General features: G+C 43.2%; 51 protein-coding genes and 7 tRNA genes. 28 read left to right on the plus strand and 30 right to left on the minus strand.

Features of this window, described 5'->3' with window-relative positions; all coding sequences use genetic code 11:
* Window positions 1–818 precede the first annotated feature (818 nt).
* From Q4519_RS14870 to Q4519_RS14890, 5 genes are all read right to left on the minus strand, one after another.
* The gene (locus Q4519_RS14870; RefSeq protein WP_303513557.1) at window positions 819–1,430 is read right to left on the minus strand and encodes a thiol:disulfide interchange protein DsbA/DsbL; all 612 of its coding nucleotides are present in this window, start codon (window positions 1,428–1,430) and stop codon (window positions 819–821) included.
* Window positions 1,431–1,462: 32 nt separating this feature from the next.
* The gene (locus tag Q4519_RS14875) at window positions 1,463–2,440 is read right to left on the minus strand and encodes a serine/threonine protein kinase (protein WP_232803758.1); all 978 of its coding nucleotides are present in this window, start codon (window positions 2,438–2,440) and stop codon (window positions 1,463–1,465) included.
* 8 nt (window positions 2,441–2,448) lie between these two features.
* Complete coding sequence (ccoG, locus tag Q4519_RS14880) at window positions 2,449–3,873, minus strand: cytochrome c oxidase accessory protein CcoG (protein ID WP_232803746.1); 1,425 nt, start codon at window positions 3,871–3,873, stop codon at window positions 2,449–2,451.
* Window positions 3,874–3,970: 97 nt separating this feature from the next.
* The gene (locus Q4519_RS14885) at window positions 3,971–4,237 is read right to left on the minus strand and encodes a YihD family protein (RefSeq protein ID WP_232803747.1); all 267 of its coding nucleotides are present in this window, start codon (window positions 4,235–4,237) and stop codon (window positions 3,971–3,973) included.
* Between the two features lie 284 nt (window positions 4,238–4,521).
* Entirely contained in the window at window positions 4,522–4,872 is a 351-nt protein-coding gene (locus Q4519_RS14890; RefSeq protein WP_303513561.1) for a hypothetical protein, read from the minus strand.
* Between the two features lie 227 nt (window positions 4,873–5,099).
* Here Q4519_RS14890 and Q4519_RS14895 point away from each other — a divergent pair, with 227 nt between their 5' ends.
* Window positions 5,100–6,104 carry a D-alanine--D-alanine ligase gene (locus Q4519_RS14895; protein WP_303513563.1) on the plus strand — a complete coding sequence of 335 codons (1,005 nt, stop codon included), beginning with the start codon at window positions 5,100–5,102 and terminating at the stop codon, window positions 6,102–6,104.
* A 64-nt stretch (window positions 6,105–6,168) separates the two neighbouring features.
* Here the strand turns inward: Q4519_RS14895 and Q4519_RS14900 are convergent, their stop codons facing one another.
* Window positions 6,169–9,027 (minus strand): insulinase family protein, encoded by a 2,859-nt coding sequence (locus Q4519_RS14900; RefSeq protein WP_303513566.1) that lies wholly within the window; start codon window positions 9,025–9,027, stop codon window positions 6,169–6,171.
* A gap of 183 nt (window positions 9,028–9,210) precedes the next feature.
* Here Q4519_RS14900 and Q4519_RS14905 point away from each other — a divergent pair, with 183 nt between their 5' ends.
* Together Q4519_RS14905 and Q4519_RS14910 are read left to right on the plus strand one after the other, a co-directional pair.
* Entirely contained in the window at window positions 9,211–9,525 is a 315-nt protein-coding gene (locus tag Q4519_RS14905; RefSeq protein ID WP_303513568.1) for a hypothetical protein, read from the plus strand.
* Between the two features lie 59 nt (window positions 9,526–9,584).
* Window positions 9,585–10,616 (plus strand): acyltransferase, encoded by a 1,032-nt coding sequence (locus Q4519_RS14910; RefSeq protein WP_303513571.1) that lies wholly within the window; start codon window positions 9,585–9,587, stop codon window positions 10,614–10,616.
* A 44-nt stretch (window positions 10,617–10,660) separates the two neighbouring features.
* Here Q4519_RS14910 and dtd read toward each other — a convergent pair whose 3' ends face one another.
* Genes dtd through Q4519_RS14925 form a run of 3 tightly spaced genes read right to left on the minus strand, consistent with a single transcriptional unit; the run spans window position 10,661 to window position 12,976 of the window.
* Window positions 10,661–11,098, minus strand: a complete 438-nt coding sequence (dtd, locus tag Q4519_RS14915) for a D-aminoacyl-tRNA deacylase (RefSeq protein ID WP_232803753.1) — start codon at window positions 11,096–11,098, stop codon at window positions 10,661–10,663.
* On the minus strand, window positions 11,073–12,050 hold the full coding sequence (pip, locus tag Q4519_RS14920; RefSeq protein ID WP_303513575.1) for a prolyl aminopeptidase: 978 nt from the start codon (window positions 12,048–12,050) through the stop codon (window positions 11,073–11,075). Before pip ends, dtd begins: the two co-directional genes overlap by 26 nt.
* A complete protein-coding gene (locus tag Q4519_RS14925) occupies window positions 12,050–12,976 on the minus strand; it encodes a virulence factor BrkB family protein (protein WP_282561190.1) in 927 nt (308 codons plus the stop codon). The genes pip and Q4519_RS14925 overlap by 1 nt, the downstream gene beginning before the upstream one ends.
* A gap of 136 nt (window positions 12,977–13,112) precedes the next feature.
* Here Q4519_RS14925 and Q4519_RS14930 point away from each other — a divergent pair, with 136 nt between their 5' ends.
* From Q4519_RS14930 to pbpG, 3 genes are all read left to right on the plus strand, one after another.
* Window positions 13,113–13,991, plus strand: coding sequence for a hypothetical protein (locus Q4519_RS14930; RefSeq protein ID WP_303513579.1), 879 nt, complete (start codon window positions 13,113–13,115; stop codon window positions 13,989–13,991).
* A 140-nt stretch (window positions 13,992–14,131) separates the two neighbouring features.
* Entirely contained in the window at window positions 14,132–15,442 is a 1,311-nt protein-coding gene (murA, locus tag Q4519_RS14935) for a UDP-N-acetylglucosamine 1-carboxyvinyltransferase (protein ID WP_303513581.1), read from the plus strand.
* Between the two features lie 111 nt (window positions 15,443–15,553).
* Window positions 15,554–16,441 carry a D-alanyl-D-alanine endopeptidase gene (gene pbpG / locus Q4519_RS14940; protein WP_303513584.1) on the plus strand — a complete coding sequence of 296 codons (888 nt, stop codon included), beginning with the start codon at window positions 15,554–15,556 and terminating at the stop codon, window positions 16,439–16,441.
* Window positions 16,442–16,591: 150 nt separating this feature from the next.
* Here the strand turns inward: pbpG and typA are convergent, their stop codons facing one another.
* Window positions 16,592–18,415 (minus strand): translational GTPase TypA, encoded by a 1,824-nt coding sequence (typA, locus tag Q4519_RS14945; RefSeq protein WP_232803863.1) that lies wholly within the window; start codon window positions 18,413–18,415, stop codon window positions 16,592–16,594.
* 606 nt (window positions 18,416–19,021) lie between these two features.
* Between typA and glnA the strand changes: the two genes are divergently transcribed.
* From glnA to glnG, 4 genes are all read left to right on the plus strand, one after another.
* The gene (gene glnA / locus Q4519_RS14950) at window positions 19,022–20,431 is read left to right on the plus strand and encodes a glutamate--ammonia ligase (RefSeq protein ID WP_232803862.1); all 1,410 of its coding nucleotides are present in this window, start codon (window positions 19,022–19,024) and stop codon (window positions 20,429–20,431) included.
* Window positions 20,432–20,564: 133 nt separating this feature from the next.
* A complete protein-coding gene (locus Q4519_RS14955) occupies window positions 20,565–21,083 on the plus strand; it encodes a DUF4124 domain-containing protein (RefSeq protein WP_232803861.1) in 519 nt (172 codons plus the stop codon).
* A 100-nt stretch (window positions 21,084–21,183) separates the two neighbouring features.
* Window positions 21,184–22,239 carry a nitrogen regulation protein NR(II) gene (gene glnL / locus Q4519_RS14960; protein WP_232803860.1) on the plus strand — a complete coding sequence of 352 codons (1,056 nt, stop codon included), beginning with the start codon at window positions 21,184–21,186 and terminating at the stop codon, window positions 22,237–22,239.
* Window positions 22,240–22,243: 4 nt separating this feature from the next.
* Window positions 22,244–23,656, plus strand: a complete 1,413-nt coding sequence (glnG, locus tag Q4519_RS14965; RefSeq protein ID WP_232803859.1) for a nitrogen regulation protein NR(I) — start codon at window positions 22,244–22,246, stop codon at window positions 23,654–23,656.
* Window positions 23,657–23,841: 185 nt separating this feature from the next.
* Here the strand turns inward: glnG and Q4519_RS14970 are convergent, their stop codons facing one another.
* The 3 genes from Q4519_RS14970 to Q4519_RS14980 form a co-directional block, all read right to left on the minus strand.
* On the minus strand, window positions 23,842–24,765 hold the full coding sequence (locus tag Q4519_RS14970) for a hypothetical protein (RefSeq protein ID WP_303513590.1): 924 nt from the start codon (window positions 24,763–24,765) through the stop codon (window positions 23,842–23,844).
* A gap of 380 nt (window positions 24,766–25,145) precedes the next feature.
* Window positions 25,146–26,168, minus strand: a complete 1,023-nt coding sequence (locus Q4519_RS14975; RefSeq protein ID WP_232803857.1) for a LacI family DNA-binding transcriptional regulator — start codon at window positions 26,166–26,168, stop codon at window positions 25,146–25,148.
* Between the two features lie 95 nt (window positions 26,169–26,263).
* Window positions 26,264–27,451: an HDOD domain-containing protein gene (locus tag Q4519_RS14980; RefSeq protein ID WP_232803856.1), complete on the minus strand. Its 1,188-nt coding sequence runs from the start codon at window positions 27,449–27,451 to the stop codon at window positions 26,264–26,266.
* A 537-nt stretch (window positions 27,452–27,988) separates the two neighbouring features.
* Between Q4519_RS14980 and Q4519_RS14985 the strand changes: the two genes are divergently transcribed.
* The 8 genes from Q4519_RS14985 to asd all read left to right on the plus strand — a co-directional run bounded on the left by Q4519_RS14985 (window position 27,989) and on the right by asd (window position 30,117).
* A tRNA-Pro gene (locus Q4519_RS14985) sits at window positions 27,989–28,065 on the plus strand.
* Between the two features lie 4 nt (window positions 28,066–28,069).
* A tRNA-Asn gene (locus tag Q4519_RS14990) sits at window positions 28,070–28,145 on the plus strand.
* A gap of 41 nt (window positions 28,146–28,186) precedes the next feature.
* Window positions 28,187–28,271: transfer RNA gene (locus Q4519_RS14995), tRNA-Leu, on the plus strand.
* 19 nt (window positions 28,272–28,290) lie between these two features.
* Window positions 28,291–28,381 (plus strand) — tRNA-Ser (locus tag Q4519_RS15000).
* Between the two features lie 111 nt (window positions 28,382–28,492).
* A tRNA-Gln gene (locus Q4519_RS15005) sits at window positions 28,493–28,567 on the plus strand.
* Between the two features lie 40 nt (window positions 28,568–28,607).
* Window positions 28,608–28,691 (plus strand) — tRNA-Tyr (locus tag Q4519_RS15010).
* A 14-nt stretch (window positions 28,692–28,705) separates the two neighbouring features.
* Window positions 28,706–28,798: transfer RNA gene (locus tag Q4519_RS15015), tRNA-Ser, on the plus strand.
* A 206-nt stretch (window positions 28,799–29,004) separates the two neighbouring features.
* Window positions 29,005–30,117 (plus strand): aspartate-semialdehyde dehydrogenase, encoded by a 1,113-nt coding sequence (gene asd, locus Q4519_RS15020; RefSeq protein ID WP_303513598.1) that lies wholly within the window; start codon window positions 29,005–29,007, stop codon window positions 30,115–30,117.
* 63 nt (window positions 30,118–30,180) lie between these two features.
* Here asd and Q4519_RS15025 read toward each other — a convergent pair whose 3' ends face one another.
* From Q4519_RS15025 to Q4519_RS15035, 3 genes are all read right to left on the minus strand, one after another.
* Window positions 30,181–30,363 (minus strand): hypothetical protein, encoded by a 183-nt coding sequence (locus tag Q4519_RS15025; protein WP_232803854.1) that lies wholly within the window; start codon window positions 30,361–30,363, stop codon window positions 30,181–30,183.
* A 416-nt stretch (window positions 30,364–30,779) separates the two neighbouring features.
* Complete coding sequence (locus Q4519_RS15030; protein ID WP_303513601.1) at window positions 30,780–31,391, minus strand: hypothetical protein; 612 nt, start codon at window positions 31,389–31,391, stop codon at window positions 30,780–30,782.
* Between the two features lie 128 nt (window positions 31,392–31,519).
* Window positions 31,520–32,755, minus strand: a complete 1,236-nt coding sequence (locus Q4519_RS15035; RefSeq protein WP_303513639.1) for a dicarboxylate/amino acid:cation symporter — start codon at window positions 32,753–32,755, stop codon at window positions 31,520–31,522.
* A gap of 368 nt (window positions 32,756–33,123) precedes the next feature.
* On the opposite strand from Q4519_RS15035, the gene Q4519_RS15040 reads away from it, so the two are divergent.
* Window positions 33,124–33,624: a hypothetical protein gene (locus tag Q4519_RS15040; RefSeq protein ID WP_232803852.1), complete on the plus strand. Its 501-nt coding sequence runs from the start codon at window positions 33,124–33,126 to the stop codon at window positions 33,622–33,624.
* A gap of 11 nt (window positions 33,625–33,635) precedes the next feature.
* On the opposite strand, the gene Q4519_RS15045 is transcribed toward Q4519_RS15040, so the two are convergent.
* From Q4519_RS15045 to pykF, 6 genes are all read right to left on the minus strand, one after another.
* Window positions 33,636–34,058, minus strand: a complete 423-nt coding sequence (locus Q4519_RS15045) for an HIT domain-containing protein (RefSeq protein ID WP_303513603.1) — start codon at window positions 34,056–34,058, stop codon at window positions 33,636–33,638.
* A 50-nt stretch (window positions 34,059–34,108) separates the two neighbouring features.
* Complete coding sequence (locus tag Q4519_RS15050; protein ID WP_232803850.1) at window positions 34,109–34,741, minus strand: PilZ domain-containing protein; 633 nt, start codon at window positions 34,739–34,741, stop codon at window positions 34,109–34,111.
* A gap of 136 nt (window positions 34,742–34,877) precedes the next feature.
* The gene (locus Q4519_RS15055; RefSeq protein WP_232803849.1) at window positions 34,878–35,117 is read right to left on the minus strand and encodes a hypothetical protein; all 240 of its coding nucleotides are present in this window, start codon (window positions 35,115–35,117) and stop codon (window positions 34,878–34,880) included.
* 84 nt (window positions 35,118–35,201) lie between these two features.
* Window positions 35,202–35,687 carry a RimK/LysX family protein gene (locus tag Q4519_RS15060; RefSeq protein ID WP_232803848.1) on the minus strand — a complete coding sequence of 162 codons (486 nt, stop codon included), beginning with the start codon at window positions 35,685–35,687 and terminating at the stop codon, window positions 35,202–35,204.
* 59 nt (window positions 35,688–35,746) lie between these two features.
* Complete coding sequence (locus tag Q4519_RS15065) at window positions 35,747–36,484, minus strand: pyridoxine 5'-phosphate synthase (RefSeq protein WP_232803847.1); 738 nt, start codon at window positions 36,482–36,484, stop codon at window positions 35,747–35,749.
* A gap of 122 nt (window positions 36,485–36,606) precedes the next feature.
* Complete coding sequence (pykF, locus tag Q4519_RS15070; protein WP_232803846.1) at window positions 36,607–38,025, minus strand: pyruvate kinase PykF; 1,419 nt, start codon at window positions 38,023–38,025, stop codon at window positions 36,607–36,609.
* Window positions 38,026–38,536: 511 nt separating this feature from the next.
* On the opposite strand from pykF, the gene yegD reads away from it, so the two are divergent.
* From yegD to Q4519_RS15095, 5 genes are all read left to right on the plus strand, one after another.
* A complete protein-coding gene (gene yegD, locus Q4519_RS15075; protein WP_303513607.1) occupies window positions 38,537–39,901 on the plus strand; it encodes a molecular chaperone in 1,365 nt (454 codons plus the stop codon).
* 98 nt (window positions 39,902–39,999) lie between these two features.
* Window positions 40,000–41,946 carry a DNA topoisomerase III gene (locus tag Q4519_RS15080; RefSeq protein WP_303513610.1) on the plus strand — a complete coding sequence of 649 codons (1,947 nt, stop codon included), beginning with the start codon at window positions 40,000–40,002 and terminating at the stop codon, window positions 41,944–41,946.
* Window positions 41,947–41,961: 15 nt separating this feature from the next.
* Complete coding sequence (locus tag Q4519_RS15085) at window positions 41,962–42,219, plus strand: hypothetical protein (RefSeq protein ID WP_232803844.1); 258 nt, start codon at window positions 41,962–41,964, stop codon at window positions 42,217–42,219.
* A gap of 1,141 nt (window positions 42,220–43,360) precedes the next feature.
* Complete coding sequence (locus Q4519_RS15090) at window positions 43,361–43,570, plus strand: cold-shock protein (protein ID WP_232803843.1); 210 nt, start codon at window positions 43,361–43,363, stop codon at window positions 43,568–43,570.
* Window positions 43,571–43,763: 193 nt separating this feature from the next.
* Window positions 43,764–44,153 (plus strand): DUF5329 family protein, encoded by a 390-nt coding sequence (locus tag Q4519_RS15095; RefSeq protein ID WP_232803842.1) that lies wholly within the window; start codon window positions 43,764–43,766, stop codon window positions 44,151–44,153.
* A gap of 245 nt (window positions 44,154–44,398) precedes the next feature.
* On the opposite strand, the gene Q4519_RS15100 is transcribed toward Q4519_RS15095, so the two are convergent.
* A complete protein-coding gene (locus tag Q4519_RS15100) occupies window positions 44,399–44,839 on the minus strand; it encodes a bifunctional diaminohydroxyphosphoribosylaminopyrimidine deaminase/5-amino-6-(5-phosphoribosylamino)uracil reductase RibD (protein ID WP_303513616.1) in 441 nt (146 codons plus the stop codon).
* Window positions 44,829–45,641, minus strand: coding sequence for an NAD(P)H-binding protein (locus Q4519_RS15105; protein WP_303513618.1), 813 nt, complete (start codon window positions 45,639–45,641; stop codon window positions 44,829–44,831). The genes Q4519_RS15100 and Q4519_RS15105 overlap by 11 nt, the downstream gene beginning before the upstream one ends.
* A 68-nt stretch (window positions 45,642–45,709) precedes the next feature.
* Here Q4519_RS15105 and Q4519_RS15110 point away from each other — a divergent pair, with 68 nt between their 5' ends.
* Window positions 45,710–46,795 (plus strand): hypothetical protein, encoded by a 1,086-nt coding sequence (locus Q4519_RS15110; protein ID WP_303513620.1) that lies wholly within the window; start codon window positions 45,710–45,712, stop codon window positions 46,793–46,795.
* Here the strand turns inward: Q4519_RS15110 and Q4519_RS15115 are convergent.
* From Q4519_RS15115 to Q4519_RS15125, 3 genes are all read right to left on the minus strand, one after another.
* The gene (locus Q4519_RS15115) at window positions 46,790–47,191 is read right to left on the minus strand and encodes a thioesterase family protein (protein ID WP_232803838.1); all 402 of its coding nucleotides are present in this window, start codon (window positions 47,189–47,191) and stop codon (window positions 46,790–46,792) included. The two genes, Q4519_RS15110 and Q4519_RS15115, sit on opposite strands and share 6 nt — an antisense overlap.
* A gap of 74 nt (window positions 47,192–47,265) precedes the next feature.
* On the minus strand, window positions 47,266–47,394 hold the full coding sequence (locus tag Q4519_RS15120; RefSeq protein ID WP_282561192.1) for a hypothetical protein: 129 nt from the start codon (window positions 47,392–47,394) through the stop codon (window positions 47,266–47,268).
* 160 nt (window positions 47,395–47,554) lie between these two features.
* Window positions 47,555–48,454 carry a DMT family transporter gene (locus tag Q4519_RS15125; protein ID WP_303513623.1) on the minus strand — a complete coding sequence of 300 codons (900 nt, stop codon included), beginning with the start codon at window positions 48,452–48,454 and terminating at the stop codon, window positions 47,555–47,557.
* Between the two features lie 105 nt (window positions 48,455–48,559).
* Here Q4519_RS15125 and Q4519_RS15130 point away from each other — a divergent pair, with 105 nt between their 5' ends.
* Window positions 48,560–49,471, plus strand: coding sequence for a LysR family transcriptional regulator (locus Q4519_RS15130; RefSeq protein WP_303513626.1), 912 nt, complete (start codon window positions 48,560–48,562; stop codon window positions 49,469–49,471).
* Between the two features lie 52 nt (window positions 49,472–49,523).
* Here Q4519_RS15130 and Q4519_RS15135 read toward each other — a convergent pair whose 3' ends face one another.
* Both Q4519_RS15135 and Q4519_RS15140 read right to left on the minus strand, forming a co-directional pair.
* The gene (locus Q4519_RS15135) at window positions 49,524–50,150 is read right to left on the minus strand and encodes a YecA family protein (RefSeq protein ID WP_303513629.1); all 627 of its coding nucleotides are present in this window, start codon (window positions 50,148–50,150) and stop codon (window positions 49,524–49,526) included.
* Window positions 50,151–50,257: 107 nt separating this feature from the next.
* Window positions 50,258–50,842, minus strand: a complete 585-nt coding sequence (locus Q4519_RS15140; protein ID WP_303513631.1) for a hypothetical protein — start codon at window positions 50,840–50,842, stop codon at window positions 50,258–50,260.
* 501 nt (window positions 50,843–51,343) lie between these two features.
* Here Q4519_RS15140 and Q4519_RS15145 point away from each other — a divergent pair.
* Both Q4519_RS15145 and Q4519_RS15150 read left to right on the plus strand, forming a co-directional pair.
* Window positions 51,344–53,068, plus strand: a complete 1,725-nt coding sequence (locus tag Q4519_RS15145; protein ID WP_232803833.1) for a DEAD/DEAH box helicase — start codon at window positions 51,344–51,346, stop codon at window positions 53,066–53,068.
* 222 nt (window positions 53,069–53,290) lie between these two features.
* The gene (locus Q4519_RS15150) at window positions 53,291–53,635 is read left to right on the plus strand and encodes a DUF3802 family protein (protein WP_303513632.1); all 345 of its coding nucleotides are present in this window, start codon (window positions 53,291–53,293) and stop codon (window positions 53,633–53,635) included.
* Window positions 53,636–53,668: 33 nt separating this feature from the next.
* Here Q4519_RS15150 and Q4519_RS15155 read toward each other — a convergent pair whose 3' ends face one another.
* On the minus strand, window positions 53,669–54,580 hold the full coding sequence (locus Q4519_RS15155) for an aldo/keto reductase family oxidoreductase (protein WP_303513633.1): 912 nt from the start codon (window positions 54,578–54,580) through the stop codon (window positions 53,669–53,671).
* Window positions 54,581–54,794: the final 214 nt, after the last annotated feature.

Below are 54,794 nucleotides of genomic sequence, written 5' to 3' on the forward strand. Positions count from 1 at the left end.
TCCTCGTATACTCACCATTTGATCCCAGTCGCCCCCATTTCCCCCGCTGTAGGCCCATTCACCGGAAAAGGATTTTTTTCTTCGTATACTCACCATTTGATCCCAGTCGCCCCCATTTCCCCCGCTGTAGCCCCATTCACCGGAAAAGGATTTTTTTCTTCGTATTCTCACTATTTGATCTCAGTCGCACCCATTTCCCCCGCTGTAGGCCCATTCACCGGAAAAGGATTTTTTATTCCCGTTCCGACGCCCTTATCTTCAGCAACTCTCCCAGCAATAAACATCGCCTAAAGCTCTCATTGACCCAGCTCTACTCACGCTAGCGATATAATTTTTATTTACGAGCTCTTGTTTGTGTCTATTTGCTGTTTTTGTGAAAAAATGCTGCTGGCTTATCCAGAATTCGGGTTAATTAAGCTCAGTTTTGCTTAAGCTTATTGCGAGAGGATACAGTATGTTTTTACTGCAAAATTTCGTTTTCAGGGATGAAAACGCAAAGCGTATAGGGATATATCCACCGCGTTTTTGTAGTAAAAATATACTATTCTGATTATCCAAACTAGGGCTAATTAGTTTTCATAGAAAACTAATACCATGCTCACCCTCCATCGATGACTTTGAAACCGGATTCCCGATAGCCAAGCTCTTCATTAAATTGAATAATGTAATGCTTGGTTCTTGCTATGGGTCACGCTTAACAGTGTTGAAGGTACCTTGTTCTGAGCTTTCTAACATTCACCTTACTAGCCGGTCGCCCATATCGTAGTAACAGATATAAAAAAACCGCCCGAAGGCGGTTCGTTAGAAGGTGGTGGCGCTTACTTTTCAACTTGGGCAAGCAAGTAGTTCAATAACGCAGAATATTCTTCAATACTGCGCACCGAGCCAGACTTGATTAGATACTTACCATTAACCACAACGGCAGGTGTGCCACGAATTTTAAACGCTTCGGTGTTGCGTTGCATTTGCTTGAGCATACCGTTCACAGGGAAACTATTAGCTGCCGAATCAAATTTTGCCCCCGCCACGCCAATCTCTTCAAATACAGCTTTAATATCATCGCGATTGGTCATTGGGCGGCGTTGATCGTGAATAGCGGCAAACATAGCAGCTGAGAGCTCAGGCTCTACTTTAAGTAGCTCTGCTGCTGCAAATGCACGCGCCATTTCAGGGCCCATATCACTGCCTAAAAACTCTACGTGATTTTGCTTAAATTTCACGCCTTCAGGGGCGCGCTTTTTAATCTCGTCCATAAAGGGGACGAACTTGTAGCAATGCGGACAAAAATACGAGAAAAATTCGAGCACTTCAGGCTGCTTAGTGCCCACTTCTTTGACAATTTCGTAATGAGTGCCTTCTTCGTATTTGGCGGCTTGGGCACTTAACGGCAACATCACTAATGCTGCCAAAATCAATAGGTATTTTTTCATTTTATTTCCTTTTGAATCATCCATGTTTCAGTTTAGTAATGAGGCAATAATGAGAGCACCGGCTCGTTCAATTGTGCCAATTGTTCTTTTAGAGCAAGCACCTGATCTTCCCAATAACGCGTGGTATTAAACCAAGGAAAATTATGTGGGAAAGCAGGGTCTTGCCAGCGTTTAGTCAACCATGCCATATAATGCACCATGCGCATAGCACGCAGCGGCTCTATTAACGATAATTCATCATTATCAAACTCACAGAACTCGCTATAGCCTTCGAGCAACACATCTAATTGCAATAACTGCTCTTGACGATCGCCAGACAGCATCATCCATAAGTCTTGCACCGCCGGCCCCATTCGGCTGTCGTCTAAATCAACAAATATCGGACCATCACGCCACAAAATGTTGCCGGGGTGGCAATCACCGTGTAAACGGATTAAAGATTTAGGCTGATACTGGCGAGTACACTCTGCAATCAGCTGGTCTAATACAGTGAAAAATGAAGTATGCAAATAGTCAGGAATAAAGCCAGAATCAAACAATACTTGACGAGGCTGATGTAGATAAGACAGAGCGGTAATAGTCGGCCGATACTGAAAATGCGTTGCCTTTGCCAGCTGATGCGCTCGTCCCATAAAACGCCCGACCCATTCTAGCTGCTCTAGATTATCCACCTCAAATTCGCGTCCTCCCGCACTAGGGAAAATACTAAAAAGAAAGCCCTGATACTCCAACAAGCTTTCGCCATTGAAACGCATTGGTGCCACAACAGGGATTTCGCTTTCGGCAAGCTCAAAGCTAAAGTCATGCTCTTCTTGTATTTGTTCACGACTCCAGCGCTGTGGGCGGTAAAATTTCACCACATAGCGCGTGAGCCCCTCACCACGAAACTGATAGACTCGATTCTCATAAGAGTTGAGCGCCAGTAAGCCAGATTCGGGATAGATGCCAACGGATTCAATGGCATCTAAGATCAAATCGGGCGTTAATGCTGAATAAGCAAAATCAACCATTAGCGTCATTAGCGGCCACCGCTAAAGAAACGACTTTCTTGCTGAATTTGTTCATCACTGTCGGTATCTTGCACCGTAAACTGAATAGGTAAGATAGACTTCTCCAACTCATACGGATCAACGGCAATACTTATAGGCTGCGTAAATACTTCCCCAGGCGCTACTCTGACCGCGGTAGGGCCAGACCAAACAGGCTCAGGCAAACCGGTAACAGACAGATTATATTCCTGCTCTTCCATGGTTTTATTAATTATTTTGAAGGTGTAAGCGTTTTCGACTAATCCTTCATTCGTTTCACGGTACAGCGCATTGCGATCCCGTAATACTTCAAAACCAATGGCTTTAATGGTCAATAAATTCCAAACGAACAAACCACACATTAAAGACAACACCACACCATAACCAATAATTTTCGGCCGCAGGATATCTGTTTTTGCTCCAGTCAGTTTATGCTCTGTGGTATAGGCTATTAAACCTTTTTCATACCCCATGCGCTCCATGGTTTGGTCACAGGCATCAATACATGCACCGCAGTTAATACACTCATACTGTAAACCGTCACGAATATCGATACCGGTTGGACACACCTGCACACACAAATCACAATCAATACAATCGCCTAAACCGAGTTCCTTGGGATCGGCCTTACGTGAACGCGGACCACGCGACTCACCTCGTTTCGCATCATAACCAACAATAAAGGTATCTTTATCAAACATTGCCGATTGGAAACGAGCATATGGGCACATGTGAGTACACACTATCGCGCGCATCCACCCTGCATTAATGTAGGTACAGGTAGAAAAAAACAACACCCAAAAGGTCAGTGCAAAACTCGCGTTTAAGGTAAAAAACGAAGTATAAAGCTCATAAACGGGTACAAAATAGCTGGCAAAGGCTAAGCCCGTCATCAGTGAGACTAACCACCAACAGATATGTTTGGCCGCTTTACGCCAAGTCTTATTTCCATCCCAAGGCGACTCATCGAGCTTCTTACGTTTATTCGCCTTGCCTTCAAATAACTCTTCAAACCAAATAAAAATAAAGGTCCATACCGTTTGTGGGCAAGTGTAGCCGCACCAAACTCGGCCAAGATAAGTGGTAAAGAAAAACAAACCAAACGCAGCAATGATAAAAATCCAAGCTAACAAAGTGAGGTCTTGTGGAAAAATAGTCAGGTTAAAAATATGGTAGCGGTTATTCTCAATATCGAACAAAATCGCTTGATGATCACCCCAAGGAATTAAAGGCAATACAATGAATAACAGTAATAAAAACCAGCCCATAAATTTTCTTAAACGCTGATAAACCCCTTTTACACTGCGTACATAAATGGTACTACTTGGGTCAAACCTATCTACACTGGCTTTGTGGGTTTTACGTCCAGGTTTTGCTTTCTCTGAGATATCTTTGACATCTATTTTGCGGTCCATTACTCACACCTTATATAGCATCTATAAACACTGCTCATGTTTCAATAATGGCCTTATTGATTTTTTTAGCAGCCATTATTGGTGTTACAAAATCACATCATTTAACTAAACCACGCGCCTTTAACAACGCAGTCTTAAAATCATCTTCACAGTCTTTTTTAATTCCAGGGATCATTTCACCATCGGGACTGTTTAGCATTTTTAAGTGATAAATAATTAAATCATCGGGAATAGCTTCCAGCTCCCCTTCATACCCAGCCGCTTGCGCTAACTGAATCAATACTTCTACTAAACTTAGCTCGGCATTTTTTAACCAGTAAGGTTGTAGTAGTTCAATCACTTCATTAACACGGTGGCACTGCATAATCACTCCAAAAAATTGCTCTAACTGTGGATATTTTAAGCCTTCAAGCTAGCAAGAACTTTGACTTTGCCCGCTATCTTTAACTTGGCTGGACCAAATAATAAGGTAGACGGTAAGAAATGCTACATATACTAACAGAAACGCACCCAACTGCATTTTTTGCATCAACATGAAAATGGCGGCTTTGCTTAGATAAAGGAGAGAGACAAAGTAGGAGCGACAATATTAACAATAAAATTAATCGACAAGGGGGCCACCCTTGTCGATCCTCAATTTGACCAAAACTAACGTCCCTTCCATGGTGGGGCACGAGTAAAAGGCCACATTGAAAATGTTGGAGCGACAGCAGGCAACGCAGCCAAACGTTGCCAAGCAAGGTAAGAAGCAGCCAACCTCTTACCAAAAGTAGGGTGTTGTAACGGCAGGAAAACAAAGGCGCCAGTCACGCACAAAGGGCAATATGAGCCAGCTTGAGTCGTGCCATCATCAGCCAAGCTAACACTGTAAAATCCAGCCTGACTACAAACTAATACACCATTAGCATTTATCTGAGCGGACGATGAGGCAGCAAGCGTCATCAATAACATGGTTACTGATAACAAATAAGCGGGTCTTTGAAGCCAAGCTGCCGACATGGTGTATTTAGTCCTTTAAACAATCGCTCTAATTTAGCGTAATCTGGCGCGATATACTAAAACAATTGTACCACTCTGCTACCTCTGTCAATACATCTCACTTTACTCACTCAAAGGCTAGCCAGCGTTTAGCACGACAGGTAAAATCCTGCGTCAAAGGGGTTGTTGGCATTGAAAAATGACGACCCAGCGATGTGATTCAATGCTGTGATTGAAAAAAGGTGAATATGAATAAAATAAACGTATTACTGCTATCTGGTGGTGAAAGCTCAGAGCACGAAGTCTCACTGCGTTCAGCTAGTTTTATTGCACAGCAGTTATCACAACGACCAGAAATTCAGTTACAACAAGTGGTCATTAGTAAAACCGGGCAGTTTTTAGATAGCCAACAAGCCCCATGCCAGCTCAACATGGACAAGCAGCTACGACTAAGCTCAGGCGAAGCGATTGCTATTGATTTCGTTATTCCTTGTATTCACGGCCACCCTGGTGAAACAGGCACTATCCAATCGTACTTTGAGTTAATCAAACTGCCCTACTTAGGTTGTGGTCCCGAAGCAAACAACCTGTGTTTCAATAAAATCAGTTCAAAGATGTGGTTTGATGCACTAGGTGTAGCAAATACACCATCGTTATTTCTAACCGAGCTAAACGCTGACACCTTAAATCAAGTGGAGCAAGCATTTGATAATTGGGGCAGCGTATTTATTAAAGCCGCATCACAGGGCTCATCAGTGGGATGTTACGCGGTTAACGATAAATCAGAATTATCAGATAAGCTCAGTCAAGCTTTCACTTTTTCAGACTATGTACTGGTCGAAAAAACCATTAAGGCGCGCGAACTAGAAATTGCCGCTTACGAGTACCAAGGTGAAGTGATTGCTACCGTACCAAGCGAGATTATTTGCCCTGATAACACCTTCTACACCTATGAAGAAAAATACGCCGCCGACAGCCATTCGCTCACTCAAGTGGTGGCGCAAAACCTCTCAGCTGAGCAGGTGGCACAGATGCAGGCTTATGCAATCACAGTATTTAAAGGCATGAAGTTGAAACATTTATCGCGGATTGATTTTTTTCTTACCGCGGAAGGCGAAATCTTACTAAATGAGATCAACACGTTCCCAGGGATGACAAAAACGTCAATGTTCCCACAAATGTTGGCGAATCACGGCCATCAATTTAGCGACTACTTGTGGGATATTATAAAACGCGCAGTGCCATATTCTTAGGCATTCAATAAGCACTAGCGCTCAAGTATCCCTTGAGCGCTAAAATTTCGTATTTCATGGCTGGCTATTGAGCACCACTTTGTCCCTTCGCTTTTGCTTGCCAAGTCCGCAAATCCGGAATATCCATTGAACCTTTTAGCTCACCTAGTGGCGACTCTAAAAATTGGCTACCACGAACTTGGATCAAGTATTGCTCATTATTTGATCCCAGCACCATCTCTTTAAACAAGTCTTGAACCTGTTTCAAGGTGGTCTGCTCGATGAGTGCCAAACGCTTAGCCTTACTATTTAGATCGGCTTTTTGCTCACTCCATAACCCCTGGATATAACCAAACTCTTCGTCTAAATTACTTGGCTTTTTCTGAAAGTTGGCAATATAGGCTTGCTTAATCTTATCAAACTCAACTTGATCATAATCGGCAAGCTTTTTCGCAAATTGCTGAACAAAGTATTCATAGCGCTGTTGCAAATGCTTCGGCCCTTGTTCTGGACTTTGCGTAAACAAACCAAACGCGGCGTAGTCATCAATTGGAAAGCTGGCTGTAAAAGGCGAGTAAGACAGCTGTTCTTGCGTGCGGATCAAATCATAGAAGTCTGAATAAGCAATTTTATTAAGTAACTCGGCTTGAACTTGCCCCGCCTCGCCGGCTTTAGTCGAAACAAAAATGTGCGCTAATGCAGCATCGCCCATCTCACTGGCAGCCGACCAAGTAACGCGGCGCTTAGTTTCCGGCTTCACTCGAGTGAGTTTATAAAACGGCTTAGCATTAACTGGCGCTCGTTTAACCACTTCTTTTTGCAGCGCAATGGCTTGCTTAGAGGTAAAGTTGCCTAATACCAGCATTCGCACACCACTTTGGCTAAACATATCGTTACGCAGCTTGGTTAGCTCAGCCAGGGTAACCTTGTCTAAGGCCCCTAATAAGTCTTGATCAGACCAAGCTGGCAGACGGACTAAATTACGAAACTCAGCAAACGCCAATGACATGGTCGGGCCTTTGAGTTTATTCTCAATTTGACGACGAACTTCTGTTTTCGCTAAATCTAACTCTTGCTGGCTAAAAGTGGCTTGCTTCACCGTATCCATCAAGGTCAGCATTAATTCGCTTTGCTTATCGGTGAAGCCGCCTGTAGTAAACATGAGACCATCGCTAGTACTGACACTGAGTGATAGGTTGGCTTCACCCGCTTCATAACTCAGCCCTACTAGTTGCTTGGCCAAAACCACATCTAGAATCGCGCCCGCCATGCGCTGCTGCGCAGATTGGTCAAGCAAATTGTTATTTAGCTCTAACGCAATACTGCCTTTAGGCTCTTGGTAAAATTGACTTTGTTTAAACCATAAAGACAGACCTGGTGACTTAACTAGCTCAACCGCTTGTTCTTGATGCTCTGCTTTAACAATGGTTTCATCTTCGGGTAACCAACGATTACCTTCCGGCAAATGCATTTTTTTCATCAGCTCTGGGGCTTGTTTGCGCCACTTATCCATGCGCGCCGATTGGATTTTTGCTACCTTGTAGCTATCACCATAAGATTCCATCACTTGGTCACCAACCACTCCCGAGTGAGCAACAAATAAACGCACCCGCTCAGGCGTTAAGTAACTTAATACTTGTCGTACCAATTCAGGATTGAAGCTATCTAAACGAAAGCCAGCATAGATAATCTCATCCGTTGGTAGCATAAGCATATTGGCCACCAGCGACATGCTGTAATTAAAGCCGCCACTTTTTGGTAGGTAAGCAAAGCTATTTTTTAAGCTTTGCTCTAAGGCATGATATTGCGCTTCATTCACGCCATGTTGCTTGATTAAATCAATATAGGCAAAGGTCGCTGCGATAATTTTATCTTGCTGTTCAAGGCCGGCATCCGTTAACTGAAATTGCACCGTTAAACCACTATCATTCGGGCCGTAATTATCATCAAAACCGGCCATTAACGCTTCTATTAAACCCGCCTTTTGCAAGTAATCCGATAAGCTACCCGCACGATCAGAGCCTAAAATACGCGAAACATAATAGCCCGGCTTATAAGGATAAAACTCGGCGACACTGGGCATCACAAAGCTCATTTTTAGTACTTTAATGTCTGAGCTAGGTTTTAAGCTCGCCTCGATGCCCAATTCATTAGCGGTAACCAAGGGAGGTAAAATTTTTGGTTGTTCAGCATTACGATTAGGAATTTGCGTTAAATACTGCTTGGCTAGCTTTTCTAAAGCGACTAGGTCGCGTGGCCCATACAGTACCGCCTTCATAAGGTTTGCACTGTAGTATGCGTTAAAAAAGCCTTCCAACTCGTCTTGTAACTTACTGTTTGGTTTGTCTTTTAAGGTGTTTAGATCACCTGTGCTAAAACGCGACATTGGGTGATTGGGATTTAACGTAAAGCGCTCTAAAGCATACAGTTTACGCGCATCTTGCCCTTTATAGGTTTGCTGCTCAGCGTTTACCGTACTGCGCTCTTTATCGGCATAATGCTCATCGAGTAGCGGTGCTCGCATTACGTCACCTAAGCGGTCGAGCGCTTCAGCAAACACTTTGTCATTAGCTTCAAAGCCATAAACCGTTTTGTCTTGCGCGGTATAAGCATTGGTATAACCGCCATTGAGGCGCATAAACTTACTATAGTCGTTTATTTCTGGGTAGCGCTCTGAGCCTAAAAACAGCATATGCTCTAGGTAATGGGCTAAGCCTAACTGAGTGTCTGGATTGTGCATGCTGCCCACCGGCACTGCGATAGTGGCGGCACTGTTTTTAGCTTCAGGATCGGACACAAGCAATACTTCAAGCTGATTATCTAATGTGATCACCTTATAAGCGCGATCGTCATTGGGGCTAGTGACCACTTGTGCATGAAGGGGCGCAGTAACCACAATGCATAAAATAATAAAACGGCGACAAAATGCCAGAGTAGATCTCATAGAGCAAACCTCATTATGAAGAACATCGATTCGATGGAGTTAGACTATGTTAGCGCAAAATGGTTGCAGCTCAAGCGGATATAAAATTAAACAAGTTTAATTCGTGAAAAGCTTACGCCTATGCCATGCTTTCTCACATTAAAGCTCTCATTATCCAGTTGGTTTCACGTTAGGAAAACAATGATGAACATATTGAACATACGGCTCATTACAATTGTTATTGCGGTATTACTTTCTAGTGTCGCTCAGGCCAAAAATGATAAACAAGACAAACCCTTACCTCCAGGGTTAGAAAAGAAAGTCGAGCGAGGTGGCGAGCTGCCACCTGGCTGGCAAAAAAAGCTACATCGCGGTGAGATACTAGACCTCGACCTGTATCACTATGGCATTAAACGCCCTGGCAAAAAAGACGATATATATGAATGGGTAGAGATTGAAAGCGATACAGTCAAGATCATCAAAAATACGCGTGAAATTGTAGAAATATTAACGAGATAATTCTGTTATGGTTTACCATAAAGACACTTATTAGTTTCACTCAGCAAATAAATTGAGTTATGACCTCTACTAGTGTTCGTCCAAGCATTTTTTATCTCGACTTATTACGCTGTTGCGCTGCGTTCGCGGTGGTTGCGATCCATGTCTTAGGTCCGTGGCGGTACTTGTATGGTCAAATTCCAGATTTTGAGTGGTTAGCAGCAGCGGGGATTAACAGTTTAACGCGATGGGCCGTGCCGGTATTTATGCTAATAAGTGGAGCCTTGCTACTGTCGGATAAGCGTGAATTTGATTGTGGTTACTATTTACATCGTCGCCTCGCTAAGGTGGCGATACCATTTGTAATTTGGAGCCTTATCTACGCCTTTGCCGGCGGCTTTAGCAATGGCGGCTGGCAACAAGATAAAACCGTGGACCTAGTTGAAGCCGCCACCAATACTCCGGTTTGGTATCACCTCTGGTTTTTCTACGATTTCATTCCTTTGTACTTTGTCATTCCTTTATTAATTCCACTGCTACGGGTCATCAACCCGGAACGATTCAAATTATTACTGGCGGCGTGGTTACTACTAACACTGATGCACTGGTTAAATGTTGAGAGCTTCTTACGAGAAAACTTACTTCTTTACAGTGGTTACCTATTACTGGGCTGGTACTTGTTCAATCGTGATAACAGCGCCGAGCTGCCCCTTTGGCTCGCTGCGGGCTTGGGGATGCTCACCTTTAACTTTTTCGGCACTTGGTATTTAAGCCATCAACATGGTGAATATCACATCTTTTTTATGGGTTATAAAAGCCTGAATACAGTCATTATTGCTGGCATGTTGTTTGTGCTAGCACAAACCTATGGGGAGCGTATTACCGGAAGGTGGCGTCAATGGGTAAGTTTAGTATCCAAGTACAGCTTAGGTATTTACTTAATTCACCCATTGTTTCTCATTCCGGTACGAGAAATAAGCAATGGCTACTATGATTTTTTTGCCAGCAACTGGTTGGCCATTCCTGCATTGACCATTTGCGTGCTTGCTATATCTCTGTTAGCGACCATGGCTTTGGCCAAGCTACCCATTTTAAAAAGACTGGTGCCATAACGTGCTTCAATATTGTTGAGCCACTATAGCGCATAACTCAGCACTCAAACTTGAAGCCAAAAAGTAACCGGCCCATCGTTGTTAAGCTGCACTTGCATATCTGCGGCAAACACGCCGTTTTGGGTGTTAATGCCTGTTTGGCGGCAATAGTCAGAGAATAAATCGTACAAATGTTCAGCTTCAGTGGGATCGGCGCCACGAGAAAAGCCAGGTCGAGTGCCTTTTTTAGTATCCGCAGCTAAAGTAAATTGTGATACCACTAAAACACTGCCACCCACTTGCTGCACATTCAAATTCATCTTGCCTTGCGCATCGCTAAACACGCGATAACTCAGCACCTTTTCACACAAGCGTTTAGCTTTAGCGGCATCATCGCCTTTTTCAACGCCAAGTAAAATTAATAAACCTTGCCCAATCTCTCCAGTGATGTTCTGTTCTACAGTAACGCTAGCGCTGCTAACTCGTTGAATGAGAGCGATCATATATAATTTTAGCCATAGCCGAAGTTGCTTTACACAAGGCGTCAATCATACCTGTTTCCATTGCACTATGACCAGCATTTGGCACAATTTGCAGCTGCGCACTAGGCCAATGTTCAACTAAGCTAGTCGCATTTTCTAGCTTGCAGACCATATCGTATCGACCATGGATCACCATAGCCGGTAAATGCGCGATCTTTTCCATTTGCGATAATATGGGCTGCTTGATAAAGCTATTGTTAACAAAATAGTGAGCCGATATACGTGCCATTGAGAGCGCTAAATGAGGCTCGCCATAGATGTCAGAAACATCCTCTTTAGCATGCAAGGTGCTAATGCGTCCTTCCCATATACACCAAGCTTTTGCTGCTGCTAAACGTTCTAGCTCATTATTGGAAGTTAATAATGAGTAATATTGCCCCAGCCTATTTTCGATAGCTAATTCATGACCTAAGGGCGCGGCAAACTCTTGATAGTAATCAGGGAAAACTTGCGCAGCACCGCCATCGGGTTGGTATAACCAGTCAAAATCTTGCTGGCGAGATAAGAAAATGCCACGTAAAATCAGGCCAGTAACACGCTCAGGATAAGCCTGAGCATACAAAAGAGCCAGCGTACTGCCCCAAGAGCCACCAAATAGCAGCCACGCATTAATTCCAAGATGCTGGCGAATTACTTCAATATCAGACGCTAAGGCTTGGCTATTATTCTCCTCCAAGCTGGCGTGTGGCGTCGAGCGACCACAGCCACGCTGGTCAAACACCACAATTCGATAAAGCTCAGGGTCAAAAAATCGACGGCTCTCAGCACTGCAACCTGAACCCGGACCACCATGAATAAACAACACCGGAATACCATTAGGATTGCCTGATTCTTCAACGTATAAAGAATGTATTTTACTCACAGGCACTTGATATTGGGCATAGCTCTGAATGTTAGGGTAGAGTGTTTTCATTAATTGTCCTTATATTCAATCGGCGGCAGCTCAGCAGCCTCATTGGGCGTCGTTGACTGCTTTTTATCTAGTACCATCAGGCCAGGATAATCCCCCAACGCAGCGGTAAGCTCAGCACCAAATAACACTATGGTCCAACTTAGGTAAATCCAAACAAATAAAATTGGAATGGCGGCTAGCGCACCATAAATCGCCTCGTAGGAAGGAAACTGAGTAATATAGAAAGCAAAACCCTTCTTTGATAGCTCGAACAGTATTGCTGCCACCAACGCGCCAACAATAGCATGGCGAACTTTCACTCTAATATTAGGCACTAAAGTATAAACGCCTAAAAACATGAGTGTAGAAATAAGCAGTGGCAATAACGCGAGCATTTTTTGCCCATGAGTAATTAAATCAGGATCCGTAATAAAGTTCATTGAAACCACATACGAGCTCATCGCAATACTCGAGCCCACAATCACTGGCCCCAAGGTTAACACCATCCAATACATCGCAAAGGCGCTGGCTATGTTGCGCTTTTTCTTCACCCGCCAAATGTGATTAAGGTTTTGATCAATAGCAGAAATCAATAGTAGTGCAACAACCATTAAAGCCGCGATCCCCATCGCCGTCATTTCGCTGGTATTGGCAATAAAACCATTCATGTTTTCCCTTACAGCATCACCTGCCGCGGGCACAAAATTACTGTATACAAAGTCTTCAATGAGCCCCTGCATTTCTTGAAATACGGGAAACGCCGACATGACCGAAAACACCACCGCCAACATCGGCACCAGAGATAATAGAGTGACATAAGCGAGATAGCCTGCCGTCACCTTAACCCGATCTTCACGAGAGCGATAAAACAGGTAAATTGCGAACGCCATGCCGTGTCGGCCGCATAAAGCAAGCTGTTGCTGGTAACCTTTGCGTGTATTTAGCATTTGATGCTTCCCTGGAAAATAACGAACTGATATTTGATTGTTTGATCAAAGACAAAAAAGACAAAAAAAAGTCACAAACAACACTATCTCTTTACAGTATAATGGATTTTTTCTTTCACCTTGAGAATTTTATATTATGTTATCGGCTCGCAAATCGCTTATATGCATCGCCCTTTCTGTAGCAACATTAACCGCTTGTGGCGGTGGTGGCAGCGGTAGTGATGAAACGGCAACTACAACAACTGTGACAACCCCCTCGGCTCAGGCTGCCATCAATACCACCAACGCACAAGTATTAAGCCAAGCTACCATTGGTAGTGGCAGCTTGGGCACGAGTTCGTTAAATTTAGTTCGCCAATTTGAAAATCAATTAACGAGTAGTGCTCAGGGGCGCCAAAGTGATCTAGCAGGCAGTGACGCTTGTCCACTCAGCGGTGATTTAGTTTACGCGATGACCAATGAAGGAAAAAAGGCCTCATTTACTTTTAACAGCTGTAAAATGAATGCCGATATGGCATTAAATGGCAAGTTTAGCTTTGATCTTATGGAGGGTAGCAGCACAGCTATTGCTATCGCTTATGATGCGTTTAACCTAAAAATGGCACCTAGTTCACTCAACAACTATCAAGCCTTTGATGATACCCTTCAGGGTAAATTTTCCATCTTGATGGATGGACAAGGAGATAGCTTTTTCACCATCAAACAAGATTTGGTGCGTACTGAGAATCAAACCGGTATCAGCATCACCAGTAAAACTGTCAGCTTAACTTATAGCGGCAATAGCATGTTACCAACCGCAGCCAGTGGCACGATTGTTCATAGTCTAGAAGGAGCTGTAAGTCTTTCTGTGGTTGAAGAAGCCTTGATACTATCAGGTGACAACAGCAAGCTTAAGATCGAACAGCAAGGGGTGAGTTACTTACTCTCTCTTGATGAAGATAATGACGGCATCTATGATCAGCAATCATCAGCGACGCAATTTGCCGGTGAAGAATTAGTTTGGACCGCAATTTAAGCACTCTCCTTCAGCCGCCACGTCAAAAAGGCGGCTGATTTTTCTTTCCTGCTTGCCATAATTCGTCATTTTTGCTCCCAAATATTGCCAGATTAACAGGTTAACTTATTAATACCGCTTAATTAATCAGAGCAAATGTGATGAAAGAAGTTTATCAAGTACCCGCTAGCCAATCACTGCAAGGTGATGTCATTATCTCCGGCGCAAAAAATGCCGTGCTTCCTCTAATGGCTGCCACTCTACTTTGTCGTGGCACTTCAATTATCAATAATGTGCCACAACTTGATGATGTGGATACCATGGCGGACGTGTTGCGCTATCTTGGTGCAAAGGTTGAGCTGCAAGGCTCACGCCTAACGATAGATACCCGAGAGTGCGATGGTTATCAGGCGCCGTATCATTTAGTAACTAAAATGCGCGCATCTATTTATGTTCTCGGCCCGTTATTGGCTCGCCTTGGTCAAGCCAGTGTGGCATTGCCTGGCGGTTGTGCCTGGGGGCCAAGGCCGGTTGATTTACACATTGCAGGTATGCAAGCCCTCTCAGCCAAGGTAGAACTTTCTCACGGTAATATTCACGCCCATGCAGGCAGGCTAAAAGGGGCTGATTTTACTTTTCCAATCTCATCTGTCGGCGCAACGGTTAACTTATTACTAGCAGCAGTATTAGCCGATGGCACAACGCGCTTGTTTAACGCCGCGATCGAACCAGAAATAGATAATTTAGTGGATCAGCTCAACGCCATGGGCGCGCAAATTTTTGGTAAAGGCAGCAATACCTTAGTGATAGAGGGCGTGGCTGAGTTACAGGCTGCAGAAATTGATGCTATTGCAGACCGCATTGAGGCTGGAACTTACTTAATAGCAGCGGCTATCACCAAAGGTAAATTGACCGTTAAACAAGTACAACCATCACACCTCACTGCCCTAATTGATAGTTTAACCGCAACAGGGGCCTTAGTTTACTGTGAAGATGACAGTATTACCTTAGACGCTCAACGACGAGCTTTGAAACCCATTTCTATTAAAACTGGACCTTACCCATTATTCGCCACTGATTTACAACCTCAATGGATGACACTGTGTGTCAGCTTAGCTGGCGTATCTCAAGTGACGGATACTGTATATCCCGAGCGCTTTCAACATGTCGCAGAATTGTGCCGCCTTGGCGCCAATATCCGCGTGAAAGGAAATACAGCAAGTATTATTGGAACACCTAATTTATCTGGCGCCCCTGTTAAAGCCAGTGACTTACGTGCAGGCGCCGCACTTATTCTGGCTGGACTGATTGCAACCGAGCATACAGATATTTCAGATATCCATCATTTAGACCGCGGTTATCAAAACCTGATCGGTAAATTCGCCAATTTAGGTGTAACAATTCACCGTCACGCTTCCCACACAACTGACTGTCAAACAAAAACAACGCCTTTGCTGTCCCTATGTGGCTAGAAGTGTAGATCCTTCTAGTAACGAAATAATATAAGTAAAGGCAGGCTAGCGCTTGTCAGCCCCTAGGAAGTATGAAAAGCTCAGCTTTTTACTAATCTAGGGGCGCACACCGTGTTTCGATATCTGTTTGTCGGCTTAAGCTTATTCTCGTTGTTCTCATTCTCGGCTCACGCAGCACCGAATCCAAGCAAATTGCAATTAGCCTCGGTAAGTGCCTATGTATCCGATTACAAAACGGGCAAAACTATCGCCGCCAAAAATGCTGACACCTTAATGCCCATTGCTTCAATAACCAAATTAATGACCGTCATGGTAATTTTAGATTCTGGCCAATCGTTAAAGGAAAAAATAACCTTCACCAAAGCGCATCGTGCACTCATTGAATATGGCCACTCTAGGATCCGAACCGGCTCGCAAATCAGCCGCGGTGAAGCGATTCACCTTGCATTAATGTCGTCAGAAAACTTAGCCGCTGCGGCACTCGGTGCCACCTATCCAGGCGGTTATACCGCCTTTGTTAAGGCCATGAATACCAAAGCAAAACTTCTAGGTATGGAGCACTCACAGTTTGTTGAGGCAACCGGCTTGTCACCTCTTAATCAATCCACTGCGCGGGATTTAAGTCGACTAGTAACGGCAGCTTATAACTACCCTCTCATCCGACAATACAGTACCACAGCCACCCACACAGCAAACTTTAGCAAACCCAAATATGTACTTGGTTATACCAATACGAACGTGCTTGTACGCAGTAATAAGTGGCAGGTAGGCCTAAGCAAAACAGGCTATCTTAATGAAGCAGGTCGCTGTTTAGTCATGGTAACTAAGCTGAAAGGCAAGCAAATGGTAATGGTGATGCTAAATTCTTACGGTAAACGCACCCCCGTTGGCGATGCCGGTCGCATTAAAAAATGGCTAGAGACGGGTGATAGCGGCAAGATTAGCGATTCAGCAAAACAATATCAACGCCTACAATTAGCGCAATTAACAGCAGGCTAATTTCGCTTTAGTCTAATCCTAAAACGGCCTCTTTGAGGCCGATATAATTGCAACTTCAGCGGAATATCTCTTTAAACAAACCAAATTGCAGGCATAAAAAAACCGACTTAACAAAGTCGGTTTTCAGTTAACACTAACGCTGAGTGTTAGTTATGCATCTTTCGGAGCACGAGACATACGCTTACGCTCGTTTTCAGTCAGGTAACGCTTACGAATACGAATTGACTCAGGCGTCACTTCTACAAGCTCATCGTTATCAATGAACTCCATCGCTTGCTCTAACGTCATCTTGATTGCTGGCGTTAACACTTGCGCTTCATCAGTACCAGATGCACGAACGTTAGTTAGCTGCTTACCTTTCAGAGCGTTAACAGTTAAGTCGTTGTCGCGACTATGAATACCGATAACCATGCCTTCGTAAACTTCAGTGCCGTGCTCAACCATCATACGACCACGCTCTTGTAAGTTAAACAAGGCGTTGGTCAATGCTTTACCCGTTGCATTAGCAATGAGTACACCATTCTTACGTTGACCAATCATGCCACCTTTGTGCGGGCCATAGTGATCAAAAGTATGGTAAATCAAACCTGAGCCTGACGTTAATGTCATAAATTCAGTTTGGAAACCAATTAAGCCACGGCTCGGGATCAGGAAGTCCATACGGATACGACCTTTACCATCTGGAGACATATTGGTTAACTCACCTTTACGTAAGCCAATTTGCTCCATAATAGAGCCTTGATGCTCTTCTTCAACATCGATCGTTACAGTCTCGTATGGTTCTTGTAGCTCACCATCAACAGTACGCGTAATAACTTCTGGACGTGAAACTGCTAACTCGTAGCCTTCACGACGCATGTTTTCGATTAGAATGCCTAGGTGAAGTTCACCACGGCCTGATACGCGGAATTTATCCGGATCATCGGTTTCTTCAACGCGAAGCGCAACGTTATGGACTAACTCTTTGTTTAAACGCTCAAGGATGTTACGTGAAGTTACGTATTTACCTTCTTTACCAGCAAACGGCGAGTTGTTTACTTGGAAGGTTACCGTAACTGTTGGCTCATCCACAGACAGGGCTGGTAGGGCTTCAACGTTGTTCTGGTCACAAATAGTGTCAGAAATTTTCAGCTCACCTAAACCAGATACCGCAATAATGTCGCCAGCTTTCGCTTCTTCAACATCATGGCGCTCAAGGCCAAGATAACCTAAAACTTGACCTACTTTACCGTTACGAGTCTTACCGTCGGCACCAATAACCGTTACTTGCTGATTTACTTTCACTTTACCGCGAGCAACACGACCAACACCAATAACACCCACGTATGAGTTGTAATCAAGTTGAGAAATTTGCATTTGGAATGGACCTTCAGGGTCAGCATCCGGTGCAGAGACATTATCAACGATAGCTTGGAACAAAGGTTCCATGTTATCTGAAGGCTCATCAATATCTAGAGTGGCGAAACCGTTCAGTGCTGATGCGTATACAATTTTAAAATCTAACTGATCGTCTGTCGCGCCTAAGTTATCGAATAGATCGAACACTTGATCAACAACCCAGTCAGGACGAGCACTTGGCTTATCTACTTTGTTGATAACAACAATAGGCTTAAGACCTTGAGCAAATGCTTTTTGCGTTACAAAACGAGTTTGAGGCATTGGGCCATCAGCTGCATCAACCAGTAGTAAAACTGAGTCAACCATAGACAAGATACGCTCTACTTCACCACCGAAGTCGGCGTGTCCAGGAGTATCTACGATGTTGATGTGGTAATCATGCCATTCGATAGCAGTGTTTTTAGCTAGGATGGTAATACCACGCTCTTTTTCAAGATCGTTAGAGTCCATTACACGCTCTTCAGCGTCGCCACGGCTCACTACAGTGCCAGATTGTTGAAGCAATTTATCAACCAGAGTAGTCTTACCATGGTCAACGTGCGCAATGATTGCGATATTTCTTAATTTTTCTAACACAGCTTAGTGCCTCAAAATTGGTTTGGATAAAATTTCGGCGTTATTGTATAGATCAATTGTCAAATAAAATAGTTTTAATGCGATCACATTTCATAACAAAGCAAAAAATAGAGGGATTAACGGACATTTCAGCGAATAAATTAGCCGTCACTGCAGAAGAAAGCCACTTTTTAAATCCCTTTTATCAGCACAGTTTAGCCAAGTGCAGCAAAAGCAGCCCTTATTTACTGGGCCAATAACCATTTCCACCACTATTACCACCCTAGGTATGGCAGCCAGCGATTTATGCCAAATTTCTAAGATAAATCGTCATTACATATTTATTTAACCATTTACAGCTTAACTAAAGGGGTCTGAATTGCTCAACCGAGCACCATCTGTTATTAATAACAAGCCCAAATGCGCGGTGAGGTCATGTTGCACCACAAAGATCCAGCAACGCACCATTTTGGAGCATAAATCATTTAAGATGGGCTTTAAAGGTCACCTTAAAGCCTGATTTGCAAGGGATGACAAATTTGGCACGCTTTTAGCATTAAGCAAAACCAGTTAGTTTGTCTATTTACTACAAGCCATCATTATTGATGACACCGGAGGTTATAAAGCATGTCCGCAGAAAGCGTATTAGCTCTAATCAAAGAGCATGATGTTAAATTCGTAGATTTACGTTTCACTGATACACGAGGAAAAGAGCAACATATCTCTATCCCTCACCATCAAGTAAACGAAGACTTCTTTACTGAAGGTAAAATGTTCGACGGCTCTTCAATCGCTGGTTGGAAAGGCATCGAGAAGTCTGACATGGTAATGATGCCTGACGCATCTACTGCTGTTATCGACCCATTCACTGACGAAACTACGCTTAACATTCGTTGTGACATCCTAGAACCAGACACAATGCAAGGTTACGACCGTGACCCTCGCTCTATCGCTCGTCGTGCTGAAGACTTCATGCGTAGCGAAGGCATTGCTGAAGAAGTATTAGTGGGTCCAGAGCCAGAATTCTTCCTATTTGATGACGTACGTTTCGGTACAGAAATGGGTAATGTTTTCTACAAAGTAGACGACAAAGAAGCAGCATGGAACACGGGTAAAGAATACGAAGACGGCAACACAGGTCACCGTCCAGGCGTTAAAGGCGGTTACTTCCCAGTAGCACCTGTTGACTCTTCACACGACATCCGCAGCGCTATGTGTTTAATCATGGAAGAAATGGGCCTAGTTGTTGAAGCGCATCACCATGAAGTTGCAACTGCTGGTCAAAACGAAATTGCTTGTCGTTTCAACACTTTAGTATCTAAAGCTGACGAAATCCAAATCTACAAGTATGTTGTTCATAACGTAGCGCACGCTTACGGAAAAACAGCTACTTTTATGCCTAAGCCACTTGTTGGTGACAACGGTAGCGGCATGCACGTGCACCAGTCTCTACAAAAAGACGGTAAAAACCTTTTCGCAGGTGACCTATATGGCGGCCTGTCTGAAATGGCTCTTTACTACATCGGTGGTATTATCAAGCACGCACGCGCTATCAACGCTTTCACTAACGCTTCTACTAACTCGTACAAGCGTCTAGTCCCAGGCTTTGAAGCACCTGTAATGCTTGCATACTCTGCACGTAACCGCTCAGCATCAATCCGTATCCCAGTAGTACCTTCACCACGCGCACGTCGTATTGAAGTACGTTTCCCTGATCCAACAGCTAACCCATACTTAGCGTTCTCTGCGCTACTAATGGCTGGCCTTGACGGTATCAAAAACAAAATCCACCCTGGCGATGCAATGGATAAAGATCTTTACGATCTACCAGCTGAAGAAGCACTAGCCATTCCACAAGTTGCTTACTCACTAAAAGAGGCACTAGCTGCACTTGATAAAGATCGTGAGTTCTTAACTGCTGGCGGCGTATTCTCTGATGACTTCATCGATGCTTACATCGGCCTTAAAGGCGCTGAGCACGAGCGTGTTAACATGGAAGTACACCCACTAGAATACCAACTTTACTACTCTGTATAAGAGACAGTATTAAGTTGAATAAAAACCCGCTTTTTAGCGGGTTTTTTTGTATTAGTCACATTTGTATCAGCTGCTTACTTGCCTTATTTTTGCGCATAGGACAAACTCAGCGTTAAGCAGAAAGGATGCAATAATGAAATACTTACTTCTAATACTCAGTTTTTATACTTTAACGTTGCAAGCGAACGAAACCGACACTGTGTATCGTTGGGTTGACAAAGATGGTGTCACCCACTATTCCGACAAAAAAGTAAATGGTGCGGAAAAAGTGCGTATCAATATCTCACCTAGTCATAAAATTCCAGCTCCTCCCACTAGTATCACCAGTGCCAAACCTTTACCTGTCGCTGCAAAGTCTAACACCAAGTATCAAGCTAGCATTACCTCACCTGAACACGACAGTACGATTATTGATAACACGGGTAATATTAGCGTAGTGACCAATGTCACCCCGGCTTTTGAAGATGGCCAAACCTTACAGTTACTGATCGACGGTACCCCAGTTGGTGAAAAGCATCAATCCACCACATTACTAGCGACGAATATCGATCGCGGTAGTCACAGCTTACAAGTTCAACTTATTGATAAAAACGGCAAGATAATTGCATCATCTGAAATCATAACCGTACATTTACGCCGCGCATCACGCTAGCTCGATCTACATCACCTTTTCGTCTTTGTATTCTGGTGTGTAGCTGAGCTTGCCCTAAGCTAACGCACCAAAATGATGCAAAGACAAAAAAGGTGAGCCATTGCAATCCAGTCAACAAGCCGAAGCGCTTTTAGAGCACTTAGTTTCTGCCGTTTTTTTACTCGATGAAACGCTGCAAATCACCTATGCCAACCCAGCGGCAGAACAATTGCTGGCGCAAAGCATTAAACGCTTAACAGGTTTACGCTTTGATCAGCTGCTTGAACATACCTCATTAAATTTTGAGCTGATCCAAAAGACCCTGCATTCAGGTCATGGCTTTACCGACAATGAAGTGACTTTAGTGATTGACGGGCAGGCTGTGTTAGTCGAACTAACGGCAACCCCCTTTTATCAGTCAGGCTTTGTGTATGCCTTGGTCGAAATGCGCCAAATCGACCAGCAAAAAAAAATAAGCCAAGAAATTTATCAACATGCGCAACAACAAGCCGCAAAAGAGCTAGTTCGCGGCTTAGCTCATGAAATAAAAAATCCGTTGGGCGGCCTTCGTGGTGCGGCACAACTATTAGAGAAACAGCTGCCTTCAGCAGAGTTAAAAGAATTTACCGAAATCATCATTGAACAAGCCGACCGATTACGCAATTTAGTTGACCGCTTACTCGGGCCACAGTGTCCCGGTCAGCAAGAAATTCACAACATTCACAGCGTATTAGAAAAAGTGCGCCGTTTAGTCGAGTTAACCAAAGGCGACAACGTTAAGATCAAGGTGGATTACGATCCCAGTATCCCTGACTTTGAAATGCAGCAAGAGCAAATGCAGCAAGCTTTTTTGAATATTTTACAAAATGCGGTGCAAGCCCTTGCTGAAACCGAAAATGGCGAAATAAAGATCATTACCCGCACCGTATTTCAAGTCACGATTCATGGTCAACGCTTTCGTTTAGCCGCGGAGATTCGCATTATTGATAACGGACCCGGTATTCCTAACGAACTGAAAGACACCTTATTTTACCCTATGGTCACAGGTCGCGAAGGCGGCACAGGCTTAGGCTTGTCGATCGCGCAAAACTTGATTAATCAGCACAAAGGACGCATTGAGTGTAATAGCTGGCCAACGCACACCGAGTTCATCATTCAATTGCCTTTAAGGAAATAATAAGATGACCAATAAAGTCTGGATCGTCGATGACGACAGCTCTATTCGTTGGGTATTAGAAAAAGCCCTCGCGCCTTCAGGTATCAAAACCCAGAGCTTTGCCGATGGTGAGCTGATGTGGCAACAACTTTCGCTGACACAACCCGATGTGATCATCTCTGACATTCGCATGCCGGGTATAGACGGCATTACCTTGCTGCAGAAAGTCCAGCAAGAATTTCCTGATATTCCCGTAGTGATCATGACAGCCCACTCTGATCTCGACAGTGCCGTCAATGCCTATCAATCAGGCGCATTTGAATATTTACCAAAACCCTTTGATATTGATGAATCCGTTGCTTTGGTAGAGCGAGCCTTAACCCACGCGAAAGAAAATAGTGCGAAAAAGGCGCCGCAAGCCCCCATGTCACCCGCCCCCGAAATCATCGGCGAAGCGCCCGCCATGCAGGAAGTGTTTCGCGCCATTGGCCGATTATCACGCTCTAGCATTAGTGTGCTTATTAATGGTCAATCAGGTACGGGTAAAGAACTTGTTGCTCACGCGCTACATAAACATAGCCCGCGCAAAGAAAATCCTTTTATTGCGTTAAACATGGCAGCAATTCCTAAAGACTTGATTGAATCAGAGCTGTTCGGTCATGAGAAAGGCGCATTTACAGGGGCAAATGCGGTGCGTCAAGGACGTTTCGAACAAGCCAATGGCGGAACCTTATTTTTGGATGAAATTGGTGATATGCCATTAGACATTCAAACCCGATTATTACGTGTGCTTGCAGACGGGCAGTTTTATCGTGTTGGCGGCCATGCATCGGTCAAAGTGGATGTCCGGATCATTGCAGCAACCCACCAAGACTTAGAAAAAAAAGTGGCAGCAGGCGATTTTCGTGAAGATTTATTCCATCGCCTCAATGTGATCCGTATTCATATTCCGTCATTAAACGAGCGTCGTGAAGACATCGTTAAATTAGCCAACCATTTTTTGCACTTAGCGGCAAAAGAACTCGCGGTCGAAGTAAAGTCATTGCATCCCAAGGTCAAAGACTATTTAGCAAGCTTAAACTGGCCAGGTAATGTGCGTCAATTAGAGAACGTATGCCGTTGGTTGACTGTGATGGCCAGTGGTCAAGAGGTGCTACTAAGTGACTTGCCACCAGAGTTGGTACAAGCAAAAAAAGGAGTAGAACAAAGCGAGGCGATAGCACAAAGTTGGCAACAACAATTACAGCAATGGACTGAGCAGCAGCTATTAGCAGGCCAAGTAGACATATTAGCCAACACAGTGCCAGAAGTTGAACGCATCATGCTCACTGCTGCGCTGACCCATACTCACGGTCATAAACAAGAAGCAGCTCGTTTGCTAGGCTGGGGCAGAAACACCCTAACACGCAAGCTCAAAGAATTAGACATCAATAGCTAAACCATGGGTATTGAAGACTTGCCTAGGTTTTACTTGAGCTTATTACGAGCCAAAATAGTATATTTTCCTGCGCAAACGCTGTAAATATGCCTCTGAACACTTTACATCTTCATCCCTGAAAACGAAATTTTGTCGTAACACATACTTTATCTGGCGGTGTCAGACTGAAGCATAACGGAGGTTATTTAGTTTGCCTCAACCTTGGTCGCTTCAGGCTCGGGCTGTGCGGCTTCAGGTGCAGCAACAACGTCATCTAAAGCAGGAGTGTCCAGTTCGCTGGCAGCATCAGTCACCTCAGCTGAGGGTTCAACGCTCACGGCAACAGGTTCAGTTTTTGCTGGCGGCGTCTCCGTTGCAGAAACAGTATCTTCATTACTCGTTATCACAACCGCTGGCGAATCGACTTTTACTTCCATTTTTGCTGGCGCGTTGGCACTTGGTTCAAGCTCCAACGTCATACTCAACTCATTAATCCTGGCATCGGCCAGTTGGATTTGCTGATCCAGACGCAGGATTTCATTACGTGCATCAGCTAAGGTCATACTAAGCTGTGCTTTATCCGCAACTTGCGAATCTAAATTTGCCTTAAGCTCTTGGTTCTCTGTCATTAATTGTTCAAACTGTTGCTGCAATTGCATGACATCAACATTCGGCCCAGCTTGCTCTAGGCTGGTTTGTGCAGAAACAAGCTGTTCATTGAGTGCATTAATCTCATTGGTTAAGGCTTCTATCTGCAATTGCCCTTGTAACAAAGCTGCATCTTTCATTTCTGCTTCCGCCAGTTTAGCCAGCCATTGTTCTTGCTTGGCTTGCCATTCTTTTTGCTGCTGGTCGGTTTTCAACTGCAGCTGGGTCAATTGCTGTTGTAGTTCACTAAACGTTTGTTGACGCTGTTCAAAATCATAAATAGCCGTGTTCAATTGACGCTGTAAATCACTTTGTTTGGTTAAGCTGGCTTTTTCTATTTGTCGTGAAGCTTGAGCCTGACGGGTCGCTTTTTCTGCAACAGTGATCGCATCTGAGTAGAGGTAAAACCCCACACCCGCTAAAATCGTACTAACTGCAGCGATAGGCCAAGCAAGAAAAGATAATGTAGATGACTGACTCATATAACTTCCTCATTCTTATCACTTCACTGGTTAAAGCGATAATTTTCTTTAATATCAGCTTAGCAAGTTACACCTTTGCCGTAATAAAAAACTACCAAACTGTTATATATTTCCCCCTCCAGTCGGCCAAGGCGAATGAAGATACCTTTTTAAAATAGGGAGCTAGTGTTAATTCAGTGAAATCAACTATAAGTTAATACCTAAAAAAACGATACAACCTGTTGATTGTATGAACCAAGTGATATTCTATTTATGTTTTCTTTTTACAATCACATAAGCCTAATAACCTTTAGTGATTATTTAAAAAGTATGATTCTTTCCAACACATCCCAGTTGGTTAAGCAGGCCTGCTGGCCTGCTTTTTTTACGCAGCTAGAAAACTAAGTGCTTGCTCGAGTTTTAACTCTAAAACCTAAACTTTTCACCACTTTATCGCGGTTACCAGTAATAAGAGCCTGCAATAACGCTTCCGCAGCTTCTCGACCAACTTCAGCATAAGGAATATCAACAGTGGTTAAACTGGGCTGCAAGGTATTGCACAAATTAGGATCTTCAAATGTTGCAATGGCAAGTTGCTCAGGGATTTTAACCCCTTGTTTGTTAGCCTCTAATATCAAGCCCGCCGCTATTTCACTATGACCACATATCACAGCATCTAAATCAGGCCAGCGTGCCAAGGTGTCCATAAGCAACTCAGCCCCCACCGAAAAGCTCACCTCAGATAACCCTAACACCAAACGATGACTCGCCATATCATGATCTATCATGGCCTTTTGCCAACCCGCTAGTCGCATTGCAAAGCGTCCAAAATTAGTGTGCGCGCCAATGAAACCAATCTGCCGATAGCCTTTCATATACAAAAATTTTGTCAGCTGATAAGCTGAGGCATGATGATCAATGCCCACATTGATATGCACCGGGGTGAGAGTTAAAGCCGACAGCTCAACAACTGGCAAGCTCATGTTTTCAATGTATTTAAGGGTTTGTGAGGTGTGTGCAGTACCAGGTAGAATCAAGGCTGCAGGCGAATGCTGCAATAACGCTCGCACTTGCTTTTCCTCTTCTTGCGAATCGTAGTTTGACGCGGTAAAAATAAGTTGGTACCCCGCTGGCTCCAGTACCCCTTTTAAGGCTAAAACGATTTCATTGGTGGCAAATTCGGTTAAAGACGGCAGGATCACCGCAATAATATCTGACTGAGATGAAGCCAAAGCGCCAGCAGCTTTATTGGGCAAATAACCGAGTTGTGCAACAGCGGCATCTATTTTTTCACGCAAGCCTGTTGAAACGAGGTCAGGGGTACGCAAAGCCCGCGACACAGTCATTGAACCTACACCGGCTAGCTTAGCTACATCAGCCAATGTGACGCGACCACTATTTTTCCGTTTTTTTCCTTGAGACATAGTCCCTCCTAGACGACTAAATGAATATTAACCTAGGAGGGGGCTATCTGATAGCGCAATCAGCACAATTTTTATTCAATCCAACGTCGGCCGATTTAACTACTAAATGAGGAATAATCAATCCGGTAAAGGGATTTTTGATGCATCTCTTTAAACTGTGACGCGGAAATTTGCGCATATTCTCGCCAAGGTACTAATTCGTCTTGAGAAAAGTTTTTCGCCGCGCGAAGCTGCTCAAACACTGAAAAACGTAAGCCACTAAATAACGCTTTACCTAACGTGCCACGTACATTGTAATTATGATCATCAACTTCCTCCTGCAAGGCACTTATTAATTGTGGAGCACCTTCCTGAAAACTATGTTTTGCTAAAGATAAGCTGATTTCAAGGGCTTTCTCAGCGAGAAATTTTTCTAAAATTCGTGGATCAGCCTCCACGTCAAATAGCAGGTCATGGAATTTTTTGTCTCCTTTTTGTCGCGCTTCATTTAGGCACTCGACCATGGTTTCATCAAACGAGCGCAAAAACTGATGTAAACAGGCCATATGACCTAAATGCAACAAACCGCCTAACATCATACCTTCAGCAGGCCGTTTATATCCTTGCTGCTCAAGTACATAAGTCGTGGCTAAGCTAGTTGTTAGCATGTGCCGCCAAAGCTTTTTCCCTAACCCTGGGATCACCGTATTATTCATCTTTACTCGGTACTTAAATACCATAGCAGGAACAATTTGCTTTAAAATTTCAATTCCTAACAAACCGACAGCAGCCTGCGCATCTTTAACCACTCGTGGCTTACGGTTTAATAGTTCCATAAAACTATGGCTACCAACGAGGTATAAAAGACGACGCTTTAGTTCTGGGTTTTGCTCTAACATGCTCGCGATCAACGATAAACGCGGAAAAGGTAAAGTAAGTGCTAATAACAAATCAGTGGTCGAAGCGTGCACGCGCAATAGGTGAGTCATTACCCGGTCAGGCTCCGATAGTTGTTGTAGCATGTCATTAATGAGGCGCTTATTAAAATAATTGGAAGCGACCTGCAGCGCTTTTTCACGTTGGCGCTTTGCTGCCGCTTCTTTTTCCACTCTTGCCTTTTCAACATCAAGCAGGATGCGCTTACTCCAACCTGATTCAGTGGATTCTTTCTCTTCTTGTTTTTCTAATAACTCCAATTCAAGACCATCATTAAAGTCATCATCACCTAGAATATAATTTTTCCCAACGAGAAAATGCTCAAATTTGGCGCTAATCCGATTAGCGATACTCTGGGTGTCTGCCATTTTTACTGAGCTCATAATGTCGAGTTGGGTCCCTAAGGTAGATAAAATAAGAATAGAATAAAAAAGATAAAGGTTCGTGACCGCGTTGCAAAACATCACACAGGGTCAATTCGCCCCTAGTATATTAACTAAAGTTAATCACGCCAAGTTGTCGATCTATGACAAATTTCCAGTTGAATGCTCATTTGACTAGCCTGTATTCGCTAATTTTTCCGGTTTCGGTGTGAAATATTGCGGCTCACGAAGAAAAACCTCACCTTAAGGCAAAAAAAATCAGCCTGAGTGGACAATTTCCATACCCAAACTGGTCTTTTTTTCAGCAAACGAACTAAAAAAAACAAAAAAGTTAGCTTGTTTTTCAACCAATTAAGCTAAGCCCATGTTTTTAATATAGAAATAAATTATTGCAGAGTGTTGACAAAGACCAGCGAAATCCTAATAATGTGCGCCATCGGAGACACGGCGGAGCTTACAACACCTTCTAGTTAAAACTTCCGAACAGAGAAATCTGAAGAGATAAAATACGTAAGCAACAGTCGGTGATTAGCGCAGCCTGGTAGCGCATCTGGTTTGGGACCAGAGGGTCGGGAGTTCGAATCTCTCATCACCGACCACTATTCCTCCTTAGCTCAGCTGGTAGAGCGACGGACTGTTAATCCGCAGGTCGCTGGTTCAATCCCAGCAGGAGGAGCCAAATTTAGAATGTTGATATTGAGATCAGCAATCTAATATGATGCGGAAGTGGTGAAATTGGTAGACACGCTAGATTTAGGTTCTAGTGCCGTAAGGTGTGAGAGTTCAAGTCTCTCCTTCCGCACCATTACAATTTAGAGAATTACGGAGGGGTGGCAGAGTGGCCGAATGCACCGGTCTTGAAAACCGGCGTGGGTTAATAGCTCACCGAGAGTTCAAATCTCTCCTCCTCCGCCATATTCAGAGTTAGCACTCTTTAAATAGTTAGGTTAGATAACCGTTATAGGGTTCGGCTCCTTTAACATGTTATCCTCAATCGCGAGAGTCAACTCGATAAAACACTACAACAGGGATATCGCCAAGCGGTAAGGCACCGGGTTTTGATCTCGGCATTCTGAGGTTCAAATCCTCATATCCCTGCCACATTCAACTAATTAGCATCGCTAATAAGTTAAAAGTTCTTGGGGGGGTTCCCGAGTGGCCAAAGGGAGCAGATTGTAAATCTGCCGCGAAAGCTTCGATGGTTCGAATCCGTCCCCCCCCACCATATTCCCGAATACCGGTGAGGTGGCCGAGTGGCCGAAGGCGCTCCCCTGCTAAGGGAGTATGGGGTTTGTAGCCCCATCGAGGGTTCAAATCCCTCCTTCACCGCCATATTCCTTTTCTTATCTAAAATATTATCCTGCATTAAATTCATACCCCATATATTTATCTGTACTTTTTCCCTTTTCTGAAAAAAATCTAGCCTTACAGACGTCTAAAATGATAAATTGAGTTTCTATCTATTAATAACCTATCCAAAAATACATTGGTTTCGGTTCATTAATTCCGTTTCGTTAAATTAAGGAAGTAGAAACGCCATGAAAAAAGTAGGTCTAGTTGGTTGGCGCGGTATGGTGGGCTCTGTCCTCATGCAACGTATGTCTGAAGAGAAAGATTTTGATTTAATTGAATCGACTTTCTTCACCACCTCTCAGGTTGGTTTACCTTCTCCAGATATTGGCAAGACCAGCACGACTCTGCAAGATGCTTTCTCAATTGAAGCACTAGCAGAAATGGACGTGATCTTAACTTGTCAAGGCGGCGACTACACCAAAGAAGTTTACCCTAAACTGCGTGAAAGTGGTTGGGATGGTTACTGGATCGATGCCGCGTCTTCATTACGCATGGCAGAAGACAGTATTATCGTACTTGATCCGGTTAATAGTGACGTGATTCAGCAAGGCCTAAAAGATGGTGTAAAAACCTATGTTGGCGGGAACTGCACCGTTTCGCTAATGTTAATGGCACTCGGCGGCTTATTTGAAAAAGGCCTAGTTGAATGGGCGACGCCACATACTTATCAAGCAGCTTCAGGTGCCGGAGCGCGTAATATGCGTGAACTAATCAACCAAATGGGCGCGATCAAAGACAGTGTTGCTGCCGAGCTAGCCGATCCCGCTTCTGCTATTTTAGACATTGACCGTAAAGTTGCTGAGACTATCCGTAGCGACGACTTCCCAACGGAACAGTTTGGCGCCCCACTAGCAGGTAGCTTGATCCCATGGATTGATGTACCGCTCCCTTCGGGCCAAAGTAAAGAAGAATGGAAAGCTCAAGTTGAAGCTAACAAAATTCTAGGCCGCAGCGATAACCAAATTCCAGTTGATGGTATTTGTGTTCGTATTGGTGCAATGCGTTGTCACTCTCAGGCTATCACATTGAAACTGACCAAAGATATTTCGGTTGAAGAAATCGAAAACATCTTAGCGAGCCACAATGATTGGGTAAAAGTGATCCCTAACGATCGTGCTATCAGCGCACAAGAACTAACCCCAGCGAAAGTAACAGGCACTTTAAGCGTTCCTGTTGGTCGTATTCGTAAACTTACCATGGGGCCTGAATACATCAGCGCATTTACGGTAGGCGACCAGCTACTATGGGGTGCGGCAGAGCCATTACGCCGTATGCTACGTATCTTGTTAGCTGCCTAGTTGGCATAACCATAAATAACCAAGGGCCGATTACCGGCCCTTTTTATTACCGTCAAAAACCAATTACTTCAGCTGGTAGTCTTGTAACCTTTCACGACGATGGTTGATTGCAACAGCAAACTTCTGATCTAAACTCCGTTTTGTCTTCCCAGACGGATCAGATGCGATAATATCTAACATTAATTCTGTGGCTTTGTGTAAATTTCCACCTTGAATTTCACGAACATATTTATCCACAATAGTCATAACAAGCTCCCTCTTAACCGATTACAAGCTACAAGCGAACAAGTAATGCAGTCAAAAGCTTTAAAATAAAATGCTACTATTCGTCAAATATGCTCATCCAACAAATAACAGTCATAACGATTACCTAACAGTAATAAAATAGTGCACTTTGATACAAATTTGTTAATTCGCACGGTTAATTATTAATCATAATTAAGCTCTATTTGACAACTTCTTGTTTATTTTATTATTTACTTAATATAATTTTTGCTTGTATCTACATTCGATAAACATATAAATCCAATTCCGTGATGATTTAAAAACACTTAATTAGTAGCTACTTACAATGAGCAAAAAGCCAGTATTAGTTAAAGTGCAAAATCTCCCCCAAAATTAGCAGGTAATGCATTGAATCATTTAAATTTATTGATAGTGTTTCACTGTGCCCAAAAGCGTCTTTTTAGTAACACAGCCACACTGAGAGAAATGAGTAAAATGATAAGATTTTCCGGAGACGTTAACCATTTATAGGCTGCTTTAAACCATTTGATATACCAAACAGGTTCTTCAAATTGAATCGAGCTATCAATTCTTTCATGCTGAAAATTAACCGCGCTCAATGGCTCAGAAATAAGTACTTCATCGTACACCGCTGCAGTAGTAATTTTTGCTTGTGCTGATAAGCCGATATATTCAGTAATGTCTTGTTTAAATTTTAAATATTCTACTTTTATCAGTTGTTTATTAGCACCAAAAAGATGCTTGATTAAGTCAAGGTCTTGATAACTAACAACAGTTTCTGGCATTGTAATAACATTCTCAGCAGAAGTATTAAATGATAAAAGCTCCTCTTCACCTCGCGAGGCATTACCAATAATAAAAGGGTCCGGCTCCAGATCTGCCGTTAAATCTGCAACAACATCATGAGTGTTCACTTGTTTATACTCATCCAACAACCTAGCTTGTGGATCATATTCAACTTCTATCATCCCAGCAAAGCTAGGCTTTAGTAAAATACCCCATAACAACAAGCTCAATATAGCTTTCATGTTCAACGTCCTTTTCGGCAGCCTGACAACCTAAATATTAGTAGAGTGAATAAAATGAGGCATAAAAAAGGCCAGTGTGACTGGCCTTAAAATAAATTTAAACCTAAGAATAGGCTAACTTAAGTAATCTAGCTAAGCTGCTGCTTGGTCGCAACTGAGCTTTCAGTATCAAGCTCTTGCTGACTATTTGGGTTGTATTTTTCAACGATAACGGCACATGCTGCATCACCTGTGATATTGAGTGCGGTACGGATCATGTCAAAAATACGATCGAGTGCGAATAACAGCGGTAAACCTTCAATCGGAATACCTGCCGCCAATAACACTGCAACAACCAAGAAAGACGGCCCAGGTACACCCGCTTGACCAATAGCGCCAATTGTTGCGGTTAAAATAATGGCAATGTAAGCACCTAAACTCAGATCAACATTGAACACCTGAGCAAAAAATACCGCTACTAAGCCATAGTAAATAGCGTTACCACTCATGTTAATCGTCGCGCCTAGCGGCAACACAAAAGCCGCCGTTGAGTTAGAGACGTTTAGCTCCTTTTCTACCGTGTCTAAGGTCACAGGCAAAGTTGCCATTGAAGATGCTGTCGACAACGCCACTGCTTGAGGGCGTTTCATTGCGGAAAGGAAACGCTTAACAGGCACATTCGACAAGGACTTGATCAGTAAAGGATAAAAACCAAAACCAAAAATGAGAATAGCCGCTACATAAACAACAAATAGCTTCATTACAACGCCTAAGACATCAAAGCCAAATGTACCTACTGCTTCAGCCATCAAGCCAAATACACCAATCGGAGCTAAATACATTACAATGTTGATCATCCAAACAAATGCGTCAACTAGCCCATCTAGCATGTTTTTAATTGGTTCGAATCGCGCCTTATCAATTTTCGATAGACCTATACCAAGAAATAAACAGAACACTAAGATTTGCAGAATATTAGCTTCACCAAGAGACTGAAACACATTGGTTGGGATCATCCCTAAAATAGTTTCAACAAAACCTGGAACCGAGCCTTTATCTGCGTATTCATTAGAAAACATACTCTGCATTGACGTTAAATCAACGCCTACCCCAGGACGAAACATCTCGCCCATTAGAATAGCCAAACCTACGGCAGCTGCAGAAGTCAGCATAAAGAAGGCAAAGGTAGTGATACCAATTTTTCCAGCTGCAGGACTATTACCTAAGCTGGCGGCGCCTGAAATAATGGCGACAGCTACTAAGGGGATAACCAACATTTTGATTAAATGAATAAATACAGCGCCGAGGGGTGCAAATACTGCCGCACTCTCACCCGTCATCGCGCCAACCGCAGCACCAATGATCATGGCTATAACAACCTGCATACCTATATTAGATAGCAATCCTTTTTTTTGTGTTTGCACTATGCACCTCTATTCGTTAGGGCTTAATTATTATTTAGCTGCGCAGTCATCCTGCCGCACTATTTACCAGCGTAAAATACACACTTTAAAGTTCATAATCACCAATACAGATCAAAAAACAGAAAAATTAACTAAAAAATAACAATAAACAAAAACTTATCACTAAATAAAAACACTACTGATTACTTCGGCGGAAAATCAACTCGATTAAAGTGCAATCAATACTCGTTAATCGCCATGAACACCTAAAAGATACTCGCTCAATACCAGGCATTCACTTTACTTCTCTTGCAGGAATAGCCACTATAGTCACTGACTTAGGAGGTCATATGCATATCTTTGAATGCCATGGTAATACAGGCCAACACGCCACCATCACAGTGCAATCATTACATCCCACACAATTAGGCAGTGTAAAATTCTCAGCCAATGATGATAACTTTGCCATTATACTACTCACACAATGTCGTAGTGACTCAGCAGGATTCTTTAATCTACTCGCAGGAACGAAACCTCTATACATAGAGCAATGGTTAGACTACCTCAAAGAACAGAATGCAATTAGCCATTATCGACAAGAGATCGTCGCATTTGAACCAGAGCAGTACGGTGAAAAATTATGTCTGGAAGATGAGCAAGCAGAACATTTATTGGCACTGCTTTATCAAGTGGGGGGATTTAATAAATTACAGGTGTCACGTTTTATAAAACAGCGTAAAAACCTCGCGTCCATGGCAACCCGCTACAGCAAAGAAGATCTTGCTCGTTATCTCAAGTTGGGCGAGGCAATCAACTACATATTACAACTGAAATCTCACAAGTCTAAATAGCTTATCTTCTATTACTCAAACGTAAATACAGCCCCCAATACTTGTTTAGCCGCTTGCTTTATAGAGGCTAATTGCTGCACCGAATAGGCCTGGTTTGCACTCGCCCCCCACACCACACCAGGCCAGCTGGGATCAACTTCAAAACGAGCGACCAAATGAATGTGCAACTGTTTGACCACATTACCAATAGCAGCCACGTTGAGCTTATCAGGTGCAAACTCAGCCTGCATAAACTGACTAACCTGATTAATTTGCTTTAACAGCTGCTGTTGCAATGCAAAATCTAATTGGTATAACTCTGTGTAAATGGTTTTAGGAACTAAGATAAACCATGGATAGGCTGCATTTTTTGACAGCAACAGCACACTTTGTGGCGACTCAGCGATGAATTCACAATCTTGAGCTAATCGTGAGTCGAGTTTGAAATTTTGCATAAGCTGTTTTGACCGTTAGCCATAAAACCAACAGCTTACCTTAAGCTTAGCTAAGCTGCACGGTAACGAATAATTTCCTTGCTTATTTCAGGATGCTGATCACGGTGAATTTGGAACAAATAGTCACGTAACACCGCCGACTCCATCTCATCTTGATTGAGCTCATAGGCCACCGTTTGTTGATCAACAAAACGATTTACTTGACCGGCTAAATCAATTTTTGAGCCATCAGGTAACAGTAAGCTGTGTTGTTCTAACTGCAATGGGACATGTTGATTTACCTCCGTTAACCCCAGAGATAGACCCGATACGGATAAATCTTTTATGGCAAAAGGAAGCCTGTCTCCTGAAGGTGAAACCAAAAAAATACCTTGTACAGGAGCGCGCCAGTAACGAAGTTGCTGACCCGCTTCATAAATGTCTGGCGTAGCGAAGCTCAAATGCGGCAACCCTAGCTCATTTTCAGTAATTTCGAGAGGAAAAACGAAATGGTGCTGGCCATATCTAGCCACCACTTGCAGTGTATTTGCTGTCCCTAATTGCTTTAAAAAACCTTGCTGATCAGAAACAACTCCAAAGCTTAAACTTTGATCGCCCTGCTCCAGTGGTTTTTCTAACATTAGCTCGGAAAGAAAATCCATCTCTTCCGAGTTCAGGACAGCGTAGGATTTGTCCTGTTCCATGTTTGTAGCCCATTTTATCCCCAAAGTAGGGGTTACGTTATTGTATTTATGGCGTTATTTTAACCTAGTACAAAAAATGAGCAACACGATAAAGCTGAATTTTCACATTATTGATAATTATTTGACTTCAAATCCCTCATAATAGACTAGTGGAGATATAAACAGAGATAACAGGTAATAAAACCAGCATTAATGCGCTGATTATTAACCACCAGCTCTGTTTATTAACAAGGCTCATCACTAAGGCAATCACTGCAGCGGCCACACAAATAGCAACAGCAAGTAAACTTCCAGAGCCATCCTCACTCGGAGAAAAGAAATAAAAGGAAATAAACAAACCCAGTAATAGTAAAACGGGAGGGGTATAGCGTTTCAAGTGCAATCCCATTAAAATTGAAATGAATAAAATAAGGTGTGCCAGCGCAGAGCTCACACACCGCATACGGATAGGGTAGCTACATTACTCTTCGGGCTGCACTTCAACATCAACTACATAATCACCCTTAAGCCAGTTGCGACCAATCAGTAGTTTATAGGACATTTTTTTGCGATCGCTTAGGTTAACCAATACCTTTTTCGATTCACCACGCCAGCTCAATGATAACTCAACTTGGTAGCGTTGCTCCTTGGCAATTGCATTACGTATCGTCACTACATCAACAATTTCAGCTTGATGGGTACGAAACTCTTTTTTTTCATTCATGGTGGTGAAGGTAACCGTTTTACCTACATTGTCCTTCATTTTCCCTGCATCATTGTTAACTTTAATATCAAAGGCATGAATAGAAGTAGTATTAGCGCCGGTATCAACCCGCGTGAGGAATTTAAAATTTTCGAGTTCTGTCACTTTAATGTATTCAACAGGCCCAACAGAACGCTTTTCTGCCACACTATAAAAACTGGCAAACAAACCGGACAAGCACATAAGTAACACTATTTTTTTCACATCAACTCCTATTTTATTAATAATCAACACTTTAACTGCAGTATTTATAATGTTGTCAGCTAGGCACTCGATTTACAAATATCAACGTAAGCTTTTACTGTTCGCTCATAGCCTTGCTGCAACGATTCAACCACCAGCGCATGGCCAATAGACACTTCTTTAATGTCAGGAATAGTTAAGAATAAATCCAAATTCTCTAAGCTAAGATCATGACCAGCATTTACTTCAAGCCCCAACGCTTGTGCCGCTTTGGTCGCCTCAGCAAATTGAGCCAGCACTGCATCTTGCTGTTCGGTAGCAAATGCTTGCGCGTAAGACTCGGTATAAAGTTCGATACGATCGGCGCCCGTCGCTTTGGCTAGTTCCATATCTGCTGCGACCGGATCCATAAAAATACTGCTACGGATCCCCGCCGCGGTTAATTTAGCCACCACACTTTTCACTAATTCAAAATCTTGATGTAAGTTCCAACCGTGATCAGAGGTGATTTGGTTAGGATCATCGGGCACTAACGTACACTGATGTGGTTTAGCGTCCAACACCACCTGCATAAATTCATCACATGGGTAACCTTCAATGTTTAACTCGGCACCACTAAATTCTGCCGCCACTTGCTTTAACTCATAAACGTCCGAGTAACGCGCATGACGCTGATCGGGCCTAGGATGTAAAGTAAGGCCATTAATACCTAATGCCAAGCCTTGGCGAGCAAACTCGGCCACGCTTGGATAATCTCGTCCACGGGAATTACGCAATAAGGCAATTTTATTGAAGTTAATGCTGAAAAACGTACTCATGCTACTAGCCTTGTCCACCAAGTATTAAAGGACCTAAACGATAACATAGCTAGTGATTAAAGGCAGGTATTACAGATATAAAAAAACCCGGCGAACCGGGTTTCTTAGGCTTCTGTGGGTGATTATTTAATCACGTGAACAGAAGAAGTATTGGTTGTACCTGAATCAACAAGTGCACCCGATACCATTACAATGTTGTCGCCCGCTTTCGCTAGGTCTAACTCTTTCGCTAGTTTCATACCTAGCTGGTAGAAACAGTCAGTGTTATCCATTTTGTCAACCACAACTGGCGTTACACCTTTGCTTAAACATAACTGTTGAGCTGTTTTTGCGTTAGTAGTAATCGCAAGAATTGGCGCTTTAGGGAAGAATTTACGTACTGAACGAGCAGACTTGCCGCCTTCAGTAGCAACAACGATTAGACGTGAGTCTAATTGCTCTGCTGTTTTAACTGCACCGCGACATACCGCTTGAGTGATGCTTTTCGCATCTGCATCTTGCTTATATGCTTCAACGCGAGATTCCATGCGCTCATCTGTGCTGTTACAGATAGTTGCCATGATATCTACTGATTCTGCAGGGTATTTACCCTTCGCACTTTCACCAGAAAGCATTACCGCATCGGTACCATCGATGATTGCGTTAGCAACATCACCCGCTTCTGCGCGCGTTGGACGTGGGTTTTTGATCATTGAGTCAAGCATTTGTGTAGCTGTAATAACTGGCTTACGTGCTAGGTTACATTTCTCAATCATCATTTTTTGCGCGAAGATTACTTCATCAACTGCGATTTCAACACCTAGGTCACCACGAGCAACCATGATACCGTCAGATGCTTCTAAGATAGCGTCGAAGTTATCAACACCTTCTTGGTTTTCGATTTTAGAGATAATTTGAATGTTTTCGCCACCGTTAGCAGCTAAAAGTTCACGGATTTCTTGCACATCTTCTACTTTACGGATGAAAGAAGCAGCGATGAAATCAACACCTTGTTGACAACCAAATACTAGGTCCGCTTTATCTTTTTCAGATAGAGCAGGAAGCTTCACGCTTACACCAGGAAGGTTAACGCCTTTGTTTTCGCCTAGCTCACCGTTGTTTTGCACTTCACATTTAACTTCAGTATCAGTAATCGCTGTCACTTTAAGTGCGATCAGACCGTCATCAAGTAATACAGTATTACCAACACTTAGGTCTTTAGTTAGACCAGGGTAAGTAACAGCTACAATTTTGTTGTTACCCACTACGCTTGCGTCAGTCGTTAGAGAAAACTCTTGACCTGCAACTAGTGCTACATCGTTACCGCCTTCAAGTTTAATTGTGCGAATTTCAGGACCTTTAGTATCCAGTAAGATTGCAACTTTCTTACCTGTAATTTCAGATACTTCACGGATAGTGTTGATACGACCGCCATGCTCATCGAAATCACCGTGTGAGAAATTAAGTCTCATCACGTTCATGCCGTTAGCAACTAGCTTAGTTAGCATTTCTTTAGATTCAGATTTAGGACCGATAGTACAAACAATCTTAGTTTTTCTCACTTTTTCTCTCCGAGAGACGCTCTGCGTCATTGTAAAAACAAAACTTGCATTCCATGCATGCCAAGGGAACATCCCAATAGACGATGCGGCGATAAATTTTAGAAACTGAATTGTACTCGAATTTTGTTGTGAAATTACAACTTCAAGTCAATAAAAATGGCGAAAATGGCGAAATTGACGTAATTAATAAACTCGCCCTTCCTCACCAACATTACATTAGGCAACTTTCGCTCATTTATCGTCCAGTAGCCGTAAGTGTAAACATAAAGCAAGACCTTTAATATTGCGCTAGACCCAATAAGGTAAGGTTTTTTTTCAGTATAAAAAATTGTGCTAGGGCTACCGTGAAGTGCAGAATAAGCCACTATTTTTAAATCGAAAATTCAGCATAAAGCCAAACTAAATTGAAACTAAACAACCAAACTGAAACTAAAAACCAATCGCAGCAATTCTTTTCATCCTCACAGCCATAAGGTAGCATGCGCCCCCCATTTTGTTCTGAGGTGATGTTATGTTTGTAGGCTTTGATTACGGTACGTCAAATTGTGCCATTGGTGCGTTTGAACAAGGGCAACCTAAACTCATTACCTTAGGTGAACAAGATACCTTACTCCCTTCAACTTTATATGCTCCTGAACGCGAAACAATCGTCGCTTGGTTAGCACAAGCCCTGCCTGATTCCAGTTTAAAAACAGACTGGTTAAAACAACGAGGGCCCGCCATTTTGGCTGGGAAACGCATTCAACAAGAGCTTAAACTTGATGGCATCGACACCGATCTACATTTTGGCAACGCAGCACTACAGCGTTATTTAGAAGAGCCAGAAGAAGGATATTACATAAAGTCACCTAAATCCTTTTTAGGTGCCACTGGTGTTAGCAGTATTCAGCTCGCATTATTTGAAGATATTGTCACCGCTATGTTCTGTCATATCAAGCAACAAGCTGAGCAGCAACTGCAGCAAGACATTACCCAAACCGTGATTGGCCGTCCGGTTAACTTTCAAGGTTTACGTGGTGAACAAAGCAACCAACAAGCATTGAAAATACTGACCCAAGCGGGCTTGAAAGCAGGGTTTAAAGACATTGAATTCCAATTTGAACCTATTGCCGCCGGCTTTGCTTTTGAAGCAGAGTTAAACCAAGATCAAAAAGTACTTGTGATCGATATTGGCGGAGGAACCACTGACATTTCATTAATGGAAATGGGGCCTAGCTACAACCAGCTACTTGATCGCCAAACGCAGATTCTGGGTCATTCTGGTGAGCGGATTGGTGGCAACGATTTTGATATTAATTTTGCCCTGCGCGGGTTAATGCCTTTGTTTGGCCTTGATTCTGAGCTCACCACAGGCAAACCAATGCCATCTAAAGCACTATTTGATGCAGTAGCTATCAATGATGTAGGTAGCCAAACTCGTTTTTATAGCCGCGACAATTTATTAACACTGAAGGAGTTACGTAAAGACAGCTGCGTACCCGAACAAATTGCTCGTCTGCTCCATGTGCAACAACACAAGCAAAGCTACCAATTAGTGAATACCGCTGAACAATCGAAAAAGCAATTGTCAGAGTTAACGCAGCACTTTGCCGATCTTGGCTATATTGAATCCGGCTTAGGCCGTGAATTGTCACAAACCATCTTAGCGCAAGCCAGTAGCCCATTACTCACTCGTATCAAGGCGCTGATCGATGAAACCTTGCAGCAGGCGCAGACTCAACCCGACGTGATCTTTATTACTGGTGGTAGCGCGAAATCGCCTGCTATTACCCAATTTTTACAACAAGAATACCCTGCAACTAAACTGGTTGCTGGCGATCACTTTGGCAGTGTGACTACAGGCCTGACCCGTTGGTCAAAATTGTGTTTTGCTTAATCTTCACACAGCAGCTTTAAGGTTATCACGCAGGCCTGTGGCACAATTGAGATAAAGCAGTTAACATAACTGTATATTTGAACAGTTATGTTAACGCCGTGAAACTCTATATTGCCGAAAAACCTAGCTTAGCCCGTGCCATTGCCGAAGTCATGCCCAAGCCACAGCAAAAAGCCGAGGGCATGATCACCCTGCCTAATGGTGATTGTATTTCTTGGTGTATTGGCCATTTACTCGAGCAAGCTGAGCCTGACCACTACGGTGAGCAATATAAAAAGTGGCGCTTAGAGCACTTGCCTATCGCGCCGAACGATTGGCAACTAAAAGCAAAAAAAGGCACTGTTAAACAACTAAGTATCCTAAAAAAACTAATAAAAAAGGCCAGTCAAATCGTGCACGCAGGCGATCCTGATCGCGAGGGACAACTGCTAGTAGATGAGGTGATCAACCATGCCGGCATTAGCCAAACCAAACGCCAACAAGTTCAGCGTTGTTTAATCAATGATTTAAATCCTAGCGCAGTGAAACAGGCCCTCGCCAACTTACGCAGTAATCAAGATTTCATCTCACTTTCTATCTCAGCACTGGCACGCAGTCGCGCCGACTGGCTCTACGGCATGAATATGACCCGAGCCTACACCATTCAAGGACAACAAGCTGGCTACCAAGGTGTGCTTTCTGTTGGCCGCGTGCAAACTCCTTTACTTGGGCTAGTGGTGCGACGTGATTTAGAGATTGAAAACTTTGTCAGCAAGCCTTTTTATGAGGTGCTAGCTCACGTGCAAACCAACAATAATGAAACCTTTACAGCCAAGTGGCTGCCCAGTGAGGCTTGTTTACCCTACCAAGACGACCAAGGCCGCGTACTGGTAAAAGGATTAGCGGAAAAAGTGGTGGAGAAGATCCACCAGCAACCAGCAAAAGTACTTAGCAACAAGCAAGAGAAGAAACGCCAAGCGGCGCCGTTACCCTTTAGTTTATCCAGCTTGCAAATAGAAGCGGCCAAACGTTTTGGGATGAGTGCCAGCCAAGTACTTTCAAGCTGTCAAAAGCTGTATGAAGAATACAAACTCATCACCTACCCGCGCTCTGACTGTCGTCATTTGCCTGCCGACCAATTCAAACAAGCCAGTGCCATTGGTCAAGTATTGCTGCAAAATTTACCGCCACTACAACCCCTTATCCAGCAAGCCAATTGGCTGCAAAAAAGTCGCTGCTGGAACGATAAAAAAGTCACCGCCCATCATGCCATTATCCCGACCCTAAAAACCTATAATGCAGATAAACTCGGCGCCAGCGAGCGTAAGCTTTACGAGTTAATTTCGCTGCAATACTTAGCACAGTTTTTCCCTGATTTTGAATATCAAAATCAAACCATTATGTTAGATATTAAAGGTGGCCAATTTTGCGCTAAAACCAAAGCAACGCTAAATTTGGGCTGGAAGCAATTATTAAGCAAACCGAAACAACAAGCAGAAGTCAGCTTACCTATAGTCAAAGTAGGCGAAATACTCACTTGCGATCACGGCGAGCTCGTGGAAAAAAATACTCAACCACCAGAGCATTTTACCGATGCCACTCTACTGGCTGCAATGACGGGAATTGGCCGCTGCGTCATCGATGCAGATTTAAGGAAAATTTTAAAAGACACTGATGGCTTAGGTACAGAAGCAACCCGAGCCAGCATTATCGAGCTGTTATTTAAACGTGGCTTTTTACAGCGTAGCGGCAAACAAATCGCGGCCACAGTGGTGGGTAAGGCGTTAATTTTAAGCTTGCCTGAAACCTCAACTCGTCCCGACATGACTGCACACTGGGAATATCAACTCGAAAAAATATGCCAAAAAGAGGCCAGCTATCAGCACTTTATGGATCAATTACTGAACCAGCTAAATCAGCTTATCGAGCAAGCTAAACACATGCCTGCCTCAGCATTAAGCCAGTTAAAAGATGTTGCGCCTAAGAAAAAACCATTTCGACAATACAAACGTAAAACCAATACAGCAAAAAAGCCAAGCCGCACTAAGCTTAAATCCAACAACTAATAAAGGGGATAAACAGTGGCTGATTTAGCATTACTGGCAGAGGGACGTTTGACCAGCGGCGAGTTTTTTACGGCTCATTTACTTGAGCAAGATAAAATCCAACTAAAAACTCATACCAATAGCATAGTGTTGCAGGTACAAGCGCAACATATTGCACTACAGCACCAAACTAACATGAGTATCCTGTCGGTACATTGCGGCGGCTGGCAAACTCACTTTGAGCTCACGCCCGATTCGGCTGTTGAATTTAACGGCTTATTAGTGCTGACTTAACCTTCGGCTTTGTTTAGGCCGAGCGCAACGGCCCAATTTCGTTTTCAGCGATGAAAACACAAAGCGCATATAGGACATATTCACTGCACTTTTTGCAAGCTCTAGGAAAGGCATTGTAGTAATACAACTATGTCGCTTATGGAACAAACTAATTCATTTGGCAGCTAACTTATAAACAAGACTTAGTGCTCAGAAGAAAGAAGGCCCGATACAAACTTACGTTCGTATCGGGCCGTAGTCACTTCACCATTCCTTGATGAACCAAGTGCTCCCTGCGCTCCCTGACTTATGCCTTTCCAAGGCTTCCTTACCTCAATCCTTGAGTCGTCCCTATGTCATCCTGACTAACAAATCATCCTGATTTGTCCTACTCTCCTTCCTGGAGGTGTCCATTACAGCATCCTGCTGTGATCCTTTTTCGTCCTTGACGGTCAACCATCCTAAGCTAACCATTACGCTATCCCTGCGTGCTTCCTTATACCTTCCATTGGTTGCCTAACATCCTGTTTAGCACCGACTCTGTCCTTGAGTTGATAGTGACAGCTCCTTGGTAACATCTAATCAAACATCCTGTTCGATTCCTGCTGCGTCCCTACGTCATTAAATATACGTGATCCAATAGGGGAAAATACCTACTTTAGAACTAATCAAGTCCTCACAAATTATTCAAAATAAAGTATAGTAATTTAAAAACAGTAACTTAAAGTTAAGTTATAGTGTTTTGTTCACAACAAAAGCGAAATAATCAAAGTATCTTCGGGCGCTTTACCACGCAACTCATGGCCGATCTCTTACACCTTTATAACGACGTAAAATCCTATCGGGACTTACCCGCTAAAAAACCAACATAATGGCAAGAGCAAAAAAATAAATATAAAATCAATCACGGTCAGACCTAGATCACCAAATATCACGGCTAAAAAATTGTGCCTTCATATTCCATGGTATAAGCTTAACTTGCCTTGTTTGACTAAGGCCGACATGACCTTATACAAGTTAACTCTGCGCCGTTTGCTGTGGTATAAGCTGTAACCCATACCTTAACTCGCTTGAGTGCTTAAACATGGCTTTGATAGTTCGCCAGCCCCCGCTGGTAAAATTTAATGTTATGTAAGTAACAAAAGTTAAGTAAGAGAGAAATATGTCAGATCAAGTTGCAGGTACCGTTAAGTGGTTCAATGACGAGAAAGGTTTTGGTTTTATCGAGCGTGAAGGTGGTAAAGATGTGTTTGTTCACTTCAGTGCCATTAACGCTGGCGGTCGTAAGACCCTAGTTGAAGGCCAAAAAGTAATGATGGAAGTTGTTCAAGGCCAAAAAGGCCCACAAGCAGAAAACGTTACCCTGCTCTAAATATTCTGACCGAAACCAAATGCACCAATGCCTTGGTTTCGGTTTTATGCTTCAATATTGATCTAACTCAATACTTTCTTCTAATCCTTCTTTATACAGCGTTAGGGTTTTTCTCCTCTCACCCCTCGCATCTGGTAACCTTTTCAGTATAATCGCCGCCCATTAATCACCTTGATGCAGCTTAGCCCTTATTATGAATTATTTTAGCTCTTCAATCGCTGTTCTGGCCGTATTCTCTGTAGTGGCTAGCTTCCAAATTGCCGCCCAGAGCAGCCCATTAAAGCAAGAAGTAACCCAGCTATTACTGATCTTTGATAAGAATAAATGCCAAATACAGCAAGGTGATACGCAGTTATCTAGCTTAGACAGTAAAAAGCTGTTTAAAAAGCAATTCAAAACTTACCAGCAAGACATTCAAAACACCGAAGACTTTATTCGTCTCGCCACCGCACGCGATATGTTAACGGGTGAGCCAATCCTGCTCACCTGTAACAAGCAAAGCCACCAATCAAGCCAAGATTGGTTTAACGAGCAACTAATACGTTATCGCCTGACCAAAGCCAATAAAGGCAATATGTTTTAACGCCAGCCAAAGTAAGAACACATTAATTCATCCAAATTCTGGATAGAAAATGCACCTTGTCTAATGGAGATAGGCTTAAGCAAAGCTGAGTTTATTCACTTCAGCTTTACTGAAATAGGCTGCAAACAATAGAGCGGGTGGTGATTTTAAGGAATGAAAACGTAAAACGTGTAGGAATATATTGACCGCATTTTTGCTGGAAAACAGATTGTTTCGTTTATCTAGAATTCGGAACAAGCAATCCCTTAGGCTTCATTAGTTAAGAGGTAGGGGCCTAATTCTTGCTCTAACTGCGCTTTCAACACCCCAACTTCAACCCGTACACCAGCATCACGTAAAATCTGAATGCCTCGCCCTTGGTTTTTAATATGGCTATCAATCAACCCCACATAAACCTGTTCAACGCCACGAGCCACCATGGTTTTTGCGCAAGATGGTGTGCGCCCAACAAATGAACATGGCTCTAAGGTGACAAACAAGCTCACTCCCTGCAAGTTATCCAACTGCGCCAACACCATCGCCTCGGCATGCATGTTGCCTGGCGGTTGGGTATGGCCTTTGGCAATGATCACGCCATCTTTAACTGCAATACAGCCCACTGGCGGATTAGGGCGACAAGCCGGTAAAGCTAGCTTGCCTTGTTCGATAGCCTGCTGCATAAAAAAGTCTATTTGTTCAGGTTCCATTGGTTAACCACGTAAGAATGTTTGGGTACTGAAATTGATAATTCAGGTATTGTAAGATTTTTTGGCTCGAAACGCTCCGCTTTGGCTGGCTGTTTGCATTAGTAAACACTGGCGGGATCAATCCAGCATGAGCAGTTGCCGCAATGTAAAAGTCAGCACGGGCAAGGCCATTTTCGGTACTAACATTATAGATATCCGGCTGCCAGTCTTGCGCTAATAACTGACTGATCACGGCAATGCAATCTGCCTGATGGATCAGGTTGGTAGGCGTTAGGCCAGCTTCTAGCTGTTTACCCGCTAAAAAGCGTGCAGGTGTTCTATTTTTATCTACCAATCCAGAAAAGCGTAAAATAATGCTGGAAAAAGCGGCTTGCATTTTTTTCTCAGCATCGACTAACACAGAGCCTTGTTTTAACGGACTTGTTTCAGTTAGTAAGTGATCACCTTGAGCATAAACACCTGTAGTGCTGACAAATATCACTTTTTTAACGTGCTGTGCCTGTAATGCTATCACTAGCTGGTTTATTTGTTGTTGATAGATGTCTGGCGTTTGCGACTTACTGCGTGGCGGTAACATCACAATGACGACTTCAGCCTGAGCGCACCAAGCGCCCACATCACCTATTACTTGGCTCGCAGTGACATTAATAACATGAGCATCTAAGCCTGACAGCACTAAGCGATCGACTTGCTCAGTATCGCGGCGGCATACACTGACCAGCCAACCTTGCGCCTGTAGTGCGAACGCTAATGGCTCGCCCAGCCAGCCACAACCAAAAATCGCAATTTTCGCTTTGTTCATTTCACTTCCTTAGTAACGACAAAGTTGGGTATAGTCACCATAATATTATTTCTAGGGTGATGTTAACCATGGCCAACAATAAACCCAAGCATATCTGTTTTTCTATTACCCATCATGGCTTTGGCCACGGAGCAATTAGTTGCGCAGTGATCTCTGAGTTGCAGAAGATCGCTCCCGAAACTAAGATTACGATCCTTTCAACTATTCCGATAAGCTACTTTAAGCCACGATTAGCTGCGCAATTTGAGTTAATAGCAGTTGGCTCCGACTTTGGCATGGTCATGCATTCTGCCATCTCTATCGATCTCAAACGAAGCGAAGAGCAATACCAACAATTATTGCAAGGGTGGCCAGAAAAAGTAGCGGCTGAGCAAGCATTACTCGCTTCACTAAAGCCAGATTTAGTGGTGAGTAACATTTCACCCATCACCCTAGCAGCCGCGGCTAATTTAGCAATACCCAGTGTGAGCATTTGCCCATTTAATTGGTCGCAAATCTTGTCCCATTACAGCAAAGAGCCCACGTTATCTGGTCAGTTGATACCATTAATGGATAATGCTTATGCAAGTGTTCGTGTTGCATTAAAGCCTGAGCCCCATGTACCAAATCCGAAATCAACCAAAGAGATAGAAATCGGCCCGATTTGCCAATCAGGACAAAACCAGCGTTCCCATTTAAATGAAAAGCTAGCACTAAGCTCAGATACGCAAATTGGCTTAATTGCTCTAGGTGGGTTAAGAGTGCCGATAGACTTAAGCCAATGGCCGCAAAAATCAGGTTGGGTATGGCTGGTCGATCAAATGCCACCAGCAGGGCGACCAGATATGCATCACTTTACCGATACCCGTTTACCCTTTCTCGATTTAGTCTTTAGTGTCGATGTGGTGATCACCAAACCGGGCTACGGCACCTATACCGAACTAGCATTAGCGCAAACCAAAGCAATAACCTTAACCCGTCCAGACTGGCCGGAAACACCTTACCTCAATCACTTCTTAGCACAGCATATAAGTTGTGCCGAGATAGCACCAGAGCAACTTGCCACGCCAAGCTTTAGTTTATTAGTCGATCAAGTGATGCAAGCAGAAAATACAAACACAGGACAATGTCAGTCAGGTGCCACGCAAGCTGCGCTGCACCTTATATCCTTATGAGCGAGGAAATATGCAATCAACCTTTGGATGGATATAAGGACGACCAGACTTATTGAGTGAAGTACCTGTGATCAATGCGGTCAATACCGTTTTATTATCACTTAGTCTTACCACTGTTTGGCGAAAAGCAAAGCGGACTTTACTTGGCCGCTCAGGTTCAACTTGAATGTAGAACTCATCGCCACTGGTTAACGAAGTTTTATAGTCTAGCTCCGCCTTTACCACTACAAGATGGATACCTTCTTGAGTCAGTTCGGCAAAGTTTACGCCTTGCTGCAACAAAAATTCATGGCGAGCATGTTCGAGATAATTAAAGTACACCCCATTGTTAACGATACCTTGCATATCACATTCGTAATCACGCACCTTAAACGGCAGGCGAAATGGCTGACTCATACTGCTTTACTCCTTTATCATTCATCCGTAACAACGCGCTACATTAACAAGCTTATTGTTTGAAATAGCGGGAATTAATCATGACAGTTACTGGCTGACTCGTTCTTTTCTTGCTCTTTGATGGTATTAAATCGCAGATAACGCACCATCAAACGCCGCTTAATTCGCTTACTCACTTTATACTTGCGTTGGTGGTACTTCATTTGTTGTAACCGAATGTTGAATTCAGTGAGCTATTATACTTAAACACCTTACAAATGCATGACTTCAGCAAATTAAGTAGCAACAAAAAAGCCAACACTGAGTGTTGGCTTGTGCAATTAAAATATCAGGTACGAAAGGCACCACGTTACATAATAGCGGTTAGCTCACTTGGCACGCACTTTCTAATTCAATACGCTTTTTATCGCGTTGACTCGCCCATTGATTTAGCGCCACCGAACCAAGAATAATCACTAATGCAATAAGAGTGGTATGGCTAATCTGTTCGTTTAACCACAACGCCCCCAGCAACATCCCAAACAAAGGCACTAAATAGTTACTAAAGGAAGCAAAAGTTGGCCCGCTCAACTGAATCAGTGCCATAAATAGAAAATACACTAAACCAGTACAGAATATCCCTAGCGTCAACAAAGACAAGATAGCGTTGGTTTCTGGCACAATCGCACCAAAATCTTGTGTTACTAGTGCCAACACACTTAACTGCAGTGCCGCACATGCCAATATATTGCGCGCCACCAACAACGGCGCCTCACTGGCAAACCGTTTGATCATTAACATACCCAATGCAAAACAAGCGGCACCGAATAAAATAGCGAGTATTGGCCACAATAAACTCGACGCAGCCGCGAGCTGAGGAGCAAATAAAACAACGATACCGGCAAAACCCAGTGCCACGCTGATCATCCCCCATAGGGAAATTTTTTCAGATTTTAACACCAAGGGTGCTAACAATAAGGTCATAAACGGTATGGTACCCATAGTAACCGCAGCCACTGCACTATCAACATACTGCTGACCCCAAGCAACCAGCACAAAGGGTAAAGTTGCATCAAGCAAAGCTATCGACATATAGACAAGCCAATTAAACTTTTCACTTTTGAGCCCTAAAATTCGACACACTAGCACTAAGGTGACAAAGCCGCATAACGCACGACTTGCAGCCACGACCAGCGGCGGGAAAGCAATCAGCGCTTGGTGCATAAAAATAAATTGCGACCCCCATAGCAGACCAATGCCTAATAAATACATGTAACTTCTCATTGCTTACTCTTTATTGATTGATAAACATTTAGTTCTGCATATTGTAATAACCACCGATGTATTCATAAAATGAATTATCAACATAAAGGCATGTGGAATATTAATATGTATAGCAAGCTCGACCTCAACCTACTGCGGGTATTCAATGTGTTGATTCAGCATCGAAACGTCACTCAGGCTGCACAAAAGTTACATTTATCCCAATCCACCGTTAGTCACGCCCTAGCAAGGTTACGTAACCAACTGGACGATCCTTTATTTGTGCAGGTAGGAAGAGAGATGCAACCCACCGAAAAGGCTTTGTTGATGGCCCCTGCGATCCAACAGGCATTGCTATTAATTCAGCAAGGCGTCAATAGCCAAGCCAGTTTCGATCCAACACAAAATGCCAAGCATTTTCGACTGGCGGTGGGAGGAGCCATGGAGCACACCTATATTGCACCACTTATTCAATATTTGGGCGAATTTGGTTCGCATCTTAGATTAGATATATTTGAATTAACTAATAGTGACTACGAGAAAGAGCTTGAACGAAAAGCCATTGATTTAGTAATAGGTTTTGCTGGCAGCGGCCACTTAAGCCCGAAATTAGTAAAGACACACTTACTTTCTAACCCCTTATCTTGCTTGTCATCGAGTAATTTCACAACGAAAAAACAAGGTGAAATATCAGCGAAGGAATTAGTCAGCTTACCGCATATTTATACGTCAAGCTGGGGCCATTCACAGCAATTAATAGATCAATATTTTGCACAACGCCAATTAACGCGAAAGATTGCAGCACAAGTGCCCACGTTTGCAGCAGTGCCGGGCTTACTCATGGGTGGAAACTACTTAGTCATGGTACCGAAAATGGTTGCCGACCAGTTATGTCAACTCTACCCTATTAAGCAACTAACATTAGGCACTGACGAAATTAATGTCTCCTATGAAATAGCTCAACACCCGCTAACCAGCCACGATGCAGCGATCAACTGGCTTAAACAAGCAATACTCGATATTTGTCAAAAAACTTGAAATGAAAAAAGGCACTTGCGTGCCTTTATCAAACTTAAGCGTTAATAGAAAGTTAAGCCTTAGGGGCTTCGGCCTTCTTTAGCTCTGCGATTGTCTCTGCTGCAGCAATACGACGACCAAAGGTGGCAAAAATAGTTAAGGTTTTTGGCATGTCGGCATAGACATCATCAACCACAGGGAGCTGGTCTTTAGGTGTATCTTTCAACATGGCTGGTAACTGCGGGTGGCCGGATAAAACCATTGAACCTAGTAAAGTTTGTGATACTAAAGACTTCGATTCATCATCCAAATTGGATAAACGATCTTGCCATAAGTCTGAAAGCCAATGATAGCCTTGTAAAAAACCAGCACAAAATGCCATTAACTCAACATTCGCATTATTATCTTTACAGTCACACACATCAGGGAAGGTAAAGCCCTCTGGAGCCTTTAACTCATCAACGGCATGCTTAAAGTAAACCATGATCTCTTGTAAAAAAGCATCTCGCGCTTCAGGTGCAATCTCTGCACTAATTTTTTGATCGACAAATAACATTGGCCACCAGTCTTTGGTGGGAATTAACGCTGGCGCACTAACAATGGCAAAGGTAAAGCCCTGCGCTTGTGTCGGCCCCATTACTTTATCAACCAAAGCAGGATGATTAATGGCTTTAATTAACGAAGATGTGCTGTACGACATGAGAAGTCCTTATTCATTCAACTGATTCGATAATAAAGCAAGCAGAGATAAGGCCCAACACTATCAATAAGATATGAGAGCCTGATCGCGATGCGATTCACTCATGCTTAGTTCTTGAGCAGATCACCTTCATCTGATTTAGTCGGTACTTGAGTTAGTGGACTATTCGGCAAGCAATAACTACCACAAAAGAATATAACCGTTAATCCTAGGTACGCACCTAACAGCTCAAAAAAGTTAGCTTGATAACTAAGGAATTTAGCAAGACCAAAAAACACAGCAATAAGCCAACCGGCTAGTGAGATAGAAATAGACACGCGGAATAATAGCGCTTGCTCAACACTGTTAGCCAAAAGGTTTCCTTCACACAAGCCTCTAATGTTTGGCAAAACGCGACGAGAAATAAAATAGCCGTTAAGTGTCACTAATGCGACCACTAATACCTTGACCCAGACTTTTTGGTTCATAATATATGCGGGATCTTCACTATAACCCTGCAGCAAAAAGCCAATACCAGATAGCCAAAGCACAGCCAAAGACCAATTTATGGTGCGATGGGCTAACTGAATAACTTCAAATAAATCATAACTAAAATTACGAAAGCGACGTGAAATAAGCAGTTCGGTCATTATCATGGCGCCAATAGCCGCTGCTAAGCTCAGTATATGAGCATACAGTAGTACAATTTTCATGCTGAAATCCTTTTCAGTAATAACAAACCTAAGCATCCTTGCTAGGTATTACAGAGGCAACTCTATCAAGATATTAATCAACCACAAACCCAAGCCGACAGCACATTACCAAGCTTTCAATAAACATCACATTATCATCACAACTTGGCAACAAAAAACCGCTTAAAGCTAGTATTGATACATCCCATTACAAATAAGGCCAACTAACAACACTAAATAAGAGAAATGACAAAAGATAGATAAGAATAATTGCTCAAAAAACAGCCAAGAACGTAAAAATAGTTTACACTCTGCTTTATCATTTATACGGGACGGTGTATGTGACAAAGAGATGAAACGGCTAATTTGGCACTCTGTTTTCGTTGTTTTTGAGGAAAACAGCCATAAAAACCAACCTTTTTTCATTTTTTTTGTGAGCCACAGCATAAATATCGAGCGTTTCGTGACCATTTATCATATAATACCGCGCTTTTTCAATTACCCACTCGCATCAGAGGTTACATGTCCATAGAAACTCCTTCATTTAATGAATTACACCTTCCTGAACCTATCTTGAGAGCCTTGGTAGAACTCGGCTATGAAACTCCTTCTCCTATTCAGGCTCAGTGTATTCCATTGTTACTGGACGGAGCGGACGTGTTAGGTATGGCGCAAACCGGTACCGGTAAAACCGCCGCATTTGCACTACCATTACTTGCGAGAATCGATCTTAAAAGTAATAAACCACAAGTTTTAGTACTTGCACCCACACGCGAACTAGCTATTCAAGTAGCTGAAGCTTTCCAAGCTTATTCACGTTACCTACCAAATTTCCATGTGTTACCAATTTATGGTGGCCAAAATTATAGCCTGCAGTTCAAATCACTTAAGCGCGGTGCACAGGTTGTTGTTGGTACACCTGGTCGTATCATGGATCACCTTAAGCGTGGCACATTAGATTTGTCTGAACTAAAAGCCATGGTATTAGATGAAGCAGACGAGATGCTGCGTATGGGCTTTATCGATGATGTTGAAACCATCATGGCTGAAACACCATCAGAGCGCCAAACAGCGCTATTCTCTGCTACGATGCCAGATCAAATTCGTCGTATTACCAAGCGTTACATGCGTACGCCAACTGAGATCAAGATCAAGGCAAAAACATCTACCGTAGAAAATATCGAGCAGAAAGCTTGGATGGTAAGTGGTGTAAACAAGCTAGACGCACTTACTCGAATGTTGGAAACAGAAGAGTTTGATGGCGTGATCATCTTTGCTCGTACCAAAACGGCAACGGTGGAACTAGCAGAAAAATTAGAAGCACGCGGCTACCGCAGCTCGGCACTAAATGGTGATATGAACCAAGTGTTGCGTGAGCGTACCGTTTCGCGCTTGAAAGAAGGCACATTGGATATTCTTGTTGCGACCGATGTCGCCGCTCGTGGTCTTGATGTTGAGCGAATCAGCTTAGTTGTTAACTACGATATTCCTACCGATACTGAGTCATATGTTCACCGTATTGGTCGTACTGGTCGTGCAGGGCGTACAGGTAAAGCCATTTTGTTCGTGGCCCCACGTGAGCGTCGTTTACTTAGTGCCATCGAGCGCGCAACACGTCAGCCGATCACTATGATGTCATTACCTACCCGCGATGAAGTAACACAAAAACGCATCGAATCATTCCAAACTGATATCCAAAAAGTTATCGAAGCTGAGAGTATGGAGTTCTATAACCAGCTAGTGGAACAAATGTCTGCTGAACTAGAGCTTAGCAAAGAGAGTATGGCCGCTGCGTTACTTTATATGGCACAGAAAGATAAGCCATTCCAACTACCACCTGAAGAGCCATCTCGTGAACGTTTTAGTAGTGGTCGTGAAGATCGCCCTCGTCGTGAGCGTAGTCCTCGTGGCGAACGTCCAGAGCGCGGTGAACGCCGTCGCCCTGATGTACCACTCGACACCTTCCGTATTGAAGTAGGTCGTGAACATGGCGTACAAGTTAAAAACATCGTTGGTGCCATTGCTAACGAAGGAAATATGAACAGCCGCTTTATCGGTGATATCGTCTTACATGACGATCACTCAACGGTACAGTTACCACAAGATATGCCGGCCGACTTACTGAAACACTTCCAAAAAGTGTACATTTGCTCTCAGCAAATCAAAATGCATAAGGTTGATGATGCAGGTACATTTAACAAGCCTCGTCGTCGCGCACCAAAAAAACGTGATACTCGTAAAGACTAATTAGTCGCTGTTACGTTGATTCAATAACCGTCCTTGCGACGGTTTTTTTATGCCTCAGATATACAAAGTGTGCTTTCCATCCAATTGATATCAATCAACGCGGATTAAGACATGGAATGTATCTATACTTAACTATAAAATCACCAGTACAAGCATGATGTAACTCTAATCAAGCGCATCATGCTAGTACATGTTTATCATAGGCAATGTTGAGAGCAAATTATGGTTATAGACAGCGAAGGTTATATTCAACTTATACATTTTTTGACTAACAATCTTGCCTTGTTTGAAAGCAAAGGTTGCGCAACTCAAGAAGATTCTGTTGCTGAATATGTCTCAGACCTTATCGCTGAAAATGTAATGAGGGTGTGTATCCAACACGAGCACCTCGACAGCACCCACCGTTTTGAAGTCGTTCGAGAAACGGATGCTATCGTACATGATTTAGAAGAAGTCCTTTCTACCGTTTGGCACAAAGCACCAACCCCGGAACAAAAAGAATTTTTAACGGAATTCATTGGCTTGATCAAAAACTTGTTTGACACAGAGCTAACTAAGTTTGATTGAAGCGTTATATCTACGCTTCAATCAAAAGTGTCCTTAGGGGACTGAATGCCCCATCGAAGCTTGCCAAATACTAAACCATTGCTGACGGTCTAACTGAAGTTGTTCTGACAACACGGTAGTGCGGGAACGTTCAATACGGCCCGAGCCAATGATCGGTAAAACGGGAACCGGTAATGCTAACAGCCAAGCATATATCACTTGATCCATATTATCCGCCCCCAACTCTTTCGATATATTTACCAATACCTCACGCAATCTGATAGCTTGTTCAGTCTGTGCGGTAAAAATGTCCCCACCCGCTAAACAAGACCAAGCCATAGGTGCAATATTGTGTTGTTGGCAATAGTCTAATGCACCATCATGTAGCGATTGCATGTTTAAAGGCGATATTTCGATTTGGTTAGTTACTAAATCAAAATTTAGCCGCGACTGCAGCAGGCTAAATTGCGTTGCGCTAAAATTCGAAACACCAAAGTGCTTTACCTTCCCATTCTGTTTTAGTTTTTCGAACGCTTTGCTAACTTCGTCAGCATTCATTAAAGGATCGGGTCGATGGATCAGTAATAAATCCAGCTGCTCCGTCCCCAAGTTCTGTAAAGACTGGTCGACTGAATATAAGATATGCTGCAGGGTAGTGTCATAGTGATTTACATATCGCTCGGGAATACAATCAAAAGCGGGCTTTATGCCACACTTGGAAACTAATTCAATCTTGCTCCTGAGTCCTGGATTTAACTTCAATGCCCTTCCAAACGCAGCTTCACACTGATATTGGCCGTAGATATCAGCATGATCCATCGTTGTAATACCCAGCTCTATATTCTGCTCGATAAACGTCAGCATGTCTTGATCAGACTTGTTCCAGTCCAGCGCCCGCCAAAAGCCTGCCACAAATCGCGAAAATTCAGGTCCCTTACTGCCTAATTGTATTCTTGATACTGTCATTATATTCACCACCTTAGGTCTCTATTGATAACAATAGCCTAGCAGGTGAGTGTGAAATTTATGCAGTATTTAAAAGGAATAAATAGATAAATATTGCCGTTTACTTTTCTTCAAACGTAAAAAAGCCCGACTCTTTTGAATCGGGCTTCTACTGCTCACTATGAGCTTATTTGGCGCTTGGCGGTGTCCTACTCTCACATGGGGAAACCCCACA

The organism is Motilimonas sp. 1_MG-2023 (assembly GCF_030547455.1).
GTDB lineage: Bacteria > Pseudomonadota > Gammaproteobacteria > Enterobacterales > CBDFNC01 > Motilimonas.

Coding starts and splice junctions, on each gene's coding strand:
- pip (WP_303513575.1), bottom strand. CDS start 12,050: ATGAAAACACTCTACCCTAACATTCAGAGCTATGCCCAATATCAAGTG.
- Q4519_RS14910 (WP_303513571.1), top strand. CDS start 9,585: ATGACCTCTACTAGTGTTCGTCCAAGCATTTTTTATCTCGACTTATTA.
- Q4519_RS14885 (WP_232803747.1), bottom strand. CDS start 4,237: ATGCAGTGCCACCGTGTTAATGAAGTGATTGAACTACTACAACCTTAC.
- Q4519_RS14930 (WP_303513579.1), top strand. CDS start 13,113: ATGTTATCGGCTCGCAAATCGCTTATATGCATCGCCCTTTCTGTAGCA.
- Q4519_RS15155 (WP_303513633.1), bottom strand. CDS start 54,580: ATGACAGTATCAAGAATACAATTAGGCAGTAAGGGACCTGAATTTTCG.
- Q4519_RS15095 (WP_232803842.1), top strand. CDS start 43,764: ATGAATTATTTTAGCTCTTCAATCGCTGTTCTGGCCGTATTCTCTGTA.
- murA (WP_303513581.1), top strand. CDS start 14,132: ATGAAAGAAGTTTATCAAGTACCCGCTAGCCAATCACTGCAAGGTGAT.
- Q4519_RS15145 (WP_232803833.1), top strand. CDS start 51,344: ATGTCCATAGAAACTCCTTCATTTAATGAATTACACCTTCCTGAACCT.
- Q4519_RS15040 (WP_232803852.1), top strand. CDS start 33,124: ATGCATATCTTTGAATGCCATGGTAATACAGGCCAACACGCCACCATC.
- Q4519_RS15115 (WP_232803838.1), bottom strand. CDS start 47,191: ATGAGTCAGCCATTTCGCCTGCCGTTTAAGGTGCGTGATTACGAATGT.
- Q4519_RS15100 (WP_303513616.1), bottom strand. CDS start 44,839: ATGGAACCTGAACAAATAGACTTTTTTATGCAGCAGGCTATCGAACAA.
- Q4519_RS14955 (WP_232803861.1), top strand. CDS start 20,565: ATGAAATACTTACTTCTAATACTCAGTTTTTATACTTTAACGTTGCAA.
- Q4519_RS15035 (WP_303513639.1), bottom strand. CDS start 32,755: ATGCAGGTTGTTATAGCCATGATCATTGGTGCTGCGGTTGGCGCGATG.
- Q4519_RS14895 (WP_303513563.1), top strand. CDS start 5,100: ATGAATAAAATAAACGTATTACTGCTATCTGGTGGTGAAAGCTCAGAG.
- Q4519_RS15105 (WP_303513618.1), bottom strand. CDS start 45,641: ATGAACAAAGCGAAAATTGCGATTTTTGGTTGTGGCTGGCTGGGCGAG.
- Q4519_RS15130 (WP_303513626.1), top strand. CDS start 48,560: ATGTATAGCAAGCTCGACCTCAACCTACTGCGGGTATTCAATGTGTTG.
- Q4519_RS14925 (WP_282561190.1), bottom strand. CDS start 12,976: ATGCTAAATACACGCAAAGGTTACCAGCAACAGCTTGCTTTATGCGGC.
- Q4519_RS14970 (WP_303513590.1), bottom strand. CDS start 24,765: ATGAGTCAGTCATCTACATTATCTTTTCTTGCTTGGCCTATCGCTGCA.
- Q4519_RS14875 (WP_232803758.1), bottom strand. CDS start 2,440: ATGGTTGATTTTGCTTATTCAGCATTAACGCCCGATTTGATCTTAGAT.
- Q4519_RS14890 (WP_303513561.1), bottom strand. CDS start 4,872: ATGTCGGCAGCTTGGCTTCAAAGACCCGCTTATTTGTTATCAGTAACC.
- asd (WP_303513598.1), top strand. CDS start 29,005: ATGAAAAAAGTAGGTCTAGTTGGTTGGCGCGGTATGGTGGGCTCTGTC.
- glnG (WP_232803859.1), top strand. CDS start 22,244: ATGACCAATAAAGTCTGGATCGTCGATGACGACAGCTCTATTCGTTGG.
- Q4519_RS14900 (WP_303513566.1), bottom strand. CDS start 9,027: ATGAGATCTACTCTGGCATTTTGTCGCCGTTTTATTATTTTATGCATT.
- Q4519_RS15025 (WP_232803854.1), bottom strand. CDS start 30,363: ATGACTATTGTGGATAAATATGTTCGTGAAATTCAAGGTGGAAATTTA.
- Q4519_RS15030 (WP_303513601.1), bottom strand. CDS start 31,391: ATGAAAGCTATATTGAGCTTGTTGTTATGGGGTATTTTACTAAAGCCT.
- Q4519_RS14980 (WP_232803856.1), bottom strand. CDS start 27,451: ATGGCAGACACCCAGAGTATCGCTAATCGGATTAGCGCCAAATTTGAG.
- Q4519_RS14905 (WP_303513568.1), top strand. CDS start 9,211: ATGAACATATTGAACATACGGCTCATTACAATTGTTATTGCGGTATTA.
- Q4519_RS14975 (WP_232803857.1), bottom strand. CDS start 26,168: ATGTCTCAAGGAAAAAAACGGAAAAATAGTGGTCGCGTCACATTGGCT.
- ccoG (WP_232803746.1), bottom strand. CDS start 3,873: ATGGACCGCAAAATAGATGTCAAAGATATCTCAGAGAAAGCAAAACCT.
- Q4519_RS15120 (WP_282561192.1), bottom strand. CDS start 47,394: ATGAAGTACCACCAACGCAAGTATAAAGTGAGTAAGCGAATTAAGCGG.
- Q4519_RS15135 (WP_303513629.1), bottom strand. CDS start 50,150: ATGTCGTACAGCACATCTTCGTTAATTAAAGCCATTAATCATCCTGCT.
- Q4519_RS15125 (WP_303513623.1), bottom strand. CDS start 48,454: ATGAGAAGTTACATGTATTTATTAGGCATTGGTCTGCTATGGGGGTCG.
- Q4519_RS15045 (WP_303513603.1), bottom strand. CDS start 34,058: ATGCAAAATTTCAAACTCGACTCACGATTAGCTCAAGATTGTGAATTC.
- glnA (WP_232803862.1), top strand. CDS start 19,022: ATGTCCGCAGAAAGCGTATTAGCTCTAATCAAAGAGCATGATGTTAAA.
- Q4519_RS15140 (WP_303513631.1), bottom strand. CDS start 50,842: ATGAAAATTGTACTACTGTATGCTCATATACTGAGCTTAGCAGCGGCT.
- Q4519_RS15065 (WP_232803847.1), bottom strand. CDS start 36,484: ATGAGTACGTTTTTCAGCATTAACTTCAATAAAATTGCCTTATTGCGT.
- Q4519_RS14870 (WP_303513557.1), bottom strand. CDS start 1,430: ATGAAAAAATACCTATTGATTTTGGCAGCATTAGTGATGTTGCCGTTA.
- dtd (WP_232803753.1), bottom strand. CDS start 11,098: ATGATCGCTCTCATTCAACGAGTTAGCAGCGCTAGCGTTACTGTAGAA.
- Q4519_RS15090 (WP_232803843.1), top strand. CDS start 43,361: ATGTCAGATCAAGTTGCAGGTACCGTTAAGTGGTTCAATGACGAGAAA.
- Q4519_RS15150 (WP_303513632.1), top strand. CDS start 53,291: ATGGTTATAGACAGCGAAGGTTATATTCAACTTATACATTTTTTGACT.
- Q4519_RS15050 (WP_232803850.1), bottom strand. CDS start 34,741: ATGGAACAGGACAAATCCTACGCTGTCCTGAACTCGGAAGAGATGGAT.
- yegD (WP_303513607.1), top strand. CDS start 38,537: ATGTTTGTAGGCTTTGATTACGGTACGTCAAATTGTGCCATTGGTGCG.
- Q4519_RS15110 (WP_303513620.1), top strand. CDS start 45,710: ATGGCCAACAATAAACCCAAGCATATCTGTTTTTCTATTACCCATCAT.